57 protein-coding genes and 3 tRNA genes (2 of these 60 running past the window's edge) are annotated in these 57,671 nt (G+C 31.0%); 30 read left to right on the plus strand and 30 right to left on the minus strand.

Going from position 1 to position 57,671, the window contains the following annotated elements; all coding sequences use genetic code 11:
• The 4 genes from ftsZ to VBY68_RS15415 all read left to right on the plus strand — a co-directional run.
• Positions 1–1,856 carry the 3' portion of a cell division protein FtsZ gene (gene ftsZ / locus VBY68_RS15400; protein WP_124590528.1) on the plus strand. It extends 7 nt beyond the left edge of the window, so 1,856 of the gene's 1,863 nt are visible here — the last part of the coding sequence; its start codon lies beyond the left edge, outside the window; the stop codon is at positions 1,854–1,856.
• Between the two features lie 70 nt (positions 1,857–1,926).
• The gene (locus tag VBY68_RS15405; RefSeq protein ID WP_124590530.1) at positions 1,927–2,373 is read left to right on the plus strand and encodes a GatB/YqeY domain-containing protein; all 447 of its coding nucleotides are present in this window, start codon (positions 1,927–1,929) and stop codon (positions 2,371–2,373) included.
• Positions 2,374–2,384: 11 nt separating this feature from the next.
• A tRNA-Arg gene (locus VBY68_RS15410) sits at positions 2,385–2,458 on the plus strand.
• 156 nt (positions 2,459–2,614) lie between these two features.
• Positions 2,615–3,418 carry a zinc-dependent peptidase gene (locus VBY68_RS15415; protein ID WP_415270234.1) on the plus strand — a complete coding sequence of 268 codons (804 nt, stop codon included), beginning with the start codon at positions 2,615–2,617 and terminating at the stop codon, positions 3,416–3,418.
• Positions 3,419–3,422: 4 nt separating this feature from the next.
• On the opposite strand, the gene VBY68_RS15420 is transcribed toward VBY68_RS15415, so the two are convergent.
• The 13 genes from VBY68_RS15420 to VBY68_RS15480 all read right to left on the minus strand — a co-directional run bounded on the left by VBY68_RS15420 (position 3,423) and on the right by VBY68_RS15480 (position 16,673).
• Entirely contained in the window at positions 3,423–3,611 is a 189-nt protein-coding gene (locus VBY68_RS15420) for a YgaP family membrane protein (protein WP_028891241.1), read from the minus strand.
• Between the two features lie 2 nt (positions 3,612–3,613).
• Entirely contained in the window at positions 3,614–3,919 is a 306-nt protein-coding gene (locus tag VBY68_RS15425) for a hypothetical protein (RefSeq protein WP_099215687.1), read from the minus strand.
• Position 3,920: 1 nt separating this feature from the next.
• Entirely contained in the window at positions 3,921–7,127 is a 3,207-nt protein-coding gene (locus tag VBY68_RS15430) for an efflux RND transporter permease subunit (protein ID WP_415270235.1), read from the minus strand.
• Positions 7,128–7,214: 87 nt separating this feature from the next.
• A complete protein-coding gene (locus VBY68_RS15435) occupies positions 7,215–8,288 on the minus strand; it encodes an efflux RND transporter periplasmic adaptor subunit (RefSeq protein ID WP_415270236.1) in 1,074 nt (357 codons plus the stop codon).
• A 20-nt stretch (positions 8,289–8,308) separates the two neighbouring features.
• Positions 8,309–9,622, minus strand: a complete 1,314-nt coding sequence (locus tag VBY68_RS15440; protein WP_415270237.1) for a TolC family protein — start codon at positions 9,620–9,622, stop codon at positions 8,309–8,311.
• Between the two features lie 120 nt (positions 9,623–9,742).
• Positions 9,743–10,270, minus strand: a complete 528-nt coding sequence (locus VBY68_RS15445; RefSeq protein ID WP_415270238.1) for a DUF2202 domain-containing protein — start codon at positions 10,268–10,270, stop codon at positions 9,743–9,745.
• 209 nt (positions 10,271–10,479) lie between these two features.
• Positions 10,480–10,608, minus strand: a complete 129-nt coding sequence (locus VBY68_RS15450) for a hypothetical protein (protein WP_415270239.1) — start codon at positions 10,606–10,608, stop codon at positions 10,480–10,482.
• Positions 10,609–10,642: 34 nt separating this feature from the next.
• Positions 10,643–12,100: an NAD(P)/FAD-dependent oxidoreductase gene (locus VBY68_RS15455; RefSeq protein WP_415270240.1), complete on the minus strand. Its 1,458-nt coding sequence runs from the start codon at positions 12,098–12,100 to the stop codon at positions 10,643–10,645.
• A gap of 103 nt (positions 12,101–12,203) precedes the next feature.
• Entirely contained in the window at positions 12,204–13,280 is a 1,077-nt protein-coding gene (cydB, locus tag VBY68_RS15460; protein WP_415270241.1) for a cytochrome d ubiquinol oxidase subunit II, read from the minus strand.
• A gap of 3 nt (positions 13,281–13,283) precedes the next feature.
• The gene (locus tag VBY68_RS15465; RefSeq protein ID WP_124590562.1) at positions 13,284–14,612 is read right to left on the minus strand and encodes a cytochrome ubiquinol oxidase subunit I; all 1,329 of its coding nucleotides are present in this window, start codon (positions 14,610–14,612) and stop codon (positions 13,284–13,286) included.
• Positions 14,613–14,687: 75 nt separating this feature from the next.
• Positions 14,688–14,987: a thioredoxin gene (trxA, locus tag VBY68_RS15470; protein WP_028891232.1), complete on the minus strand. Its 300-nt coding sequence runs from the start codon at positions 14,985–14,987 to the stop codon at positions 14,688–14,690.
• A 4-nt stretch (positions 14,988–14,991) separates the two neighbouring features.
• Positions 14,992–15,975, minus strand: coding sequence for a c-type heme family protein (locus tag VBY68_RS15475; protein WP_415270242.1), 984 nt, complete (start codon positions 15,973–15,975; stop codon positions 14,992–14,994).
• Positions 15,976–16,040: 65 nt separating this feature from the next.
• Positions 16,041–16,673, minus strand: a complete 633-nt coding sequence (locus VBY68_RS15480; protein WP_099215524.1) for a Crp/Fnr family transcriptional regulator — start codon at positions 16,671–16,673, stop codon at positions 16,041–16,043.
• Between the two features lie 142 nt (positions 16,674–16,815).
• Between VBY68_RS15480 and VBY68_RS15485 the strand changes: the two genes are divergently transcribed.
• Both VBY68_RS15485 and VBY68_RS15490 read left to right on the plus strand, forming a co-directional pair.
• A complete protein-coding gene (locus tag VBY68_RS15485; protein WP_099215523.1) occupies positions 16,816–17,235 on the plus strand; it encodes a CBS domain-containing protein in 420 nt (139 codons plus the stop codon).
• A 126-nt stretch (positions 17,236–17,361) separates the two neighbouring features.
• Complete coding sequence (locus VBY68_RS15490) at positions 17,362–17,514, plus strand: hypothetical protein (protein WP_273693924.1); 153 nt, start codon at positions 17,362–17,364, stop codon at positions 17,512–17,514.
• Between the two features lie 120 nt (positions 17,515–17,634).
• Here the strand turns inward: VBY68_RS15490 and rpe are convergent, their stop codons facing one another.
• Entirely contained in the window at positions 17,635–18,291 is a 657-nt protein-coding gene (rpe, locus tag VBY68_RS15495) for a ribulose-phosphate 3-epimerase (protein ID WP_273693925.1), read from the minus strand.
• 150 nt (positions 18,292–18,441) lie between these two features.
• Positions 18,442–19,305 carry a sigma-70 family RNA polymerase sigma factor gene (locus VBY68_RS15500; RefSeq protein ID WP_028891227.1) on the minus strand — a complete coding sequence of 288 codons (864 nt, stop codon included), beginning with the start codon at positions 19,303–19,305 and terminating at the stop codon, positions 18,442–18,444.
• Between the two features lie 216 nt (positions 19,306–19,521).
• On the opposite strand from VBY68_RS15500, the gene VBY68_RS15505 reads away from it, so the two are divergent.
• The 3 genes from VBY68_RS15505 to VBY68_RS15515 are packed head-to-tail and all read left to right on the plus strand — an operon-like array spanning position 19,522 to position 21,145.
• Positions 19,522–20,091, plus strand: a complete 570-nt coding sequence (locus VBY68_RS15505; RefSeq protein WP_099215521.1) for an RNA polymerase sigma factor — start codon at positions 19,522–19,524, stop codon at positions 20,089–20,091.
• 6 nt (positions 20,092–20,097) lie between these two features.
• Positions 20,098–20,286: a hypothetical protein gene (locus VBY68_RS15510; RefSeq protein ID WP_099215520.1), complete on the plus strand. Its 189-nt coding sequence runs from the start codon at positions 20,098–20,100 to the stop codon at positions 20,284–20,286.
• A 40-nt stretch (positions 20,287–20,326) separates the two neighbouring features.
• Positions 20,327–21,145: a mechanosensitive ion channel family protein gene (locus tag VBY68_RS15515; RefSeq protein ID WP_415270243.1), complete on the plus strand. Its 819-nt coding sequence runs from the start codon at positions 20,327–20,329 to the stop codon at positions 21,143–21,145.
• 285 nt (positions 21,146–21,430) lie between these two features.
• Here VBY68_RS15515 and porT read toward each other — a convergent pair whose 3' ends face one another.
• The 5 genes from porT to VBY68_RS15540 form a co-directional block, all read right to left on the minus strand.
• On the minus strand, positions 21,431–22,126 hold the full coding sequence (porT, locus tag VBY68_RS15520) for a type IX secretion/gliding motility protein PorT/SprT (RefSeq protein ID WP_415270244.1): 696 nt from the start codon (positions 22,124–22,126) through the stop codon (positions 21,431–21,433).
• A 1-nt stretch (position 22,127) separates the two neighbouring features.
• Positions 22,128–22,856 (minus strand): bifunctional demethylmenaquinone methyltransferase/2-methoxy-6-polyprenyl-1,4-benzoquinol methylase UbiE, encoded by a 729-nt coding sequence (gene ubiE, locus VBY68_RS15525; protein ID WP_099215517.1) that lies wholly within the window; start codon positions 22,854–22,856, stop codon positions 22,128–22,130.
• A 25-nt stretch (positions 22,857–22,881) separates the two neighbouring features.
• Positions 22,882–23,775 carry a NifU family protein gene (locus VBY68_RS15530; protein ID WP_124590570.1) on the minus strand — a complete coding sequence of 298 codons (894 nt, stop codon included), beginning with the start codon at positions 23,773–23,775 and terminating at the stop codon, positions 22,882–22,884.
• Positions 23,776–23,874: 99 nt separating this feature from the next.
• A complete protein-coding gene (locus VBY68_RS15535; RefSeq protein WP_415270245.1) occupies positions 23,875–25,269 on the minus strand; it encodes an OmpP1/FadL family transporter in 1,395 nt (464 codons plus the stop codon).
• A gap of 47 nt (positions 25,270–25,316) precedes the next feature.
• The gene (locus tag VBY68_RS15540) at positions 25,317–26,630 is read right to left on the minus strand and encodes a hypothetical protein (protein ID WP_415270246.1); all 1,314 of its coding nucleotides are present in this window, start codon (positions 26,628–26,630) and stop codon (positions 25,317–25,319) included.
• Between the two features lie 145 nt (positions 26,631–26,775).
• Here VBY68_RS15540 and proS point away from each other — a divergent pair, with 145 nt between their 5' ends.
• The 4 genes from proS (at position 26,776) to rpsT (ending at position 28,871) form a co-directional block, all read left to right on the plus strand.
• Positions 26,776–28,254: a proline--tRNA ligase gene (gene proS / locus VBY68_RS15545; protein WP_099215513.1), complete on the plus strand. Its 1,479-nt coding sequence runs from the start codon at positions 26,776–26,778 to the stop codon at positions 28,252–28,254.
• Between the two features lie 75 nt (positions 28,255–28,329).
• A tRNA-Glu gene (locus tag VBY68_RS15550) sits at positions 28,330–28,401 on the plus strand.
• A 112-nt stretch (positions 28,402–28,513) separates the two neighbouring features.
• Positions 28,514–28,585 (plus strand) — tRNA-Glu (locus VBY68_RS15555).
• 34 nt (positions 28,586–28,619) lie between these two features.
• Complete coding sequence (rpsT, locus tag VBY68_RS15560) at positions 28,620–28,871, plus strand: 30S ribosomal protein S20 (protein WP_028891217.1); 252 nt, start codon at positions 28,620–28,622, stop codon at positions 28,869–28,871.
• A gap of 234 nt (positions 28,872–29,105) precedes the next feature.
• Here rpsT and rodA read toward each other — a convergent pair whose 3' ends face one another.
• The 10 genes from rodA to VBY68_RS15610 all read right to left on the minus strand — a co-directional run bounded on the left by rodA (position 29,106) and on the right by VBY68_RS15610 (position 39,162).
• A complete protein-coding gene (gene rodA / locus VBY68_RS15565) occupies positions 29,106–30,383 on the minus strand; it encodes a rod shape-determining protein RodA (RefSeq protein WP_121147722.1) in 1,278 nt (425 codons plus the stop codon).
• Entirely contained in the window at positions 30,364–32,250 is a 1,887-nt protein-coding gene (mrdA, locus tag VBY68_RS15570; protein ID WP_273693930.1) for a penicillin-binding protein 2, read from the minus strand. Before mrdA ends, rodA begins: the two co-directional genes overlap by 20 nt.
• Positions 32,247–32,753 (minus strand): rod shape-determining protein MreD, encoded by a 507-nt coding sequence (gene mreD / locus VBY68_RS15575; protein WP_121147717.1) that lies wholly within the window; start codon positions 32,751–32,753, stop codon positions 32,247–32,249. The genes mrdA and mreD overlap by 4 nt, the downstream gene beginning before the upstream one ends.
• Positions 32,746–33,573, minus strand: a complete 828-nt coding sequence (mreC, locus tag VBY68_RS15580; protein WP_415270247.1) for a rod shape-determining protein MreC — start codon at positions 33,571–33,573, stop codon at positions 32,746–32,748. Before mreC ends, mreD begins: the two co-directional genes overlap by 8 nt.
• 16 nt (positions 33,574–33,589) lie before the next feature.
• The gene (locus VBY68_RS15585; RefSeq protein WP_099215508.1) at positions 33,590–34,618 is read right to left on the minus strand and encodes a rod shape-determining protein; all 1,029 of its coding nucleotides are present in this window, start codon (positions 34,616–34,618) and stop codon (positions 33,590–33,592) included.
• Positions 34,619–34,700: 82 nt separating this feature from the next.
• Complete coding sequence (purH, locus tag VBY68_RS15590) at positions 34,701–36,227, minus strand: bifunctional phosphoribosylaminoimidazolecarboxamide formyltransferase/IMP cyclohydrolase (RefSeq protein ID WP_099215507.1); 1,527 nt, start codon at positions 36,225–36,227, stop codon at positions 34,701–34,703.
• A gap of 143 nt (positions 36,228–36,370) precedes the next feature.
• A complete protein-coding gene (locus tag VBY68_RS15595) occupies positions 36,371–36,496 on the minus strand; it encodes a hypothetical protein (RefSeq protein WP_255406694.1) in 126 nt (41 codons plus the stop codon).
• A gap of 86 nt (positions 36,497–36,582) precedes the next feature.
• Positions 36,583–37,035: a GAF domain-containing protein gene (locus tag VBY68_RS15600; RefSeq protein WP_415270248.1), complete on the minus strand. Its 453-nt coding sequence runs from the start codon at positions 37,033–37,035 to the stop codon at positions 36,583–36,585.
• A 285-nt stretch (positions 37,036–37,320) separates the two neighbouring features.
• Positions 37,321–38,685, minus strand: a complete 1,365-nt coding sequence (locus VBY68_RS15605; protein WP_099215505.1) for a DUF5458 family protein — start codon at positions 38,683–38,685, stop codon at positions 37,321–37,323.
• Between the two features lie 21 nt (positions 38,686–38,706).
• Positions 38,707–39,162, minus strand: a complete 456-nt coding sequence (locus tag VBY68_RS15610; RefSeq protein ID WP_099215504.1) for a hypothetical protein — start codon at positions 39,160–39,162, stop codon at positions 38,707–38,709.
• Between the two features lie 80 nt (positions 39,163–39,242).
• Between VBY68_RS15610 and VBY68_RS15615 the strand changes: the two genes are divergently transcribed.
• From VBY68_RS15615 to VBY68_RS15695, 17 genes are all read left to right on the plus strand, one after another.
• The gene (locus VBY68_RS15615; protein ID WP_099215503.1) at positions 39,243–39,677 is read left to right on the plus strand and encodes a GPW/gp25 family protein; all 435 of its coding nucleotides are present in this window, start codon (positions 39,243–39,245) and stop codon (positions 39,675–39,677) included.
• A gap of 15 nt (positions 39,678–39,692) precedes the next feature.
• Positions 39,693–41,474: a type VI secretion system baseplate subunit TssF gene (locus tag VBY68_RS15620; protein WP_124590590.1), complete on the plus strand. Its 1,782-nt coding sequence runs from the start codon at positions 39,693–39,695 to the stop codon at positions 41,472–41,474.
• Positions 41,475–41,476: 2 nt separating this feature from the next.
• Positions 41,477–43,918, plus strand: a complete 2,442-nt coding sequence (locus VBY68_RS15625; protein WP_124590592.1) for an AAA family ATPase — start codon at positions 41,477–41,479, stop codon at positions 43,916–43,918.
• The gene (locus VBY68_RS15630) at positions 43,903–44,847 is read left to right on the plus strand and encodes a hypothetical protein (protein ID WP_415270249.1); all 945 of its coding nucleotides are present in this window, start codon (positions 43,903–43,905) and stop codon (positions 44,845–44,847) included. The genes VBY68_RS15625 and VBY68_RS15630 overlap by 16 nt, the downstream gene beginning before the upstream one ends.
• A gap of 14 nt (positions 44,848–44,861) precedes the next feature.
• Positions 44,862–45,740, plus strand: coding sequence for a TssN family type VI secretion system protein (locus VBY68_RS15635; RefSeq protein WP_099276749.1), 879 nt, complete (start codon positions 44,862–44,864; stop codon positions 45,738–45,740).
• Entirely contained in the window at positions 45,730–46,899 is a 1,170-nt protein-coding gene (locus tag VBY68_RS15640; protein ID WP_124590598.1) for a hypothetical protein, read from the plus strand. The genes VBY68_RS15635 and VBY68_RS15640 overlap by 11 nt, the downstream gene beginning before the upstream one ends.
• A gap of 12 nt (positions 46,900–46,911) precedes the next feature.
• The gene (gene tssO / locus VBY68_RS15645; RefSeq protein ID WP_099215497.1) at positions 46,912–47,409 is read left to right on the plus strand and encodes a type VI secretion system TssO; all 498 of its coding nucleotides are present in this window, start codon (positions 46,912–46,914) and stop codon (positions 47,407–47,409) included.
• Positions 47,410–47,412: 3 nt separating this feature from the next.
• Positions 47,413–47,859 (plus strand): type VI secretion system TssO, encoded by a 447-nt coding sequence (gene tssO, locus VBY68_RS15650; protein ID WP_099215496.1) that lies wholly within the window; start codon positions 47,413–47,415, stop codon positions 47,857–47,859.
• Positions 47,860–47,869: 10 nt separating this feature from the next.
• The gene (locus VBY68_RS15655) at positions 47,870–48,802 is read left to right on the plus strand and encodes a PKD domain-containing protein (RefSeq protein ID WP_415270250.1); all 933 of its coding nucleotides are present in this window, start codon (positions 47,870–47,872) and stop codon (positions 48,800–48,802) included.
• 2 nt (positions 48,803–48,804) lie between these two features.
• A complete protein-coding gene (tssR, locus tag VBY68_RS15660; RefSeq protein WP_415270251.1) occupies positions 48,805–51,129 on the plus strand; it encodes a type VI secretion system protein TssR domain-containing protein in 2,325 nt (774 codons plus the stop codon).
• A gap of 36 nt (positions 51,130–51,165) precedes the next feature.
• Positions 51,166–51,951, plus strand: a complete 786-nt coding sequence (gene tssD, locus VBY68_RS15665) for a type VI secretion system tube protein TssD (protein WP_415270252.1) — start codon at positions 51,166–51,168, stop codon at positions 51,949–51,951.
• Positions 51,952–51,957: 6 nt separating this feature from the next.
• Positions 51,958–53,502, plus strand: coding sequence for a hypothetical protein (locus tag VBY68_RS15670; RefSeq protein WP_415270253.1), 1,545 nt, complete (start codon positions 51,958–51,960; stop codon positions 53,500–53,502).
• A complete protein-coding gene (locus VBY68_RS15675; RefSeq protein ID WP_415270254.1) occupies positions 53,502–54,254 on the plus strand; it encodes a hypothetical protein in 753 nt (250 codons plus the stop codon). The genes VBY68_RS15670 and VBY68_RS15675 overlap by 1 nt, the downstream gene beginning before the upstream one ends.
• 41 nt (positions 54,255–54,295) lie before the next feature.
• The gene (locus VBY68_RS15680; protein WP_415270255.1) at positions 54,296–54,901 is read left to right on the plus strand and encodes a hypothetical protein; all 606 of its coding nucleotides are present in this window, start codon (positions 54,296–54,298) and stop codon (positions 54,899–54,901) included.
• A 223-nt stretch (positions 54,902–55,124) separates the two neighbouring features.
• Positions 55,125–56,336, plus strand: a complete 1,212-nt coding sequence (locus VBY68_RS15685; RefSeq protein WP_415270256.1) for a glycoside hydrolase family 19 protein — start codon at positions 55,125–55,127, stop codon at positions 56,334–56,336.
• Positions 56,337–56,447: 111 nt separating this feature from the next.
• A complete protein-coding gene (locus VBY68_RS15690; RefSeq protein ID WP_121147681.1) occupies positions 56,448–57,149 on the plus strand; it encodes a tetratricopeptide repeat protein in 702 nt (233 codons plus the stop codon).
• 247 nt (positions 57,150–57,396) lie between these two features.
• A protein-coding gene (locus tag VBY68_RS15695) for a hypothetical protein (RefSeq protein ID WP_147431734.1) crosses the window boundary here: on the plus strand, positions 57,397–57,671 show its 5' portion. It continues 334 nt past the right edge of the window; the window shows 275 of its 609 coding nt (coding positions 1–275); the start codon lies at positions 57,397–57,399; the stop codon falls past the right edge of the window.

Consider the following 57,671-nt stretch of genomic DNA (forward strand, 5'->3'; position numbering starts at 1 on the left):
CAGAATTTGATAACATTTCATTCGACATGCCAAAGACACAATCGAATGCCATTAAAGTAATTGGTGTTGGTGGGGGAGGAAGCAACGCAGTAAACCACATGTATAGTAAACAAATTCACGGAGTAGATTTCGTAATTTGTAATACAGACGCACAAGCATTAGAAAACAGTCCTATACCTAATAAAGTTCAATTAGGAGCACACTTAACTTCTGGGTTAGGTGCAGGTGCTAATCCAGAAATTGGAGCACAAGCAGCGGCTGAAAGTATGCAGGAAATTCAACAAATGTTGAGTACACATACCAAAATGGTGTTTATTACCGCAGGTATGGGAGGAGGAACCGGTACAGGAGCAGCTCCAATCATTGCTAAAATTGCTAAAGATATGGATATTTTAACGGTAGGTATCGTTACTATGCCATTTCAATTTGAAGGAAGAATGCGCTCAAAACAAGCTCAAAAAGGAATTGATGAGCTACGTAATAATGTTGACTCATTAATTGTTATCAATAATAATAAACTGCGCGAAGTTTATGGTAACTTAGGGTTTAAAGCAGGATTCTCTAAAGCTGATGAAGTATTAGCAACAGCGGCAAAAGGTATAGCAGAGGTAATTACACATCACTACAAACAAAATATCGATTTACATGATGCAAAAACGGTATTATCAAATAGTGGTACAGCAATTATGGGTTCTGCAAAAGAAACAGGAGCAAACAGAGCTAAAAATGCTATTGTAAAGGCATTAGATTCACCATTATTGAACGATAATAAAATTACAGGAGCTAAAAATGTATTGTTATTAATCGTTTCTGGAGGTAATGAAGTTACTCTAGATGAAATAGGTGAAATTAATGACTACATCCAAGATGAAGCAGGTTATGATGCCAATATTATTATGGGTATCGGTGAGGATGAAACATTAGAAGATGGAATAGCAGTAACAGTTGTAGCTACGGGTTTCGCTGCCGATCAGCAAGGTAATATTACCAATACAGAGGTGAAAAAAATAGTTCATACTTTAGAAGATGAGCAAAAGGCAACTTATAATTTTGGAGACCAGAATATACAAACATCTCCAGCAATTGATGAGCCTATAAAAAGTACACCATCAAATAAAGTTGTTCATGTTTTAGAGGAAGAAAAGCCTGAACCTAAATCAGAGATTATTCCTACAACGGAAGCAATAAAAAATATTGATGTAGTATATGATGAGATTGAAATAGAAACAGTTTCTGAAGACGATTTTATTATTACAAATATAGCTGAACCAAAAGTAGAAGAAAGAGAAGTAAAAGAGCAACCAACTCAGCAAGATTTGTTGTTTGATTTACCATTAAACTCTTACGAAGAAATAAAACCAGCTTCTCATTTAGTTGAAACAACTAGCGAGATTAAAAATATTGAAGTAAAAGCTGAAGAAGTAAAGTATCATAAAGTTGAAAAACGTTATGTACTAGATGATTTTAGTGCACAACCAACAATTGGTAAAAGTTCTACTCCAACAATTAAGGAAGAGATAGAAGAAGAGTTGCAATTTGAGGTAAAATCTAAAACGCAAGAAGAAATTAATAACATAGACACTTCAAGCGAAGAAGTTTCTCCGTTGGACTTAACAATTTCTGAATTGCAAAAAAGAGCACAGGAAAGACGTGAAAAAATGAAAGGTTTTAACTACAAGTTTAACGACCAGGTTAGTAAAAACATAGACGAAATTGAGCGTCAACCAGCTTATAAAAGATTAGGAGTTGATATTGATGCAGGTTCTGATATTAGTAAGTCAGATACAGCATTAAATACAGATAATAACGATTTATTACGTTCTAATAACTCGTTTTTACACGATAATGTAGATTAATAAAAGAATAACACTTATTTTTAAAATCCCGATTTATCGGGATTTTTTAATACTTTAAAAACATAAAATTATGAGTTTGCAAAAACAGGTAATGGATAAAATGAAAGAAGCTATGAAGTCTAAAGACACGGTAGCTTTAACAGCTTTAAGGGCGTTGAAATCAGCATTTATGCTGGCAAATACTGAAGCAGGAGCAGGAGAATTATCCGAAGTAGAAGAATTAAAGATTATTCAAAAACAAGTAAAGCAACGTAAAGATAGTGCTGCTGTTTTTGCAGAGCAAGGTCGTAATGATTTAGCAGAACCAGAATTGGCAGAAGCTGCTATTTTAGAACAATTTTTACCAGAGGCCTTAAGCGAAGAAGAAATTGGAAATATTGTAGAGAAAACTATTGCAGATGTTGGAGCAGATGGTATGAAGGATATGGGTAAAGTAATGGGAATTGTATCTAAACAATTAGCAGGACAAGCAGATGGAAAAACTATTTCAGCAATTGTAAAAGCTAAATTAGCTTAACAAAATTTATAGACTCAGTAGTTCAACTGGATAGAACATCAGATTTCGGCTCTGAGGGTTGGGGGTTCGAGTCCTCTCTGGGTCGCAAAAAATATGAGCAGTAGATACAATTGTATCTACTGCTTTTTTTTAGGGAAATGATTGGAAAAAGTTGCTTAACTGAGCAATATTACAAAACAGATGTATGAACTTATGTAACTTAAGTTACATAGACTTATATTAGAGCTTTTTTAAAATTAGTATGAAACCTGTTTTTCTTATAAAATATACCGCTTTTTTTCTAGGCTTTATAGGGGTTGGAGTTAATGTTGTAGAGTCTATTTATGTGTACATATTTAACAAACCTCTTTTTGTGCATTTTTACCCAATAAAGAAGAAGCTACCTAAAAAGAAGAAAGAGTTTTTAGTTGAAAATATAAGGTTCTATAAGAAACTAGATGAAAAACAAAAAGTATATTTTGAACATCGATTGACAAAGTTTATTAGAACCTATAATTTTGTTGAAAGAGACGACTTTGAGTTAACTCCAGAAGCAAAAGTTTTAATAGCAGCATCATATGTTAAATTAACTTTCGGAATGCGTAAATATCTTACAACAACTTTCGATAAAATTATAATATATCCTACTAGTTTTTATTCAACAATAACTAAACAATATCATAAAGGAGAGTTTAACCCAAGACTAAAATCTATTGTGTTTTCTTGGGAAGATTTTTTGTTAGGAGATATTGTATTGAATGATAATTTAAACTTAGGAATTCATGAGTTTTCACATGCGTTAACCTTTCATGGAAGAAAATCGAAAGATGTAAGTGCCCGAATTTATTACCGTTTATTTGAAGAAATAACCAGTTTTATGGATGATAAAGCGAATGCTGAAAGAATTAAATCATCAGGTTATTTTAGAGCATATGCATTAACAAATAAATTGGAATTTGTTGCTGTAATTATGGAGCACTTTTTTGAAACTCCAAAAGATTTACAGCAACAATTTCCACAATTGTATAAAAAGATTCAACTCATGTTAAACTATTCTGTAGTATAAATAGTTACTCTTTTACTTTAAAAACCTTGGTTAAAATATCATCCATTAAACACCATTTGGTTAATGATGATTGTAATAAATTGGCACCTACAAAAGCAGTAAACCATAACCAATTAATATTTACTTTAATAGCTAAGATTAAACTAATAAGTATAAAACTACCAGCAATACCACGTACAATTCTATTCTTCATAATTAAATATATTTATCAATAGGAACCACAACAGCTCGTATTGGATTATTTGTTTCTAAATTTTTATTAAAAGTTTCAATTAAGTTAAACAGTGTATCTATTTTATCAGTTTCAGTAAATGAGAAATACATATATGAACCAGTTGCTTTTTCATTTCCAGAAAACCAATCATTTACAGAAATTACAGGAAAAGAATTTCGAAAACCTTCAATATCAGAAGCACTAAAATTATCTATAGCTGCTTCTTTTAATAGTTTCATTACTTCATTTTGAAGCCCATCAACTACGGTTATTATTAATAACTTCATCTTATTTATAGTTTTTACGTTCAATTAAATAGTATACTAATGGTACTACTAATAAGGTTAGTACAGTTGCAGTAATAGTTCCTCCCATTAAAGAAATGGCTAATCCTTGGAAAATAGGGTCGAATAAGATTACAAATGCCCCAATAACTACCGTACCTGCGGTTAATAAGATAGGAGTAGTACGAACAGCACCAGCTTCTATAACAGCTTGTTTTAACGGAATTCCTTCTGCTAAACGTAAATTAACGAAGTCAATAAGTAAGACGGAGTTTCGTACCATAATTCCTGCTAGGGCAATCATTCCAATAAATGAAGTAGCTGTAAAATAAGCCCCCATCATCCAGTGTCCTAAAATGATTCCTACCATAGACAATGGAATTGCAACCATCATTACAATTGGAGCTTTAAAGTTTTGAAACCACCCTACAATCAACATATAAATAATAATGATTACTCCTAAAAAGGCGATACCTAAATCTCTAAACACCTCTAAGGTAATTTGCCATTCACCATCCCATTTTACGGTGTAATTATCTTCAAAATCGGGTTGTTTAATATATAATTCGTTCAATTCATATCCCTTTGGAAGTGGAATCTCTTTTAATTTTTCTTCCATCCCTAAAATAGCATAAGCAGGACTTTCCAATTCCCCAGCCATATCAGCCATCACATATACCACACGTTTTTGATTCTTTCTGTAAATACTTTTTGCGCTGTTCTTTTCTTCAATAGAAACTAAATCACTTATAGAAACCATGTTGCCGTGTTGCGATTTAATCTGTAACTGAGCAATATCTTGAACAGAAGACTTCTCTTTCTCATCCAAAGCAAACACAATTCCTACTTGATTAGAAGCATCTTCATCATATAAGGTTGAAACCGCTCTGTTAGACAATGCCATATTCAATGTGTAAGCAATTTGCTGAGGTGCCACACCATACAACATTGCTTTTTCCTTGTCGATTACAAACTCATATTCAGTTTGATTGTCTTCTACCATCCAATCGATATCTACAACGTCATTTGTATTATGTAAGATGTTTTGAACTTCATTAGCAATTTCAATTTGCTTTTCATAATCTGGCCCGTACACTTCAGCAACAATGGTTGATAATACAGGTGGTCCTGGTGGAACTTCTACTAATTTTACATTTGCTTTGAACTTTTGAGCAATGTTTTGAATATCACCACGCATCAATTTAGCTATATCGTGACTTTGTATACTTCTATCTTTTTTGTCAACCAAGTTTACCTGAATATCCGCCATATTACTACCACCACGTAAATCGTAGTGACGTACCAATCCGTTAAAGGTAATTGGGGCAGAAGTACCTACATAACTTTGGTAGTTTACTACTTCTGGTCGTGTAGCTAAATACTGTGCAATTTCTTTGGTTACCGCATCGGTACGCTCTAATGTGGTACCTTCAGGCATATCAATTACTACCTGGAATTCGTTTTTATTATCAAAAGGCAACATCTTTACAGCTACCGATTTGGTAAAAAACAACGACATAGAACCTAGTAATAAAACAATAGTGATTCCTAAGAAAGCCCAACGCTTGGTTTTATTTTCAATAAGCGGACGCTCGAATCGTTCATACAATTTATAGATTAGCGTGCTTTGCATTGCTTTGGTTTCATCTTCTTCAACCTTTTCCTCGGCACCATGCTTGTCTTTTTCGCGTAAGAAAATATATCCTAAATACGGAGTAATCGTTAACGCAACAAATAATGACAAAATCATGGCGATAGAAGCTCCAATAGGCATCGGACTCATATAAGGTCCCATTAATCCAGAAACGAATGCCATTGGTAATACCGAAGCAATTACGGTAAAAGTGGCTAATATAGTTGGGTTACCTACTTCGTTAATAGCATATAAGGCAGCTTGCTTAAACGGTAATCGTTTCATTTTAAAATGCCTATGCATATTTTCGGCAATAATAATGGAATCATCTACCACAATACCTGTTACAAATACCAAAGCAAATAAGGTAATTCTGTTTAAGGTATAATCTAACATGTAGTAACTTAACAAGGTAAGCGCAAAAGTGATGGGAACTGATAAGAATACTACTAAACCACCTCGCCATCCCATGGCCAACATTACGACTAAAGTTACGGCGATAATTGCACCGATTAAGTGTAATAATAATTCTGACACTTTTTGAGATGCTGTTTCACCATAGTTACGTGTAACTTCAACATGTACATCATCAGGAATTAAGTTGGTGCGTAAATGATCAACCTTAGCTAAAATAACATCGGCAATTTGCATTGCATCTGCACCTTTTCGTTTAGCTACCGATATGGTTACCGCTGGATATTCTGATTGATATGTCGAAGCATTACTACTCGCTTGTCCGTACCCAAAACTTACATAGTTTTTAGGAATTTCTGGACCGTCTAGTACGTTCGCAACTTGTTTTAAATAAATCGGTTGATTTTGTTGTACACCAACCACTAAGTTTTTAACATCTTCAGCAGATTGTAAAAACTTCCCTGTAGTTACTAAAAACTCGGTATCATTTTTATCATAACTTCCAGCACTCAGTTGCTGATTGCTGGCTTTTAGCATTTCAGTAACCGATAAAAAGTCTAGCCCACTAGCGGCTAATTTATCTTTATCTACGACCACACGTACTTCACGATTTCTACCTCCAATTTTTTGAGTAATCGCTACATCGTTTACCTTTTCGATTTCGTTGGTAAGTTCTTGTGCCATTTGTTTTAATTGATAGTCATCATAGTTTTCACTCCATAATGTCAACCCTAACATAGGTACATCATCAATTGCACGTGTTTTTACCAAAGGCATCGTAACACCTTTCGGCATTTGATCCATATGTTTGTTAATCTCATTGTATAGTTTTACGAACGAGCGCTCGATGTCTTCTCCAACATAAAACTGAACAATGACCATTCCTTGTTCTTTCATCGAAGTAGAGTATACGTACTCTATTCCTTTGATGTTCGAAATTATTTTTTCTAAGGGTTTGATAACTCTCGATTCTACCTCTGTAGGGCTCGCTCCTGGATACCCTACAAAAATGTCAGCCATAGGCACATCAATCTGTGGTTCTTCTTCTCTCGGAATTAAAAAAGAACTGTACACACCAATTACCATAAACACTACCATTAATAATATGGTAAGTTTAGAGCCTATAAACCCTTTGGCTATTTTTCCTGCTAAACCTTCTTTCATGTTTTATTATTTTGGGCGTTACCACTAGGTGGTCGGGCTATTCGCGCTACATGGTAGCTTGCTTCTATCCCTAACGCAATTTTTTACTTATTTAATTGTAATGTTCGCTCCGTTGTATAGCTTACCTTCAGAAGAAACGATATAACTTTCATTGGCAGATAAACCTGATAAAACTTCTACTTGATCTCCAAAAGTTCTTCCTAAGCGTAACCAACGCAATACAGCAGTATTACTTTGACTTACCGTATAAATCCCTGATAGTTGTCCTTTGTGTACTAAAGCTTCTGACGGAATTAAAATCATGTCAGTACTTTTTTGTGTTTTTTCAACAGGAAACTGAACCGTAGCAAACATTCCTGATAACAATTTCACATCGGTTTTATCTAGGTTAATTTTAACTAAGTATTGTCCTCCTGTGTTTTTTGCTGAGGTACTTACTTCTGATACATTACCTGTAACTGTTTTGTTGATTGATTTGATAGTTACATCAACCTTAGTATCCTTTTTAATTTGAGAAATATCACTTTCTGGTACTAACGCAGTAACTTCAAATCCGCCTTTTCCTTCTACAGAAATTAAAGGCATTCCAGGATTCGCCATTGCACCTTTATCAATAAATTTGTTCGTTACTACTCCTGAAAATGGGGCTCTGATATTCGTGTAAGCAAACTGAGAATTGATTTCATTTCTCATCTGTTTTGCAGCTTCTAAATTAGCTTTGGCAACATTGTAATGAACAGTGATATCGTCAAACTCCTTTTGAGAAGCGCTATTTTGTTCAAATAAGTTTTTAAAGCGATTGTAATCTTTTTCAGCACTTGAAAATCCTGCTTTCGCTTTAATAATGTTAGCCTCTACTTGAGCTTTCTTAGCTTGTAAATCGCTGTTATTGATAGATAATAATAATTGACCTTTGTTTACTTTATCACCAACTTTTACGTGTATGTTAGTTACATAACCCATCATACGAGTACTCAATTCGGCACTGTTGGTAGCTTCCACTTTTCCGCTTGCTGTTATAAACGGATTGTTATCATTAGCCGTTACTTTGGCAACTTTTACAGCTACTGTTGGTTTGTTGTTATTGTTTGTTGTTTCTTTTTTACCACAGCTTAATGCTAAAAGTGATGCGGCAAGGGCGATTGTATATATAGTTTTCATTTGTTCGTTTTTACTGTTGATTATTCTTTAGTTAAAAAATCTAAATAAGCTTTGGTATAGTTGTATTGATATATGGTTTGGTAATATTCTAGTTGTTTTTGAGCGTATTGTGTTTCAGCCATTAATAAATCGGCCGTTTTCTCTAGTCCTTCTTTAAATCTATTTTTTCTGATTCGTAAGGCTTCTTCTGATTGTTGTAAGGCCAATTCGGTTAACTTTAATTGTTCCTCAGCATCGTTTAACAATCGTTTGGTATTATTTAACTCTAATTGACTTTTAGATTTGTACTGTTCGTATTCTAATCTAGACTTTTCATACTGCGCTTTACTTTTTTGTGCTTTTCCGTAGCGTTTAGAGCCTTTGAAAATATCCCAAGTTAATTGTGCTCCTATTACGTAACCACTTGCATCTGCATTGAAAATTTTATCATCGTACAACTCGTAACTACCAAAAGCATTTAAACGTGGAAGAAAATCCATCTTATCGGCTTTGTGCATTTTTTGATAAGCCTCAGAAGCTAATTCCATTGCTTTAATATCTGAACGGTTTTCAGAAATAGTAACGTCAGCTAGTTGATTCGTTAAGTGTACTTGCAAACTATCTGAAGGTTCATAAATGTTGTTTTGTGTTTCATTCATTAAAAAAGACAAATAGTTAGAAGCATTTAGCACATTGCTTTTTGCTGTTTGTAACTGATTTTTTACTTCAGTAACTCTAACTTCAACTGCTAGTACATCTGCACGTTGTAAATATCCCTGCTTAAAGCTGTTTTCTGCCATTTGTTGGTTTGCTTCTGCAGCTTTTAATGCTTTTTCTAATACTGAAACTCCCTTGTGAGCTAATTGCAATTGCATGTATGCTTTTTCTACTTCAAGTAATAAATATTCTTGAGTACGTTGTGTTTGCAAGTTGGTTGCTTCCATTTTAGTTTTAGCAGCCTTACGTTGGTAAATACCGTCTAAATTCACTAAAGGTTGTTGTACTTCAATTTTAGTAGCGAAGTTTTGTGTTCGTTTCGGATTGTTTAATAAATCAGGATTGAAATCTGCCTGTGTTAAAATTTCCTGATTCAATTTACTACCAAATGCCATTAATGGGTTGGTTGTTACAATTCCTGTATGAGAGGCAGTAATATTTGGTAAGAATACAGCATTGGTTTGCTTATAATCGGCACGTGCTTGCTGATAGTTTTGTTCAGATATTTTTAAAGAGGTATTATTTTCCTGAACTCTTTTTAAAACTTCACCTTTTGAAATGGAAATTTTAGTTTGAGATAGGGTAGTAGCAGATATAAAAAGTGCTACCGTAAATAAACTTATATATGATGTTTTCATTTTTTCTGTTTTGTTACAGCAAATTTAGTGGCATAAAACACAGTAGTCAGTAACTAATGTTACAATGAAAAAACGCCTAAACAAAAGTCTAGACGTTATTTACTAACAATTAAAAATCAACTAATACTTGGAAATGTTTCTGTTAAATGCGTTTAAGTGATTGTATGAAGCGTTTAATAAATTGGTATATACATTTATACTGTATTCATCATAGGTGTTCTTAATAGCTAACTGTAGATCTTCAATATCTTTTTCTTCAATTAACTTACCTACTTCAAGTGCATCTAGTTTAGATTTTTGTCCTTTACTTATTAACTCATCATATAACTTTTGAAGTTCAGAATTTTTAAAAACACCTCTTTCTTTATTTAAGGTAAAGGCAATATTATTGTATTGTAATAAACCTTTCATGGCGTTCATATGTCGTTCTTCGCTTTGACTGATGTTTCCAAAAACACGTAGGTTCCATTTTTCATTAAGGAAGTTATAAACATCAAAAGCTAATTTTTCTTCCTCTAACATAAAAAGCATTTCGTTTTTTTCTTGTTGAGAAAGAGTAAGATCGGTATTGTTTGTATTCTGGCAAGAGCTACTAATACTTGAAAAAAGTAATAAGAATAGCAAGCCTATTGTGTTTAAAGTTTTCATAATAACAGCTTTTAAATTATATACTAATTTAAATATTGTATAGGCTGTAGTCTGCAACTTTAGTTACATAATAGTAAATTTAGAGACATAAAACAGAGCAATCAATAACTAATATTATAAGAAAAGTGTATTCACATGACCTATTGTAACAATACTTTAGCTATTTGTTAGATGGTTTTATAATGAAGGATACTTTCTTGAACGAAATCTTAAGATCTCGTTCCGCCGTGTCCTCCAGCAACAACAATCATTATTTTTAAGCTCAAGTAAATAAATCTAAAAAACTGAATTACAGGATTTTGCATTCTTCTTTTCGCTTTTTGGGGTATTCTCTCCATTGGTAATATGTTTTAAATAAGTTTTTAAGGTTGTTTATTCTGGAATTAACCACCAAAAAGGTTTCATTTTTGCTTTATAAATAAAGGCATAGTGTAAGGCTAATTTTAACCAATGTCCTGCTAAACCAATTTCACCAAAGGTGTTGTTCATTTTTCTTCCGTGAGTGTTTGGATATTTCTTAAAATCAGGAACAATAGGAAATGTTGTTATACTTACTCCACTACCACTAAAAGCTCCATACCCAGCAGAAGCAATGCAAGCAGCTCCCATATTTCCCATAGAACCTTTATCTTTAGTTAATGGTGTTCCTTTTAGAAGATGATTAATTATATTATTGGCTACTAACTTCGCCGCTATCCCAGAAGGCATTCCTGTACGAGGGGGTGCTGGAAATATAGGGGTACCGTTTTTACTTGTTCTGGGTTTGGAAATTGTATGTGGTGGAGCAAACGCAATTCCAGGAGCAAAAATATTGGTATAATTGGGGTTTTGATAAGTTTCTGGCCAATCTTGAACGCTCCATTCTTCATAAGGTTTACTCGTATAATTGGCATCAACAATCATAAAACCTTTGAATAGTTTATGTGTTATATTCTCGTTTTTTTTGTCGAAAGCGTTAAATCCGTGACCAGAAAAGGCTGGGATAAGCATGGCAAAATCAAATGTTTCTTTCTTATGATCTCCTTCTAATGTTTCGTAATGGGCTATACCATCTTCTATTTTATAAACTCCGGCTTTAGTTATATGTTTTATACTGCGGTCTTCAAAAATCATTTCGACCATTTCACTAGATTTCATATTAATATTTTTATACCTCAATAATATTCCATCCATTCCAAAATCTCCTAGCTCATATTCATTTGAAATCCACGTAATTTCAGCGTTGTCTCGTACGCCATGGTCTCTTAGTTCTTTTTCTACATTTAAAATATATTCAAATGCAGCTCCTTGGCAAGTTGATTTGGCATGACCTGTACCTATAAGAATTTTTGTTTTTGTACCCTGTTTCATTTTTTTAATAAGTGCTTCCAGACCTTTCCATGCATGTTCTGCATGACCATAAGTGCATACTGAATATGTTTTGTTTTTCCCTGGAATTAACCCTTCTGTTGCTTCAAAATTAAGCTTCGGACCTGTCGCATTGATTAAAAAATCATAGGTTATTTTCTCTTTTGTTCCTTTCTTTTCACCTGAAACATATTCAATTAACACATAAGGTTTTTTTTCTACTGAATCTCCTTCTGGATGAAAAGAAACAGCTTTAGCTTGTTTAAAGCCGATGTTTTTTTTCTTATATAATGGAGCCAACGGAAAAAGAATATCTTTAGGTTTCATTTTGCCAATTCCTACCCAAATATTTGATGGAATCCATTGGTAATTACTGTTAGGTGATACTACTAAAACTTCGTGTTTTTTGGGAAGCTTTCTACGTAAGTGAGCGGCAGCAACATGACCTGAGATACCTGCTCCGAGAATAACTATTTTTGACATTTTCAGTTATTGTTAATATAATGATAATGAGAACAAGTTATTCATTATAATGTTTATGTACAGTTACTTTTGTTACATAACTAAAAATTGATTGTATGCATTGTTAATGCTCGCCATAGTCTACATCATCCATTTTTCCTTTAAAAACTTTATACTGAATAACAAAATAAGCAACTACTAGTATGGCAGCTATAAAAAACCAATTTACACCAACAGATAAACCGTATTTATCAGCAGCTACATTGTAAATTGTTAAATCTGGATTTATGTTATTGGTAGATGGTAAAACTTTTGGGAAGATTGATGCAATTGTAGTTGCCAAACCTCCTAATAAAAACAACGAAGAATATACAAACCCTGTGATGTGCTTTGTGTGTTTTTTTATGTTGAATAAACCAAATAATCCTACAAAAGTTAGTACAGGGAAAATCCAAAGGAAAGGATGTTCTATAAAATTATGAAATGGTTTAGGTTCTATGATATGCCAAGCGAATAGAGAAATAATTACTAAACCTAATAAAACAAAAGAAAGAGTAAAAACAACTTTTTTTAATTGGTTATTAATACTAGCATTGGTTTTGAAAATAACCCAATTGGCACCATGAATTGTTAGTGATACTACCGCAATAATTCCTAGAAGTAAAGTAAACCAGTCAATAACACCAAGTGTTTCAGAATGAGGAGAAAATTCTGAATTCCATAAAGGGAGGAAAAAATAATGTGCCTCATGAGTAGAAACACCATCTACCACATTTCCTAGATTAACACCACGCACAACATTTCCTAATGCAACTCCAAAAAATAAAGCAAGAAGTAAGCTGGCAATTCCAAAAGCTTTATCCCAAATACTTTCCCATATTTTATTATGTATTTGTCCGCGAAGCTCTAAGCCAATAGCTCTAAAAATTAGTAACCATAAAACCATCATTAAAGGGAGGTAAAAGCCACTAAATGATGAAGCGTATAAAGTAGGGAAAGCAAAAAATAAAACACCACCAGCAGCAATCAACCATACTTCGTTTGCATCCCAAAATGGGCCTATTGCTTTTACAACCTTTTTTTTGTCTTCTTCTTTTTTAGCAAAGAATAAATGAATAATTCCTGCGCCAAAATCATAACCATCTAAAATAACATAAATGGCTAACATCGTAACTAATACTACATACCAAAATAGTTCCATAACTTAACGTGTTGTTTGAGGTCCTTTGTTAATGATTTTTCCAACTAAAATTAAAAATAACATTCCTAATAGTAGATATAATCCGATAAATCCTAAAAGAGTAAATAAAGTGTTTCCTGATGATACTGTAGGAGATGCTCCAGCAGATGTTCGTAATAAATTATAAACTAACCAAGGTTGACGACCTAGTTCAGCAGTATACCAACCTGTGGTATTAGCAATATAAGGAAATGGAATAATGAAGAGTAATGACCATAAAATCCACTTTGTATCATATAACTTTTTTCTAAATAATTGAACAATGCTAGCTAACATCAAAGCAATAAAAATAGTTCCCAACCCCACCATTATATGATATGCATAATATAAACCAGGTATGTTTGTTGGGTAGTTTTTTTCATCAAATTCATTTAGTCCTTTAATTTCTGCATTCCATTCTTGATAGGTTAAAAAGCTTAAGATGTTAGGAACAGCAATTTTATTGTCTAATTTTTTCTCTAGCATATTTGGTTGTCCAATTAGAACTATTTCAGAACCTCCTTTTTCTGTTTCAAATATTCCTTCCATAGCGGCAAAGGTTATAGGTTGATATTTTACTACATTTTTAGCGGCTAAATCACCTGTAGGAAAAGCAACTAAAATAGATGCTACAACTCCGAAAATAACTCCAGTTTTTAAAAATAATTTACCAAATTCTAAATGCTTCTTGTTTAAAAGGTAAAGAGCTCCAATACCAGAAACTACAAAAGAACTGGTAACCAAGGAGGCTGCTTGATTGTGCAAATAAGAAGGCCATAACCATGGGTTTGAGAATAAGGCTGAAAAGTTATTTAGTACAAACTTACCGTTGGCTAGTATTTCATAGCCTACAGGATTTTGCATCCAAGAATGTGTAGCAATGATTAAAAAGCCACTTGCCCAAGAACCTAAAAAGACAAGGAACCCAGTTAAAAAATGAAGTTTATGTCCTAGCTTTTTTTCACCAAATAAAAATAATCCTAAAAAGGAAGATTCTAGGAAGAAAGAAAACATTCCTTCCATAGCTAATGTTTGACCTATAATACCACCAGTAAGCTCGGAGAACTTAGCCCAGTTAGTTCCGAATTGAAATTCCATAGGAATCCCAGTAACTACTCCCATGGCAAAGTTTAAAGCAAAGATTTTCATCCAAAACTTAGCAGCGTCGTTGTATTTTTCAAGTTTAGTTCTTAAAAATTTCCATTTAAAGAAAACTATCATTAACGATAGTCCCATTGTTAATTGTGGAAATAAGTAGTGAAAAGTAATAGTGAAAGCAAACTGCATTCTATCATAAAAGAGCATGTCTTCCATACCGAAGATTGTTTATGAGGTTATTAAATAAGAACGTTTTTTTAGTAGCAATAAGGAGGAATAAAAATAATGATATTATTTCACATGGTTATTAATAATACTAATCAAATCGTTCTTATATAACATTCCTGATTGTCTCCATAATAGTTTGCCTTCTTTAAAAAGCATAAAGGTAGGAACACCCCTAATTTGGTAGGTATTGGCTATTTGTTGATTTTTATCAATGTCTATTTTTAAAATAATAACATTTTCTCCTAAATCTTCTTTTACTTCTTTTAATATAGGAGCCATCATTTTACATGGACCACACCATTCAGCAAAGAAATCAACCAAAACAGGTTTGTCTCCTTTAATTATTTCAGAAAATTTTCCCATAATTTTAATTTTTAAATGTTATGCTCCAAATTCCTCGTACCTGATTTACATCGTAACCTTGAGCTTTATCGGTAGGGTATAGGAGAGTTAATTCTTTTAAAGTTTCAGGTTTTATTTGTGTATTAGGGGTTCCATGACATTGTAGGCACATACTATTTGTTATAATTGGATAATAGAATTTGGTTTTGTTACCTACTTGTTTTGTAACAGGTTTAATTTCTTCTTTGTTACTTACAATTCTTTTGTATCCTTTAATAATGTTTAATTCTTCAGTATTTGCAGTATTATTGAGGTTTCTTGGTTTGTCTGAAACTCTTTTAATGGAAGCATTAAATTTTGTAGCCATACTATCGGTTAGCTTGTAGGCTTTTTCGTTACAAAATTGTAAAGCATGTAAAGTTCCTTTCTTTTGAATAGCTCCCATTAAGTTTTTACCTAATGTTTTTTTTGTTTCCATAGCATATGTTAATCCAATTTCTTCAGGAGTTTTTTTAGTGTTTTTTTGACTTATCTTTTTTCCTGAATTGATATAACTTTTTCTTTGTTTAGATTCCCAATGCTCTTTAAACCAACTAGGTTCTTCAATTTTATAGTTATATAGATAATTTGCTATCTTCTTGAGATCTTCTTCTTCAAATTTTTGATAAGGCATCACTCCAAATCGTTTTACAGCTCCTCTCATCACTGCTTTTTCTTTCGTAGGGTTTAATACAAAATTGAGAAAGTTATTAGTGAACTCTTCTTCTGAAGTATTTTCACCAATATAATGAGCTTTAATAGCAATCATTGGAGGTGCAACTCTCTCGTCGTTTGGAGTAGAGGAGTTATGGCATACAAAACATTTTGTTTCTAATAATTTTTTGCCAGAAGGGGTTGTAGCTTTTTCAACTGTAACTTCTTTAGTGTTCTTTTTTGAATAATCACTTTTTTTAGATTGATTACAACTAAAAAAGAATAATACAGTAATTAAGATAATAAACTTGTACATCGTTCTAATTTTTACCATAAAGGTAGAACGATTCTCTTGTAAAAAATGTAACTTAAGTTACAAGGTTAAAGTTCTAACACTTTAATCTGATTTCTATTCAGTTCTATTTTATCTTTTTTTTCTAAAGCTTTTAAAAGTCTTGAAATAACTACTCTAGAAGTATGTAAGTCATTAGCTATTTGTTGGTGTGTTACGCTAATTGTTTCGTTTTGGTTTACTAAAGCTTTGTCTTTTAGATATTTTAATAAACGCTGATCCATATTTAAAAAAGCAATAGTGTCAATAGCATCAATGAACTCTTGTAATCTACTATGGTAGCTATGTAAAATAAATTCTTGCCAGCTTTTATACTTGCTAAGCCATTCACTCATTTTTTGTTTAGGAATCATCAATAGCTTTACATCGGTTTCAGCCACAGCTTTGATTTTACTTTTAGTTTGTCCCATACAGCACGAAAGGGTCATGGCGCAAGTATCTCCCTTTTCTATATAGTATAAAACTAAGTCGTCTCCTTCTTTATCCTCACGTAAAATTTTTATGGCACCACTTAATAACAGAGGGATAGAAGTAATGTAACTGCCAATATCAATAATAACTTCATTAGCTTTTACTTCTTTAGCTATAGCAACATCAGCTATTTCTTTTAATAATGCTTCCTCAAATAAATAACCGTAGTATTTCTGTAAATCCTCTATCAAGATAAAATGTTTTTGTAAAAATAGTTAAATAATTACATTTTAGATAGAAATAAAATAGATGATAATCTATGATTTTAATCAGGTTTATACTTGTTTTTATTACTGAAATTTGAAGTAAATAATAACACAAAACCTTACAAAGATGAAAAAAAGAACACCAGTTTCAGTTATAATGACTAAAGATGTAATTACATTAAGTAGTACTGATGATTTAATGACGGCAGAGAAAATATTTAAAAAAGAACATATACGACACATTCCAGTAGTTAGTGGAAATGAAATAAAAGGAATGTTAAGTTATACAGATTTATTACGAATAAGTTTTGCAGATGCAGTTGATGAAAATGAAACCGACGTAGATACAGTAGTGTATAATATGTTTACAATAGACCAAGTAATGGCGAAAAATCTGGTAACTGTAAACTCAGATACAACGATTAAAGAGGTAGCTGAGATTTTAGCAAAAAAAGAGTTTCATGCTTTGCCAGTTGTTGATAATAATGAATTAGTAGGGATTGTAACTACCACTGATTTAATTTATTACCTATTAGAGCAGTTTTAGTCCTTTCTTTAATATAAGTGGATATGAAAAGTTAAAATTTATGGTAAAACCATACTTTTATTATGGTTTTTTTTGAGTTAAATTGTTTTGTAGAATTTATTTTTGAGAAACTCAAAATACTTTATCATGTTAAAAAACATTTCAAATTTAGGTTCGGTTTTGAATAAGTCAGAACAAAAATCAATTAATGGAGGATGGATTTACGTTTTGTGTCATAACTGTGAACCACTTCCTCGAGGCTATGTTTGTATGAATGATGTTATTTGTGGGGGAGAATAAGTTAATCCTAAACAAGATTACATTAATATTTACTATTCATATTTAGTGACCCTTTTAAGGGATTATAGGGCTGTTAAACTAGAAGCGTATTTAGAAATATTTCTAAATACGCTTCGATTTTTAATTTATAATAGTTTTTAAATTTTCAATTGTTTCGGTAGGATTATCGCTTTTGAAAACAAAACTACCAGCAACCAACACATTAGCGCCAACTTCTACAAGTTTATTAGCGTTTTGGTCAGTTACACCTCCGTCAATTTCAATTAAAGTTGAAGCTTCACTAAATTCAATCAAGTTTTTTAACTGTTGAATTTTTTTGTATGTATTTTCAATGAATGATTGCCCTCCAAACCCAGGATTTACACTCATAATACAAACTAAATCTAAATCTTTAATAATATCTTCTAAAACGGCTATAGGTGTATGCGGATTTAAAGCAACACCAGCTTTCATACCAGCAGCTTTTATTGCCTGTACAGTTCTATGTAAATGTGTACAAGCTTCATAATGTACGGTTAAAATATCGGCGCCTAAATCAGCAAAAGTTTGAATGTAACGATCAGGATCTACAATCATTAAGTGTACATCAATAGTTTTATTAGCGTGTTTTGAAATTGATTTTAAAACAGGCATTCCAAAAGAAATATTTGGTACAAAAACACCGTCCATAATGTCAATATGAAACCAATCTGCTTTACTATCATTAACCATTTCAACATCACGTTGCAGGTTACCAAAATCAGCCGCTAAAATTGATGGGGCTACAAGTTTTTCCATTAATATATAAGTTGTTGTGTTGTTATTAATTGCAAATATAGTTAAAACTAAGAGCATTAAAACCAAAAAGAAAGCTCTCAAATTTGAGAGCTTTCATTCATTAATCAAAAAACGAATAGTTACGATAACTATTTGTTGTTGTTTATATTATTAACCTAAGTAAGTCATTAAAATCTTACTACGAGATGTATGTTTTAATCTTCTGATGGCTTTTTCTTTAATTTGACGTACACGTTCACGAGTTAAATCAAATGTTTCACCAATTTCTTCTAATGTCATTGGTTGGTGTTCTCCTAAACCAAAGTATAGTTTTACAACATCAGCCTCACGTGGAGTTAATGTTTCTAGCGCACGATTAATTTCGATACGTAATGATTCGTGTAATAAAGTTTTATCAGGGTTTGGTGATTCACCTGAGTTTAATACGTCGTATAAATTTGAATCTTCACCTTCAATTAAAGGAGCATCCATTGATACGTGACGACCAGAATTTTTCATTGACTCCTTAACATCATTAACAGTCATATCTAATTTCTTGGCAATTTCTTCAGCACTTGGAGGGCGCTCATTTTCTTGCTCTAAGAAAGCATACATTTTATTAATTTTATTAATAGAACCAATTTTGTTTAAAGGTAAGCGTACAATACGAGATTGTTCAGCCAATGCTTGTAAAATAGACTGACGAATCCACCATACAGCATATGAAATGAATTTAAAACCACGCGTTTCATCAAAACGTTTAGCAGCTTTAATTAATCCTAAATTACCTTCGTTGATTAAATCAGGTAATGTTAATCCTTGGTTTTGGTATTGCTTAGCAACCGATACCACAAAACGTAAGTTAGCCTTAGTTAGTTTTTCAAGGGCTCTTTGGTCACCAGCTTTAATTCTTTGTGCTAATTCAACTTCTTCATCAGCAGTAATTAAATCTACCTTTCCTATTTCTTGCAAATATTTATCTAAAGACGCGGTTTCTCTGTTGGTAACCTGTTTTGTAATTTTTAGTTGTCTCATCTACTTCAAGTATATTTTAATTTATCAATCAGTCTACATTACCTTATACGTACGCTATTAGAATAATGTTACAAATTTTTTGTGTTTTTTGAAAATTTTCGTCTATTTGTTAAATAAATGTTAAAATTTGTTATTAAATCTTTAATTAGGTGACCACGTAATGGACTAGGTGTCTAATTAATGTATAACTAAGGAGGAAACTAACTATACTGCCCATTGGAGAGTATTGATGTAAAGAAAATAAGCGACGAAGATTTAGTTCGTAAAATAGTAGAAAAAAATGATACTCATTTATTTGCTGTTTTATACGACCGTTACGCTGGCGTGGTGTATAATAAGTGCTATGGATTTTCCAAAAGTAAAGAAGAGGCTCAAGATTTAACACATGATGTATTTATTCGTTTATTTGTTAAATTGAGAACTTTTAAAGGAAAATCTAAGTTTTCTACTTGGTTATATTCTTTTACTTATAATTTTTGTGTTAATTATGTACAAAGAAATAAGGAAAAGAAAAAAGAAAAAGTAACAGTAGTAACTGATGAAATAAGAGAGGAAAGTAGTATTGATGATATTGATGACGCTACACTATTTGAGCTAAAGTCAGATAAATTGGCTAAAGCACTCGAAATGATTTCTCCTTCAGAGAAAATGATTCTATTAATGAAGTATCAAGATGAGATGAGTATTAAAGATATTTCAATAGGATTAGATTTAGGGGAAAGCGCAGTAAAGATGCGATTAAAAAGGGCTAAAGAGAAAGTAGTGAAAGCGTATAACGAATTGTAATAAATTATGGATAATCCATTTAAGAAAATATTACATAACGAAGAGTTGCCAGAAGTACTAAAAGACAAAGTGCTTAATGATGTGGCAATGATAAAGCTATCAATAGACATGGCTGATTTATTCGTGGTTAAGTATCCTAATGCTATTATTGATTTAATAGGAGGAGGTACTGAACCAAATGGAAAAAAAAAGTGATACTAGTTAAGACTAACCAAATACACTATACATAAAAGTTATGAGTTTTTTAAATATAGATTTTTTAACCCCTTTTAAAGATATCTTTCAAGATATAGTAGATTCTTTACCAACAGTAGCAGGATTTTTAGCTTTTGTAATTATTTCATGGCTTGTTATAAAAATATTTTTATATCTCGTCAGAAAGGCATTAGCAAAAACTAAGATAGATGAATGGTCTAAAAAACTAAGACAAACAGAAATTTTTGGAAGTAGTACCATAAATATTGTACTTACCAATGTTATTTTGGCAGTATTAAAATGGTTTTTAATTTTTGTTTTTGTTATGGTTGGAGCTGAAATGTTTGGTTTAACTGTAGTTTCTGAAGGAATTAGAAGCTTTTTTGCATATTTACCTAAGCTATTAACAGCTGTAGGTATTTTTGTAGGAGGCGCTTATCTAGGAACCATGGTGAAAAAGGCAATTCAATCTATGTTCAAATCTCTTGAAGTTACAGGAGGTAATTTAGTCGGTAATATTGCTTTTTACTTAATAGTTGTGTTTTTGTCTATAACTGCATTAGATCAGGCAGGAGTTGATACTTCGGTGATTAAAAGCAATTTAACTCTTTTGATTGGTTCTGTATTATTAGCTTTTACTTTAGCTTTTGGTTTTGGAGCCAGAGATGCAGTTTCAAGGTTACTTTTTGGTTATTATTCGAGAAAGAATATTTCTATAGGAGAAAGCGTTATTATAAATGATGTAGAAGGAGTTGTAGTAGCAATAGATAATATATGCGTAACAATTAATACAATTGAAGGTAAAGTTATTCTTCCAATTAAAGATGTGGTTGACAATAAAATAGTTATAAAAAAATAATAAGAATTAACATTTTTTTATATCTTTGAAAACGCTAAAAACAATGTTTTTAACAGTACGATAGATTTCGGGGGACTTCTATCCAACCTAATAAAGAGAAATCTTTATGAATAAGACCGCTTTTGCGGTCTTTTTTTTGTTAAAATAATGTGACCTAAAAAAATAAAGTGTGTCTAACAAGATAGAGTAATAAGAAATCGGGGGACTTCATATTATTTTTAGAATTAAAAAGGCTTTCTATGTAGAAAGCCTTTTTTTATTGTAAGTATGTAAAAATAAAAAGTTTTATTCAAAAGCTAGGTGTAAAAACACTCCTCTAGTACCTAAGAAATTAATAGGATCAGTCCATTGAGAAGACTTATTATCGTATTTAACTTCGTTATTAATAGCAAAAACACCTCTTATTGAAGGAGAAAATTTAAAATAACTTAGATAAAAATCTACACCTATACCAACCTCGTACATAAAGTTATTGGTTGTTGTTCTAAACTCTCCCGCAAAGTTATCATCATTATTTTTTTCGTTACTCGAAAAATTATGGTCGTATGAAAGCCCACCTATCACATAAGGTCTCATATTATTTAGCCTATTTGTGCTAAATTTTAATAATAAAGGTAGGTGTAAGTATGTAGCACCAACCTCACGTGTATTAACGTTTTCTGGACCAGAGATATGATTGAAACGTAGTGTTTTGGTATTTGACATTAAGCCAGGTTCAAAACGTAGGTTAATATTATTATGTAATCTTAAGTCAGCTATTAACCCTACATTAAAACCAATAGATGATTCTACTTCAATTTCGGGATTGTCAATACTACTTGGTTTATAAGAAATTTTATAACCATTATTATTAGCACCAAGGTAAAACCCATAATGAAAAAGAGGTTTGTCAAAACTAGGAAGTTTTAATATTTTTTCTCTTTGTGCTTGCGTTGATAAGGACGCTACTAAAATTCCGAAAAGTAAAAGCTTTTTTAACATACTATTTTAAAGCGGTATAAATTGATGCAACACCAAATGTTACAGGTATATTCTTTGCATTCTTAAACCCATTTTTTTGTAAAATATTGTTGAAAGCCTTTCCAAAAGGAAAAGTATTTGCAGTTTCTGATAAATATGAGTAAGCAACTTTGTCTTTTGAAAAGAGTTTGCCAATAATAGGTAAAATATAATTAGTATACAATTTATACCCTTGCTTAAAAGGAAACTTGGTTGGGTTAGAGGTTTCTAATACAACAAACTTACCACCAGGTTTTAATACGCGTAATATTTCAGTTAAACCTTTGTCTAGGTTTTCAAAGTTTCTAACTCCAAAAGAAACAGTAATTGCATCGAAAGTATTATCAGGAAATGGAATGTTTTCACTATCGCCAACAATCATCTTAATCTTATTGGACAAGTTAGCTTTAGCTATTTTTTGTCTTCCCACCTGTAGCATTCCTTCAGAAATATCTAAACCTACAATTTTTTCAGGATTTAATTCAGACATCATTAAAGCTAAATCACCTGTACCAGTAGCAATATCTAAAATTTGTTGTGGATTATTTTCTCCTACTAGTTTTACTACTTTTTTACGCCAGCTAACATCTATTCCTAAAGAAATAACACGGTTTAACCCGTCGTAATCTTCAGAAATATTGTCAAACATTTGAGCAACTTGTTCTTTCTTTCCTAATTCAGAATCTTTATATGGTTTAATCTTTTCAGACATATGTTTTTGTTAGGTTTACGGTGAATTAGCCGTTAATGGCAACTACTTCATTAATTTGGTTAGGTAACATTTCTTTAAGCATTGTTTCAATACCGTTTTTTAATGTTACTGTTGATGATGGGCAGCCACTACAAGCTCCTTGTAAAATAACACTCACTCTTTTGCTATCAGCATCGTACGATTGAAAAGCGATATTACCACCATCAGAAGCTACAGCAGGTTTTATATATTCATCTAAAATATCAACAATTTTAGCTTCAGTATCAGTTAAATTCTCTTTAGGAACTTCAACGTTTTGTTTGGTTTGCTGTTTAGGTAATTCAGAAATAATTTTTTTGCCTTCCTGAATATAACTACGAATAAAAGTACGCACTTCTTGATATACTTCATTCCAATCAATCATATCGTATTTAGTGATTGATATATAGTTTTCAGAAATAAAAATTTCTTTGACGAAAGGAAAGCTAAATAAAGCTTGTGCTAAAGGAGAAGATTTGCTTGCTTCTTCAATATTTGTATACTCAACATCAGTTTGTGTTAAAGCTTTGTTGGTTCCAAATTTCATTACTGCAGGGTTTGGAGTAACTTCAGCATATACTTCAACAGCATCTTTTTTGGTAGTTTCTTCTTTTACTACAGAATTACCATCTTGGATGTAAGCTTCTATTTGCTCGCGAACTTCTTCTTCAACATCGCTCCACTCAACAATATCATATCGTTGAATAGCAATAAAGTTAGCCGTAACTAATACTTTTTTTACGAAAGGAAGGTAAAAAAGTTGTTGAGCTAATGGAGAGTTTTTAGCCTCGTCTATGTTATTATATTCATAACTACCACCATTAACTAAAATTTTGTTACTAACAAACTTTAGAATGGTTTCGTTATTAGTTTCTTGTATGTTTATTTTTATTGAACTCATAAGTTGTAAATAAGAAGCAAAATTACGGTAAAAAACTGAGATATGTATATATAAAAAGCCCTGCATATAGCAGGACTTTTTATATATGTTTTTTATAAATTATAAACTGAAAGTAATTGTTCCAGAGATTCTAGAAGTATCAGTTGTTAATTCGATAGGATCCACATCTACAGCAGGTGAATTATAAATATGGTACGGACTGTTGTTTTCTGAATTAGTATATGATAAATCAAATTTAACGTTTCCGAAATTATAACCAAGTCCTAATGAAAATCCAGAAATATTATCATCGTCTAAAGCATTTTTATAAGGACTTTGCTCATAATGATAACCACCACGAACACTCATTTTATCAAAACGCCACTCAGTACCAATATTTAATGAATGAGTACCTTTAAAATCATTATCAAAGTTTTGATTGGTTTCTATAAAATAAGGGTCGTTTTCTCTATATTTTGTACCACTGTAGTCTTTGTAAGTATAATCTGCACTTATTAAACCTTGTTTACCAAAAACAAATGCCGCACTAGCTGTAAGTTTACTTGGTGTTCGTAGTCTGAAAACATTTGAATAAAATTCTTCCCCACTATTAACATCTGTATCTTGGTTTGTAGCAGATATTTCAGTGTAACCAACCCAATCATCATATCTAGAGTCATTTGGATCGAAAACATCTAAGTTGCTATCTTCAAAAACTTCATTGTACCATGTTGGAGTTTCATAGGCTAATCCGAAACGGAAGCTTTGATTTACTTTGTATATAAAACCAGCACTAAAAGAAACCCCGCTACCTTCAAAGTAACTATCTTGAACGTTAAGAGCTGTTAAGGTGTTTCCATTATCATCTTCATTAACTTCTCTTAGTTCGGTAACTTGGCCAAAGCTAAAGTTATGAAACTTTATACTAGCTCCTGCATATAGCTTGTTTAGATGTACAGCAGAAAACCCCATTTCAAAAATACTACTCTCTCCGTAGGTAGAGTTAAAAAAACGTTGTTCTTGTCCATTGTCGTACTGATTGGTGATATCATCAGGGTGTTCATTGAATAATGCTTGACCGCTATTACCTTGTGAAGAAAATAAACCTTCAAAATCACTTTTTAACCTATAGTTAAAGGTTAACGCAAAACGATTCCAGTCAGAGTTATGAGCAGAATCAAAAGATAAAATACCACCTGCTTGGGTAATATTAAAAAAATCATCTTCCGTTTCTACCGTATTTCCGTAATAATTAGCTGTATAAGTAGTGTTTCTATTACCTAAAGTTACTCCAAAAGTACTTTTAATAGCAACGGCACTACCAGCTGGGTTAATTCCAAAAGAAGATATGTCTCCACCTAATGCTCCAAAGGCTCCACTCATTGCTTCAAAACGAGCAGTTCCATAATTATCGTCTTTTGAAAATAAAATTCCTAAATCATTGTAGCCTAAAGATTGCGAGTAGGCAGTATACGTACTAGCGATAATTATCGCGAAGGTTAAAATTCTTTTCATTTTTTCATTAATTCGTTAAAAACTTATCTTGAAATCTGGTTGTAAGATTATCTTCTAGAACTTCTTGATGAACTCCTGCTACTCCCTCTTGAGCTACTTCCGGCTGAAGAGTTGCTTCTAGAGCTTCTTGACGGTGCTGAGTAACTACGAGAACTTCTTGAAGGTTTTGAGTAACTTCTAGATTTTCTTGAATTACTACTATTACGTGAAGCATATTTCTTTCTGTTATTTCTAGTTGATTTTGAATAGTTTTTAGAGTTTCTTGGAGAATATGATTTTCTAACAGATTTATTAGAGTTTTGGTCTCTCTTAGTATAACTTCTAGTGTTTCTAACTGATGAAGATTTACGAACACCATTATTATTAGAAGCTCTGTAGTTTCTTGTAGAATATCCTCTAGAGCTTCTTGTAGTACGAGGTGTACCTCTATAGCTACGAGTAGACCTGCTGCCATTTGAGTTATAATTTCTTGTTCTAGTTGATCGTTTTATACTTCTGTTATTAGAATTGCTACCTCTTCTTGTGTTGTACCCTCTTGTATTTCTTGTTGAACGAGTATTTTTGTTGCTTCGATAGGTTCTACTATTGCTTCTTCTGTAAACATCAGAAGAACGTCTTGAAGTTGTAGTCCCTCTACGACCAGTAGTATAACCTCTTCTAGAAGTTGTTGCAGTTCTGTGACCTCTATAATAGTTGGCACCTCTGTATGGACTTCTGTAATAGTGGTTGTTATAGTATCTATATGGTCTGTAATAGTTGTATCCGTAATATGGCGAATTCCAGTAAGAGTTGTAATAAAGTCCTCCTAAACCAACATAAAATCCAGAATTCCAGTGGTAAGGGTGCCAATTGTTGTATCCCCAGTAGTTATAATAACGAGATCTCCACCAAGGTCTATAATAATTATACCCATAGCCATAATCCCAATACCAGTCATTATAGTAGCCCCATCTTGGGTAGGTGTTAATATTAATAACTACATCACTGTTGTCAGCATACCCCCAAGGTTCATTACCATTATATGTAATTCTTGTTTCAGGCTCCTCTTCATATATAATGTCTTCATCATCATATGAGTCATCATTTTCAGACTTATAATTTTCTATATCGGTAAAAATATCAGTACCATTTATAGCGTCTAGGCGTTCTACTTCTTTAGTGAAATAATTCTCTTGATATTCATCATATGTGCGATCATCAGTAACAATGACTCTACGTTGAGGTTGTTCTACTTCATCAGCATAAATACCATCATCACTACCAGTAACCGTTTGTGCAGAACCACAAGATATAAATGTAGCTGCCATCAAAATTGATAGGATATAAAAAGGGAGTTTGGTTTTGGTGTAATGTAGCTTCATGACTTTTTATTTTAGGTTAAAGCAAATTGTTTTTATACTAGCTGCAAAAAATTAGTTCTTTGTTGGGCTTGTTACCTTTTTAATGTAGTTTTGCAGACACAATTTACGCATAAAAAATAACAATATTTATGCCAAACTTTTGATTATGAGCAAACATTTAACAAAAAGAGCCGAAGATTACTCGAAATGGTATAACGAATTGATTGTAAAAGCCGATTTAGCTGAAAATTCAGCAGTAAGAGGCTGTATGGTAATTAAACCATACGGATTTGCAATTTGGGAGAACATGCAAAAAGAATTAGATAGAATGTTTAAAGAAACAGGACATCAAAATGCTTATTTCCCCCTTTTTGTGCCTAAAAGTTTGTTTGAAGCAGAAGAAAAAAATGCCGAAGGTTTTGCAAAAGAATGTGCTGTAGTTACACATTACCGATTACAAAATGACCCAGATAATGAAGGTAAGTTACGTGTAGACCCAGAAGCTAAGTTAGAGGAAGAGTTAGTTGTTCGTCCTACTTCTGAAGCAATTATTTGGAATACTTATAAAGGATGGATTCAATCGCATAGAGATTTACCATTGTTAGTAAACCAATGGGCAAATGTTGTAAGATGGGAAATGCGTACACGTTTGTTTTTACGTACTGCAGAGTTTTTATGGCAAGAAGGTCATACTGCACATGCAACAAAGGCAGAAGCAATAGCTGAAGCAAAGCAAATGCAAGAAGTATATGCAACTTTTGCTGAAGAGTTTATGGCAATGCCAGTTGTTAAAGGAGCTAAAAGTGAAAGTGAACGTTTTGCTGGTGCAGATGATACTTTAACAATAGAAGCATTAATGCAAGACGGTAAAGCTTTACAGGCTGGAACTTCACACTTCTTAGGACAGAATTTTGCGAAAGCTTTTGATGTTAAGTATACCTCTAAAGAAGGAAAACAAGAATATGTATGGGCAACTTCTTGGGGAGTCTCAACACGTTTAATAGGAGGGTTGATAATGACACACTCAGATGATGCTGGTTTAGTATTACCTCCAAAATTGGCGCCAATTCAAGTTGTAATTGTACCTATATATAAAGGAGAAGAACAATTAAATGCTATTTCTGAAAAAGTAGATGTAATTGTAAAAGAATTACGAGCTAAAGGAATTTCTGTAAAGTTTGATGATAGAGATACTTTTAGACCAGGAGCTAAGTTTGCTGAGTATGAGTTAAAAGGTGTGCCAGTAAGAATTGCAATGGGAAAACGTGATTTGGAAAATGGTACAGTAGAAGTTGCGCGTCGTGATACTTTTGAAAAACAAACCGTATCTAGAGATGAGGTAGTAGGTATTGTGGCTGACTTGTTAGAAGAAATTCAAGAGAATTTATATAATAGAGCATTAACTTACAGAAACGATCATATTACAGAAGTAAATTCTTTTGAAGAGTTTAAAGAAGTAATAGAAAATAAAGGAGGATTTGTGTCAGCACATTGGGATGGTACAATTGAAACCGAAGATAAGATAAAAGAGCTAACAAAAGCTACAATAAGATGTATCCCTAATGATGCAAAAGAAGAGGATGGAGTATGTGTTTTAACAGGAAAACCATCAACAAAAAGAGTACTTTTTGCAAAAGCTTATTAAAAAAATAAAAAAAAGCTTTGTGCAATAAAAAACAGTTTTTATATTTGCACCCGCAATCGCAAAAAAGATTGTTTTGGTCCGTTCGTCTAGGGGTTAGGACGCCAGGTTTTCATCCTGGTAACACGGGTTCGATTCCCGTACGGACTACAAGTTCTTTTTCATTGTTTTGAAGAAAAAAATAAACAAAGAAAAAAATAAATTTAATTGCAAATAACAAAAAGAATTGTATATTTGCACCCGCAATCAGAACGATTGTTTTGGTCCGTTCGTCTAGGGGTTAGGACGCCAGGTTTTCATCCTGGTAACACGGGTTCGATTCCCGTACGGACTACAAGTTTTTTATAAACAATTAACGCATAAGTACAATGGCAAATCATAAGTCAGCATTAAAGAGAATTAGAAGTAACGAAGCAAAGCGCTTAAGAAATAAATATCAGCATAAAACAACACGTAATGCTGTAAGAAAATTAAGAGCTACAGAAGATAAGAAGGAAGCAGAAGGAATGTTTTCGACTGTTGTATCTATGTTAGATAAATTAGCAAAGAACAACATTATTCATAAGAATAAAGCAGCAAATTTAAAGTCTAAATTGGCTAAACACGTTGCAGCTTTATAAGAGTTTTAAGGTTAGTTAATAGTTAAACGCTTCGGTATTTTATCGAAGCGTTTTTTTTTATTTTAAAAATACTTCGTTTAAAAATTAGAGCTTATTTAATATCTCCTTATTTACAGGTCTCTCTAATAAGTGTGGTTATTTTAACTTTTTAACTTGTAGTGTGTTATATATAAGTAAGTGTTACTACAGTTAGTTGTGTTCTTTTTCTGGAAATTATAAAGTATAGTAGTTGCTTTACCAATCGTACTTTTTATGGGCATCTAAACGAATGAAAATGAATAGAAGCAAGGTAAACCCCCATAAAGAAGAACCTCCATAACTGAAAAAAGGTAGTGGTATTCCTACTGTAGGTAGTAGGCCTATAACCATACCAATATTAACAATAATGTGAAAAAAGAAAATAGAGGCTACGCTGTAACCATATATTCTTGCAAATTTATTTGTTTGTGTTTCTGATAAATAAATAATTCTATAGAGCAAGATCATAAATAAAATTATAACAAAAGAACTACCTAAAAATCCCCATTCTTCACCTACAGTACTATATATATAATCTGTGTGTTGCTCAGGAACAAAGTTTCCTTGTGTTCTATCTCCTTGTAAAAAACCTTTTCCAGAAAAACCACCTGAACTAATGGTCTTTTCAGATTGATAAGAATTGTAGCCAATACCTTTATTGTCTTGTATCTTTCCTAATAAAATATCAAACCTGTCTTTTTGATGTTGACCTAATATATTATTATAGGTGTAACTAATTCCTAAAATAAAGAAAATAGAAAAAAGATAGGAGCCAATTATTTTTATAACGTTAAAGCGAAAAAATCGTTTGTCTCTGTATACACCATAAAAAACAATAAGGGTTATTATAAGTAAACATGAAATAAGAACCCATTTAGCTCCAAAATAAACGGTTAATAAGAATAGAATGATAGAGATTGTTCCGAATAAAATATATGCTAACGTAAGTCCTTCTCTGTTTAAAACAAAAAAGAAAGCGAAATATATTAGTACAGATCCCATATCTGGCTGTAAGGCAATAAAAAATGCAGGTAAAAAGATGACTATAAAAGCTTTTGCTTGGTTTTTTATTAGTTTAAGGTTGTATTGCCGGTCACTCATTAATTTTGCTAAAGCTAGAGCAGTAAAAGCTTTTGCAAATTCAGAAGGTTGTAGTCCTATTCCGCCAAAGTTATACCATGAGGTTGCTCCATTAATTTTTTTACCAAATACTAGTACTCCAGCTAATAAAACCAGAGAAAAAATGTACATAACACTGGAAAATTGTTCGTAAAACTTCGAATTAAAGAAAAGGATGAAGATGATAACCGGTATACTAAGTCCTATAAAAATTAATTGTTTGCCATATTTTGTTGAGAAGTCAAAAATTTCTCTTGACTCTTCCGTAGAAGAAGCTGCATAGATATTTATCCATCCAAAACCAACTAATATTACGTAGAGTAAAACAAGTAGCCAATCAATTCCTGCAAAAATATTATTTCGTTCCTGTCGCAATAGTATCGCCTTTTTGAATTAATAATTGATTATCATATCTTTCTTGAAGGCTTAGGTTAATCATGCGATCTTCAAGATATTTTCTAGAGATTGACTTGTTTAAATACTTTTCAATCAATAAACTAGTAATAGGGGCAGCAATGGTTGAACCAAAACCTCCGTTTTCTACAAAAATAGCTATGGCTATTTTAGGGTCATCTTTCGGAGCAAAAGCTATAAAAATAGAGTGGTCTGTTAACTGGACTTTCTTCTTATTTACTCTAATAAAGTTTTCAACTGTTCCTGTTTTTCCACAAATGTCTATTCCTTTAACTTGACTATACCTAGCTGTACCTCTAGTGAATGTTTCATACATCGCCTCAATTGCAATAGGAAAATGTTCAGGAGAAACTGTTGTATTTCTTCGGGTTACATATATTGAGTCAAGCTTAGGTTTGTCTTCAATTTTCTTAACAATATGAGGAGTGTAAAAATAACCTTTATTAGCAATAGCAGCTGTCATATTTGCCAACTGAATAGGTGTTGTCTCTACTTCACCTTGACCAATAGCGTTTGAAATAGTTGTAGTAGCACCCCATCTAAAGTTATAACTTCTGTCATAAAAACTTCCATTTGGGATTCTTCCCTTTTGACCAGAAGGAAGATCATACCCTAAATAATTACCTAAACCAAAGCTTTTTGCATGTTCACTCCAAGCATCAGTTCCTATAGTTGGGTTTTCGTAATTGTCTATAATTCTTCTATAAGTGTTAGCGAAATATGTATTACAAGATTTAGCAATGGCTGTTTTTAAACGGACAGGTCGTCCAACAATTCCACAGTGACATCCCATGAAAGCGTTGGGGCGTTTACCATAACGATATCCGTGTTGACAGTAAAAACCAGTGTTTTGATCAATAACTCCTTCTTGTAAACCAATTAAACCAGTGAGGATTTTGAAAGGTGAACCAGGAGCATACATTGCTTGTAAGCCTCTGTCAAAAGTTGGCATATTAATACTATCATTAAAAAGCCTTACAGAGTTAGGAGAGCGTTTTCTTCCAACCAATAAATTTGGATCATATGAAGGAGCGGTAACCAATGCTAAAATCTCACCCGTTTGAGGTTCAATAGCAACAATTCCTCCTCTTTTACCAGACATTAATAATTCTCCATATTCTTGCAATTCACTATCAATAGTTAATGTTAGGTCTTTACCTGATACAGCAAGAGTGTCATACTTTCCATTTTTATAGGGGCCAGTAACCTTATTTAAATTATTTCTTTTAAAGTATTTTTTTCCTTTAACGCCTCTTAGTTCTCTTTCATACTGTTTTTCTACACCAAGTTTGCCTATTAATTCTCCTTGTTCGTAGTAATCACTATTTTTAGCTACATATTCGTTAACCTCACTAATAAAGCCTAATACGTTAGCTGCAGATTTTACAGGGTAGTTTCTAATAATACGTTTTTGTATATAAAAACCTTTGTACTTAGGTAACTTCTCTTGTAGAAAAGCATAATCCTCTTTAGCTAATTGCTTTAAAAATACAGAAGGAAGCCAACGTGCATAATTTTCTGCTTTTTTAAAACGTTTTTTAAAATCTTCCTTATCAATTTTTAAAAGAGAGCAAAATTCTAAAGTATCTAGAGGTTCTACTTCTTTTGGAATAATCATTACATCGTAGGATAATTGGTTTGCAACCAATAATTTTCCATTACGGTCATATATATAACCACGCTCAGGGTAGTCGTATTCAATTTTTATTGTAGCACTGTGTCTAAGACTTTGTTCACCACCATGTATTATTTGTAATTGAAATAATCGCGAGATGTAAACAATTCCAATTAGAGTAATTAAAAATATAAGTAAGAAACTTCGTTTCATGTTAGTTTTTTCCTAAATATAAAACTTCCTAAAAAATATAACAGTAACGTAAAAACACTAGAAAATAGTGTATTGATAAGCACATTTGAAATATTATAAAAACTAAAGTTAGTTAAACTAAATAAAATGAAGTGATGAGTTAATGTTAAAATTGCTGTATAATTAAATACTTTATCAAAAGATTCATGTCTTAGGTTAAAAAGTAGGTAATCTGAAGATGTTTTTTTAAAAACAGCTTTAAAAACGAATAAACGTATGTAAGCCATAAAAACAGTAGAAAAAGCATGAATTCCACCAGAGTTGGAAAAAGCATCTACACATAGACCCAATAAAAAAGCAACTAGCAAAAGAGAAAATCTATTCTCTTTAATAGGGTATAAGAAAATAAAAACGATGTAAACATAAGGATTTACATAACCTAAAAATAAAATATTATTTAGAACCAATACTTGTAGCAACAAGAGGAAAACGAATAAAAATATTAAGTATAGTGTTTTATTCATTATTATTTTCTACAGTTTTTATTTCTTCTTTATTAAGATTTGTTATGATATAAACGTGACCTAAGTTAGACATATCGTTAAAGAGTTTAATATTTATGCTATTAACTGCAGATAGCTCTTCAGGTACTTTTACGACAGTTCCAATAGGTATTCCGCTAGGAAAAATAGTCGACCTACCTCCAGTAACTACAGTATCACCTACTTTAAAAGTAGCTTGACGTGGAATATCGGTTAATTGTACAATATTATAGTCCTTTCCATCCCAAGTTAGCGTACCATAATGATTGTTATTTTTAAATTTAGCGTTGATATTGCTTTTTGAATTTAAAATAGATTGTACTCTTGCGTATTTATTTGATACATTATCAGTAATACCAATAAGTCCCTTACTGTTAATTATTCCCATCTCTTTAGAAACATTATAACTTTTACCTCTGTTGATTGTTAAAAAGTTATCAGCTTTATGAAAAGAGTTTTTAATTATTTTTCCAGAAATGTAATTAAAATTTTGACTGAGTTGTGTAGCGTCTTTTATCTGATTTGCTGAAATACTATCAAGATAAGTAGTGATTTTTTCTAGTTTATTTTTTAAGGCTAAGTTTTCTTCAACAAGTATAGAGTTTCTTTCTTTTAAGCCAAGATACTCCGTTATGTTTGATGATTTTTGATATAGTCCGCCTGTAATAAAATTGGTAGAACTAATAAACTTACTTTTATGAAAAGAATGGTTGTTAATGATTAATGCAACAGCTATAACTTCTAAGAATAGAAAAAATAAGAAATACTTATACTTCTGTAAGAAATAAATAAGCTGTTGCATAAATAATCATTCAAATTTATTTGATTAATACAGTTTTGTATTTTTCTAAATTTTTAAGCGCAATACCTGTTCCACGAACTACAGCACGTAACGGATCTTCAGCAACATATACTGGTAAATCTGTTTTTCTAGATAAACGTTTATCTAAACCTCTTAGCATTGAACCACCCCCAGCTAAATAAATACCTGTATTGTAAATATCGGCAGCTAATTCAGGAGGCGTTTTAGATAGAGTCTCCATTACGGCATCTTCAATACGTAAAATTGATTTATCTAGTGCTTTTGCAATTTCACGATAAGAAACTTGTATTTGTTTAGGTTTCCCACTTAGTAAATCACGTCCTTGCACCATCATATCTTCAGGTGGATTGTCTAAATCTTCTGTAGCAGAACCTATTTGCAACTTTATTCTTTCAGCAGTGGTTTCTCCAACATGTAAATTGTGCTGAGTACGCATGTAATACATAATGTCGCTGGTAAATAAATCTCCTGCAACTTTTACTGATTGATCACAAACAATGCCTGCTAGTGCTATAACAGCAATTTCGGTAGTACCACCACCTATATCAATAATCATATTTCCTTTAGGCTCCATAATATCAACACCCACACCAATAGCTGCAGCCATTGGTTCATAAATCAAGTAGATTTCTTTAGCATTCATATGACGGCCAGAGTCGATAACCGCTCGTTTTTCAACCTCAGTAATTCCTGAAGGAATACAAATCACCATTCGTAATGATGGCGGAAATAATCTTTTCTTTATTGCAGGAATTTGTTTTACAAATTCCTTAATCATTTCTTCAGAAGCTTGAAAGTCAGCAATTACACCGTCTTTTAAAGGACGTATGGTCTTGATGTTTTCGTGGGTTTTTCCTTGCATCCTACTAGCTTCATGCCCTGTGGCAATAATTTTACCAGTAAGCCTGTTTCTAGCAACAATAGAGGGGTTATCAATAACCACCTTACCATTGTGGATAATAAGTGTATTTGCAGTACCTAAATCAACTGCAATATCTTCTGTCATGAAATCGAAAAAACCCATAAAGATTTCGTTATTTATATTTAATTTTAATGTATTCTCACAAATCTAATAAAAATCTGTGGGTATTTTACACTCAATATAATTAATGTTTAAAATGTCTAGTTCCAGTAAAAACCATAGCTACATTATTATCGTTACAATAATCAATACTTAATTGGTCTTTAATAGACCCCCCTGGTTGAATTACACTTTTTATACCTGCTTTATCTGCTATTTCTACACAGTCAGGAAAAGGGAAAAAAGCATCACTAGCCATAACAGCTCCATTTAAGTCAAAGTTAAAGCTATTAGCCTTTTCAATGGCTTGTCTTAAAGCATCAACTCTACTTGTTTGACCTGTTCCCCCAGCCAATAATTGTTTGTCTTTTACTAAAATAATAGTGTTAGACTTAGTGTTTTTACACAATTTAGATGCAAATAACAAGTCCTCTAACTCACTTTCTGAAGGTTTATTGTTAGTAGGGTATGATAAATCATCTAATTTGTCTGTAATATAATCTTTATCTTGAACTAATACTCCGTTTAAGGCTGTTCTTACTGTTTGTTTAGGTAATTCAACTTCTTTTTGAATTAAAATTACTCTATTCTTCTTACCTTTTAAAACTTCTAATGCGTCTGCATCATAAGCAGGAGCAATAACCACTTCACAGAATAATTTATGAATTTCTTCAGCAGTAGCTTTATCAATAGTAGTGTTAGAAATTAATATACCACCAAAAGCAGAAACAGGGTCGCCAGCTAATGCATCTACATAGGCTTGGTGAATAGTTTTTCTTTGAGCAAAACCACAAGCGTTGTTATGCTTTAAAATAGCAAATGTTGGATCTTCACCTTTAAATTCTTCTATTAAATTAACAGCAGCATCAACATCTAATAAGTTATTGTAGCTTAATTCTTTTCCATGTAGTTTATCAAACATAGCATCTAAATCGCCAAAGAAAAAACCTTTTTGATGAGGATTCTCTCCATAACGTAATACTTTAGAGGTAGTTTCGCTAGCTTTATATACAACTTCATCTTCATTGAAATAATTGAAAATAGCAGTGTCGTAATGTGAAGAGATGTTAAAAGCTTTAGCAGCAAACTTTTTTCTATCGTTCAACGAAGTTTCTCCGTTGTTATCTGAAATAATAGTTAAGAAATCTTCGTATTGTTCCATTGAAGAGACAATTACAGTGTCTTTAAAGTTTTTTGCTGCGGCACGAATTAGTGAAATACCACCAATATCAATTTTTTCAATAATATCTTGTTCAGAAGCTCCAGAAGCTACTGTTTTTTCAAAAGGATATAAATCTACAATTACTAAATCTAATTGAGGTATATTGTATTCTTCCATCTCGGCAATATCACCTTCGTGATCTTGTCTGTTTAAAATTCCTCCAAAAACTTTAGGGTGTAAAGTTTTTACTCTTCCTCCTAAAATAGAAGGATACGAAGTAACATCTTCTACTGGTACTACATCAATCCCTAAGTCTTTGATAAACTTTTCTGTACCTCCTGTAGAGTAAATAGTAACGCCTAGTTCGTTAAGTTTTTTAACAATAGGCTCTAATCCGTCCTTATGGAAAACGGAAATTAATGCTGATTTAATAGTTTTTGTATTGTTCATTATTGTTGTGTTGTTAAGCTTGCAAAGCTAGTAAAACAGTAGGCGTTACACAATAATTTTTTAAGTTTTTAAGATTGAAAACACCACCAAAAATAAAATGATTTTGGTGGTGTTTTTTCAACAACAAAATTGTAAAAGAAAAACTACTCTGCAGTTTCTAAAAAATTGCGAAACCAGATAGTGAATTTTTCTACTAAAGATTGTTGAGATTCTGAACGAGCATTAGCACTGCCTAATGCTGCATAAGAAGGATGTTCTCTACTGCTCATATTTAAGGGGATTAATGGGGTTGTTAAAAAAATCAGAGATCAAATAAAATAAAAAAAAACTTAATAATCAAGCGATTATGTAAAAATTATATAAAATCAGCTACTTTTTTACAAATGTACTCTAATAAAACCTCATCATTTTGGGTAAATGGGTTAACTGTATGAGAATCAATATCAATTTGCCCTACGTTTTCATTGTTGACAAAAATAGGAATAACAATCTCAGATTTCACTTTCCATCCACAAGAAATATAATTGTCTTGTTTGCTAACGTCTTGTACTACAAAGTTTTCATTGCTAACAGCTACTTGACCACAAATACCCTTTCCAAAAGGAATAATTGTATGATCTGTAGGTTCACCATTGAATTGTGCTAATTTTAATTCTTCTTTGTCTCCATTTTTAAAATAGAAACCAACCCAATCGTAATAAGAGATTTCTGAAGCTAAATAATCACAAATTTGTTGTAGCTTTTCTTCTTTTGAAGTTTTGTTGCTGATTATGGTATCTATATTATTTTTTAGTTCTTGTAAATTCATAAAAATGTTTTTTATCTTATTTGTAAAGAAAGTTTAAAGCTTACAAAAATAGTTGTATGTATTGTGATAAAAAACTGAATTTCACTTTTTGTAGCTTATTATAGAGTGTTTTAAGAAATTTTTATGAAAAAGATAACTTTTGTTGAGCAGTGTTCTGTTAAAGAGAGTAGTAGAGAGGGTAGCAATATTGTTTTATGCTCTTTAAATAAAAAAAAGCAAAAGTTTTAAACTTTTGCTTTTTCTGTTCTTTTCTATAAAAGAAAATGAATGTATTTTAAAGTTGAATTACTGTTGAACGTATTCACTGTGCCATACAGCATCTTCAGGTCCATCTCCTTTGTGTCCGTCTAATTGGATAACAAAACTTTTAGCAGGGAAATAAGGAGTGATATGAATGTCTAATAAAACACGGTCTTTTTGGTTTTGATCCTGTTCTATTTTTATAACCTTAAAACGTTCGATTAATTTAGTTGGTCCTTGGATATCATCTAAAAACTTAACTATTTGACGACGTAAATCAGCTTCAGTTCTTGAACTCCAATTCTCAAATGCACGTCTGTTTAAGAAATCAAATAATACTTTTGTTATATGATCAAATACTCTTACAACAGAGTAGGTTTGTAGCCCTAAGTTGTCTCCGTTAAATAAAGTTTTAGCTGAGAAAGCCATTACTTTACTATATTCGTTTACCATAGGAACTAATCCCATTTTTTCAATTTCAGAAATTTCACTTTTCTTAAGGTCGAATCTTACACTTTCTACTTCGTTAATACCACCAAACTTTTTACCTGCTACTACTTGTGACATTAAAGTGTGGTATATTTTACCAGCTAAAGCAGAAGATGGTGGAACGTATAAATTGTCCTCTTCACCAACAGCGTCTTCTTTTTTTCTTCCTAAAAGCCAGTTACAGGTCATTAAAGTATTTGACTTATGAACTTCTCCTCCTGAGTGATTAGCGTTAGAGAACATGTCGATAATGTCATCTGGGGTTTCTAAGTCTTGGAAATCGGTTAATAAAACAGCTTTGTTTTCGTATGCTATTTTAGACCATTTATCTAACACTACGTTAGAACCAAGATAACCAGGTACTACTAATATAGAGTAGTTGTCTTTTAAATCTAATCTATCAAAATTTTGTTTAAGTTCATTTGATACATAGTCTATAAAAAGAGGGTTTTCTAAATCTTTTAATTGACTTAAATCGGCATTTAAGATTGTAATGTTTTTAACCTTATCTTTCTCTGTGTTTTTGTAGAATAAAGCTACAGATCTGTATGAGGTTTCTAATTCCTTAGTCTTTTCTAAGGTTTTCTTTAAGTTGTAGTTTAAAACTCCTTCGATGTTAGTAGCTTTTTCTTTTGCAGAATCACACATCGATTCTATGTTTTCGCTACTTTTTAGAATTTCTAACCAAACAGAAAGTCTGTTTTTTAAGTTTTTTCTTTCTCCTTTCCATTGCTCGTCGTTTAAAAATAGACTTTTTCTAGCTTTTCTTTTTGGGTTTAAGTTTGAGTATCCATCAACAATATTCTCAATAAAAGAGAAACCTCCATATTCTTTAATACCGTCAATAGCGTTAGCTACTTCTTGACTAGGGGACTGTTGTTTTACTTCTTCCGACTGTTGCGTTTTTACTTTTGTAGACATAGCTAATTATGTTTTTTGTTTTTATTGTTCAGCTTGATCGATTTCTTTAATAGATTCTTCTAAAATCTTAATAAATGTATCTTTAGTTTCGGGGTTGCTAAGAGCTTTCATTAGTGCTCTGTTAGAAGATAATTGTCTTGAAATTCTTAAGTACTGATCCTTTTCTATATCAAGTTTATTTAGAAAAGAACTGTTAGCTTTAATGTTCTCAACGTTAAAATCACTTAAATTATTGAAGTTTAAAGATTCTTTAACGTCAGCACCATTTTCATCGGTGTGTTCAAGTTTTACTGAAGGTGAAAACTTTTCAAATACAGCTTCGATAGTGTCTAAACCATAAGTAGCTTCGGGGGTTGCTGGAGCTTCGTCGGTAAGTTTTTGGATTAATAGGGTTTTGTTGGAAGAAATGTTTGCGATTGATTCATTAGCATCAACTTTAACTTCATTACCTCCAATTCCGTAATTGTACATTGCCATAATAATTTTTTTTATTCTGCTACGAATCTATTAAATAATTGATAAAAAAAATTATTTTTACAGAAAAAAATTAAGGAAAAATGAATTATTTGAAGATCCCCCTAGACTTTTCCAGTATAACAAAAAGAAATAAAGAAAATAATAGATTGGGGTGTACACTTGAAGAATCCATAGCCCAGCACCTCATGATAATTGCTACTTCAAAACAGGGCGAAGTTTTTGGAAGACCCAATTATGGTTCCGATATTTGGGACTTAGAGTTTAATCAGTTGGTTAAAATCAATAAATGGGAAGAAAAAGTTAAAGATTCTTTATATTACGCCTTTATTGAATATGAACCTAGGCTTAAGGATATTAGAGTTAGTGTAAGGTTGTCTGAAATAGATGATGATGCTGAGACTACTGATGTTCATGTAAGAAGAAAAGCAGAGATAAAAGTTTTCGGGACAATTATTGAAACCGAAGCTCCATTTAATTTCGCTACACTTTTTTACATCAGCCCTTTATCTCAATAAAAAGAAAAAAACGCAATGAGAGACGAATACTTTATGAAAATTAAAAATCGAATGCTTTTGCGTTCGATGGAGTTATGGGGAATTAAAGACAAAAGAAGTGTCGACCCTATTTTAGATTTATTACTACATACTTTTGCTTATGAAATATCAAAATTACATCAACAGGTAGATGTTTCAGATAAAGAACTGCTTGATAGATTATCTAGGATATTAGTAAGTAATAAATGGTCTTTACCCTCACCTTCGCATGCTTTGCTAAAAGCACAACCAGAAGATGATACTACACAGCTTTATGTTTCAGATCATTTTTATTGCTCAAAAAGAAGATTTGGAGAAGAAAAATTAGATGTCTTCTTTACACCCATTATCGCAAAACAACTCATAAATGCCTCTGTTAAATATTTAGGATATGATGATAAATTGCAAATAAGTGAAAATCAATTTGGAAATATAGAAGATGCTCTTTATTTATCTCAGGAGAATAAAATTAAAGATTATGAACTTTGGTTTGGAGTAGAGATTTCAAATGAATTGTTAGAGGAAACAAACAACTTATCCCTTTGTTTTATTTTAAAAGATAGTTCACTCTTACCTTTTTTAAAAACGATGAAGGTTTATGATGTGGATGGTAATGAAATGCTTCTAGATAAGGAAGAGTTAATAAACAAGAATAGTGAAGTTCATTATTTTGATGATGTTGTTTCGTTTTATGAAGATTGTTTTTATACGTTAAGTTTAAATGAATCTTGTAAGTCAAAAAAAACAATTACAGAGTTGTTTGGTGAACAGGACGATTTTTTCGTTGAACCAGAAGATTTAAATGAGAAATTGTTGTGGTTTAAAGTAAAGCTTCCAGAGGTTTTTTCTAAAGATAAACTGCAAGGAATAGATGTGAGTTTAAATACTTTTCCGGTAGTTAATAGAAAATTAGAGTACAAACAGCATAATTTTAGAAAAAATGGTAGGATTTTATCTGTGCTTAGTGAAGGTGTAGACTATTTTTTAAATATTGAAAGTTTAAATGATGATAAAGGAAATAGTTATGCTAATGTTATAGGAAACTCTACAGAAAGCCTTGAAGGTGGTTACTCGTTGTATTTTGGAGATATAGGAAGGTTTGATACTAGAAGTGCTAAAATGATGTTGAGTAAAACCTCACAAACAGTAAGAGAAGAAGGAAGTGCTTTTTCTTCAATAGGTTATGATATTATACAAGCTTACTTAGATGACTTGCATGAAAAACTAGATGAAATTGATAAGAAAATTCATTTAGAATTTGGAGAGGTTAATGCAACTAATGATAAAACTTTTTTATTGACCTATCCGCATAAAGAAGCTTTTAATTACGAGTTTCAATATTGGTTAACAAATGCTAGTCAGGCTAATGGAATTAACACAAGTTACACCTTTAATCAATATAGAACAGGTAAGTTTATCGACAGTAAGATAAAGTTAAAAACAGATACAATAGGAGGTTATATTAGAAAGGAAGAACATGACAAAATAAACGGTTTACGTTATGGGCTGCTTACAAGAGAAAGAATTGTAACAAGAGAAGATGTAAAAAGCTTTGTAAATAGTAAAATAGGGCGCTTTGTTGAAGAAATTTCGATAAAAGACGGTGTAGCGATTTCAAAAGAAAAGAAAAAAGGTTTGATAAGAACCACTGATATATATATTAAAACAAAAAAAGAGTTAATCTCTAAAGAAAAACAAACCCTTTTCAGTTATTATCTTGAGAAGGAACTGGAAAAGAGATCTATATCAAATATAACTTATAAAGTATTTTTTATTTAAAAATGATAGAAAAAGATTACAGTTCAAGTGCTTTATCAAGCATAAAAAGAGCTAAAAGTATTGCTTACAGAGAAAATCAAAGTACCTATGGCGTTAGCCATTTAATAACATCACTAATTAACGAGCCTACTGGTTTAGAGGAGATTATTGATGGTATGGGTAAAGATGCTAGCTATGTCCTTGAGTGGTTTGAGGTAATGAAAGAAATGTATAAGTCTACGCCTCTACAAGCTTCAGGTGATGTAAATCCAGATAGCGAAGTAGCTAAAGTTTTTGAAGAGTCTGAACGTTCAAAAATAAAATTAGGAACAGAAAATATTGATGCTTTATGCATTTTTACAGCAGTAGTAAGAGAAGGTGTTGTATATTCTGGCCAACAAATAGAAACTTTAGGAATAACCGAACAAGATATTTTAAAACACTACAATGCAAATACTCCTACTTTTTTAGAATCAAATGCAAAAGAAAATATTTCGGCAATAAGTTCATATATTGAAGATCTTCAAACACAAGAGGTAATTCAAAAAGGAAACTTAATCTTAGGTAGAGAAAAAGAAGTACGATTAATCTTAGAAAATTTTGAAAGGTCAGAAAGTAAAGGTGTTATTCTAGTTGGAGATTCTGGAATAGGAAAAACAGCAACTATAAATTACTTTGTAAGAGAGTTAAGTAATAGTACAGATGAGTATTTAAAAAGTCATTTGGTATTTAAACTCAATGTTCCAAAACTATTAGCAGGAGCAAGTTCTGAAAATGATGTAAACAAGAAAATATCAGAATTATTTGAGAAGTTAGAGTCTATTGATGCTCCTTCCATATTAGTGGTGGATGATCTTCATGTATTACTTGAAAACTCTTCAGGAAAAACTAATGCCATTGTAAATATTTTAAACGCTCAATTAAGTGAAGGACGAATTAATATGATTTTTACTATTAATTCAGATTCATACAGAAAAAATCTTGAAAGACATCCTATAGATGGCAAATTAGAAATATTGAAGCTAGAAGAGTTGGGTGGTTTAGAGATGTTAAAATGTTTGCATAGACACAAAAAAAGGCTAGAACTACATTTTGATATTAAAATTTCAGATAGAGCAATTGAGGAATCTATACATCTTTCAAAAAGGTATTTTAAAGAAAAAAAATTACCCTATGGAGCAATAGATTTAATAGATAAAACTGTAGCAGCTGTTAAGATGAGTAATGCTACGGTATTAGGAGAAGTTAGAAAAATAGAAAAAGAATTTAATGAAGTTAAAGACTCGGATAAATTTGATTTTTCTGATTTGCAATTGATCTATAATACCATATACAGAAAAGTTAGTGTTATTCAAACTTCAAAAGTAACCAAGTCATTTAATTTAGTATCTGATAATCCAGATTTACAGGAAGAAATATCTAAGGTTGATGAATTCTTATCTATGCTAAAAGAGCTAGCTAAGACATCTATAGATGTTGTAAGTGAAATAGATATAGAAGCTGTTGTGTCAGAAATAACAGGTATTCCTTTAGGTAAAATTCAGACAGAAGAAAAAGAACGTCTTCTCAATATAGATAAAAGATTAAAAGAGCGAGTTAAAGGTCAATCGAATGCTATTCAAACATTATCAGATGCTATTATAGAGTCGAGAAGTGGACTTAGTAACCCTAAGCAACCAATTGGTTCTTTCTTCTTTTTAGGCCCTACAGGAACAGGGAAAACTGAATTGACCAAATCATTAGCTGAGTTATTATTTGACGATGAAACGGCGATGATTCGTTTTGATATGTCTGAATTTAAAGAAGAACATTCTGCAGCATTGCTTTATGGAGCGCCTCCAGGATATGTTGGTTATGAAGAAGGAGGGATGTTAGTAACTAAAATAAGACAGCGTCCATATTCAGTAGTTTTATTTGATGAAATTGAAAAGGCTCACAGTTCTGTATATGATGTTTTTCTTCAATTAATGGATGAGGGTGTGATTCATGATAAACTAGGTAGAGAAGGAGATTTCTCTAATGCTATTGTCATTTTTACATCTAACATCGGTAGTCAGTGGATTGCTGAACAAATAACAGAAGGGAAAATTCCTACTTCAAATGAGTTAATAGAGGTAATGGCACAACACTTTAGACCCGAATTTTTAGGAAGGTTAACAGAGGTAGTTCCATTCGCTCCAATTAATCAAAAAGTAGCACAAGATATTTTAGGAATACATTTTAATAAGCTTAGAAAGCAGCTAGAACAACAAAAACAAATAGTATTAGACATCTCTGATGAAGCTTTAGAGTTTTTATCAAAAAAAGGTTTTTCTCAAAAGTATGGTGCTAGACCTATTGCTGGAGTTGTAAGAACGTATGTTAAAAAGGTAATATCTAAAATGATAGTTTCTGAACAGGTAAATAAAGGAGACCATGTATTGTTAGATTATAAAAACAATAATCTTGTATGGGAGCTAGTGTAAAAGAAAATGATGTTGTTGTTGACGATCTTGTTCGTAATATGGCATCTAACTTTATTGGAGAAGTTTTTGTAGAAGAATTAGAGTTTTTACTAGATAAAAATGTTTCTGAGACACTAATTGTGAGAAATCATGGTATGAATAGTAGAGCTCAGTCTAAAGATGTTTTATCTGTCGATTCAAACTTTATAGCTAAAGATACTGGTTTTGAAGAAAACTTAGTTGTCAACTTAAGTAGAAACAGTATATATCATCAACTGCCAGAAATTTTGTTCTATCCTCTCTCTTTAGGGGTTAATTCTGATAACAAAAAAGAAGTGGTTGATACCATTCGTAGGAATAGAGAAAAAGAAAAAGGAGATATTAACTTCTTTACCCTTTTTGATACAGAAATTTTTAAAGAAAGAGTTAGGATTAATAATAGAAGTTTGAACTTTTTCTCAGATAAAAAATCAAAACAAAACCTACTAAACATTTTCAAAGAAATTATAGGATCTGATTTGCAAATTTCTGATCAATCTTTGTATAAACTATTTCTTAATTTATGTAAGTCAGAGTTTTTTAAGGAAAACTTAGTAGAGTTAGAAAAATTAATACAAGTAGTTTTAGGCTTAAAAGTAAAACTAAGCTATGTGCCTTGCGTTATTAATGAATCTCCTTTTTTAAGTTTAGGAGATGCCGTTTTAGGAGTTAATTTAGGTTTAAGCGGAAAACTCTATAGCGAGATAGATGATGTAAAGGTAGTAGTAGTGTTAGAAAAAGAAGTTGAAAACTTTAAGATTTTAGAAAAAAGTGTTTTACAAATAAAAGAAGTTCTGAGCTTCTTTCTAATCTCCTCAAGAAAAATCCATATTACTTATCAGACAAACTCTGATCAATCTTTTGTTTTGGCAGAAAGATTTCTAGGGTATGACTCATATTTAACTAAATAAGAAAAGAAAAAGTTATGAACATAATAATAGTATATTTTTTAAAATTTCTTTTAGCACCTTTAATAGCCATTATATCTTTAATGGTGTTAAATAATATAGTAAAAGCTAAAAAATCCTTTAACATAAAAAAGGCAATTGTTTTAGTTTTGTTACTTACTCTTATTTTAATAGCACCAGTTTTTATAAGCCTGTTAAAATATGAGTTTGTATGGTTGGGACTAATTCTTACGGTTTTATGTTATCTTTTTGTGGGTGTGTTTTTTATGCTTTTTCAAAACACGAAGTTTTATAAGTCTATAGGTTTAGATAATAAATTTCATACACTATTTTTTGCTTTTATAGTAATGGTACTTTCTGCGTGGTTGTATTATTTGATCTTCGAAAAAATAAGTAACCTCCCTTATGCACTTTGGGCTATGTTGTCAATAATTTGGTTTGTATTACCCTTGTTATACACGATGTCTTTAGGCTACTTCTTAAACATATCAAAGCCATTTTATAAAGCTTGGAATGTTTCAGACAATGGAGCTACTGACATGTATTGGGATAATGTAGATGTTTTTAAACTAATACAAGTTACAGTAAAAATTAAAAGAAATCCTGATGATAAAAACTATAGTTCTTTTTCGGTAAAGTTACCAATGGAAGTATCAGTAGGTATGTGGTTTAACCGTTTTATTGAAGATCAAAATTTTAGATTCCCTGATAGAATGATTGACACCTATTTAGACGGAGAACCTATTGGTTGGATATTTTATACCAATAAGTGGTTCAACTTCCCTTTGTTTACAAAAGTTTTAGATGCTGAAAAAGATGGAAAATTTAATAGAATTAGAAATAAACAAACTATATACATAAGAAGAACTGCATTAAATACTATTGATGATGAATAAGAAAAATAATAAAATGAATTATTTACCAATAAATTGGACTGACGGAGTAAAAATATCTGCTGAGCATTTTTTTAAAAATTATAACAATACAATTGAAACTATAAAAGATTATAACTCTGTTTCTCTTAAAAATTATGAGTATGGTTTAATAGAAGGAGGAGCTGATTTTGATAACCTACAATTAGATGTTTTAAGTGATGGGGATAATTCTTTAGTAATAAAACTTAAGTCATGTAATGCAATTACAGAAAAAGGGTATAGAATCATGTATCATCGTGATTTGTATGGAGGAAACTCACCTTATGTAACTTTAAAAACATCTGATTTTGATAAAACAGAAAGCGAAGAGTTTTATATAATTCTATCTTTATCACCCTTCGAGTATTTACCAGTAGGTGTTCCAGATCCTGAGGTTGTACCACTACACCACCCTAATGTTTTACCAAAATTAGAGCTACATACACTTCCTGTTTCAAAAATTAATACAAGTTTTTTAAAAGAACACTTTTTAGTTGTAGGAAAAGTTTTGTGGATTAATGGATTGTTTTCAATAGACGAAGGATATGTACCTCCAGTAGTTAATTTGTCTTCAAATGAAAGATTAGAAGGTTTTAGTAAAGGGTTGTTACAGGTTCTTATTAAGTCTAAAAACTATTCTATCAAAATATTTAAAAAGAATAATGGGCAAAAAAGCAGTAACAAATTAGTAGCTAATACTTTTTCTATCTGTGCAAAACTACAAGAGTATTATAGTGACAACATCTTTAACTTAGAGAACATTTCGGTAAGTAGATCTCCTATGTATTTAGTAGATAGGTTAGTTGTGTTAGCAAATAAACTTTCTATTTGTCTAAGTATTATGGACGATAAAGAAAAAGAACAATTATTACAGTACTACTATCAATGGACAGATATTAAACCTTCAGACTTTCTAGATGCTATAGTAGATGCTGTAAATGTTAAGTATAATCATATAGAAATAGCAGAAACTTTTGATGTGTTAAATAGGTTTGTAGCTATGTTAGAGCGTGTGTTTAAAAAGATGAGTGAACTAGAGTATATAGGACAAAGAAAAGATAATATCGTAATTAACGAAGAATCAGGTTCACAGTTCAATAGAAATAGAGGTAAAAATAGTACTTGGAGTATAATTGATTAATACAAATTCCTTATGAAGGCTTTAAATCACAAAGAAAGAAAAAAACAAATTCTTAAATTTTTTGCGTCATTCTCTTTAACAGCAGTAGTTGTATTTTTCTGTTTATATGTCACTTTAATTATTGCAGAAAAAGGAGTTGTTTTAATTGAAAGTAAACAATCTCACTATAATGAAGTTTTTAAAAAGCAAGCAATGTTAAATTTTAAAATGGAAGAACTTTTTAAAAATTTATACAGCTTAAAAAATAAACGAAGAAATATAGGGGAGTATAGGCAAATGCAAAAGATTATTACCAATACTAGGGTTGAGATAAGACAAAGTATTGATAGTACAAAAAAAGAAAATAACTACTATAAAATTTACGGTGAGTTTTTATCGGAGATAAGAAATATTCAATCACTTCTTGAAAGCTATAATAAGGAGGTTAATACGAGGGAAGCTAACAAGGAACAGTTAGAAAAATGTAGAGAAAAGTATAAAGACTTAAATAAAGATTTAAACAAAGATTAAGCTATGGATAAACACGAAATTTTTTGGGAAAAAATAAGATTTTCTCTTCTGTTTATAATAATCTCTACAGTGGTATTTATAATACTAACTAAATTTATTTTTAAAGTACCTGTAGTAGAAAGTAAAGAGTTACTAAATAGTATTGATGCTTCAGAAGAAATTTTTGATGTTCAAGAAGACTATACAAAAAGAATAAAGAAAACACATAAAAAAATTCAGGAAATACCTTTTGATGTTATTCAAATCCAGGTACTAGATGAATTAGATAAAGAAATCCAACTATACAAAAAAATCTATAGAGATAACGATATGAATAACCGATACATTTTTGGAGTTCAATCATCAAAAACGCTTAAAATGTTTTTCGATTTGAGTGAAGAATACAATGCTTTAAAAAGAAATAATAAAGTTTTGAAAGAGAATTTAGAAGAATGTAAAGCTAACATTTAAATATAAGAGTATGTCTAATAAATTTAAATTATCAGCTTTAATTTTTATAGCTCTATTAGTACTTATACTAGCAATATTTGCACCCTACAAATCAAGACTTAGTAACTTAGATTTTTATGTATCTGAGTCTAATAGTAATTATCAATTTGAAGTTGGAGAAAAACTGTTTTTCCTTCTAAACGATACCAGTTTAGTTGAGGGAAGAAAGGTAGTATGGCACATGGGGAATGGAGATTCTATTGTAAAACGAGGTAATATTGACTATAAATATCGTAAGGAAGGCAAATATCTTGTGTCAATTAAAATAAACGATAAGTTCACAGTATCAAAACAAATAGGAGTAGTTTCCTTACCAAAATTGTCGCCAAGAGATTCTTTAGTAACATTACATGGAGTAGATGAAGGTTATGTAGGTGAAGAATTAGTGTTTTTTACCGAAGGAAAGGGAATAAATACTTGGTATTGGGAGTTTGGAGAAACAGGAACTGTTGATGCTTATGAAGAACAGGTTATTTATAGGTATAGTAAACCAGGAGATTATAGAGTAAAACTTCAAACAAATACATTAAAATACCCTATATATCATAACATAAGAATCTTACCACGATTTGAAAAAGTTGAAGAATTAGAAAAAGTAGATTCTTTAGGGGTTGTCCAAAATGACATTAGAAAAAGACTTCAAGCAATAGCCGATAGTAAGGTTACCGATCGGGGAACTTTTTATAAGAACTTAAATTATATAAAAAACAATTACACATGTAATCAAGCTGAAGACATACTTGTAATTGTTAATGGAGGAAGGTATAATGACTTCTTTAGTTATTGTCAAGGTTTACACTATCTAGAAAATAAAAAAAGAAGCAAAATAATAATTAATAAAGTTGAAATAGATACAATTAAATGTTTCAAAAGATTAAATGTAACACAAAGTTTACTAAGATAATAATGCAAAAAAAAATAACACTTTTTATTTTTTTTCTGTCGCTATGTTCCTTTCCTGTCATATCACAAACTATAGGAAAATATGAAAAAGTAAAGGAAGTAAAAGAAAATAGATTTAACTATCTTAAAAAAGTAAAAACAAAGCACGATGCCTCGTTAAAAATGGTTTTTTCAGACAGAGAAAACAATTCTTTTTATAAAGGTCCATATATTCAAGAAAAGTTTAAGAAAAAAGGATTGCTAACTCCGTTGTATGTGATTGATGAAAAAGAAAATTCGTATGAAGTAGTAGTAGCTAATCCAGACCAAATAGGGAAACCTAAAGGTTTATTTTCGATGTTTTATGGAGATAAGTTTAACTTTAAAGATACAGAGCAAGTAGAATATTTAGGGTGGATACCTGCAAATAATGTTATAGAGTATAATCACTCTTTTATAGAAACCTGTAACAATAAACCAATAAAATACAAAGTAGGTACTGATAAAACGTTAAGGCTTTTTGACTTAAAACCTTATATGGAAGTAGATTCTGTAAACGTGTTTAAAGATCCTTTTTTTAGAACAAAGTCTAATAAGAAGTTAGTATCCAATCAAATAGTATATCCTTATAAGTATGATGAAAAAGGAAAAGCAGTATTTGTTTCGGATAAGCCTATTTTAAAAGATTCAACTTCTCAAACAGTAGGCTGGATACCATCAAACTTAATTTCTCGCATAGGGCAAAATCAAGTGTACGTTGTAAATAACACTGATAGTTTATTTGCTGTTAGTAATAAAGATACAATTCAACTTACAGGTGAAGATGTATTGTCAAAATATGTATATACAGGGTATAAAAATTTGAAAATAGATGTTACTAAAGATCTAATAGCCCCAGTACATGTTTGGAACCATGATAAAAATAAACTTATCAATGTAAAAGGAAACAGTTTTTATACAAAAGAAATAAAGTTTATGAAAGAGGAATCTAAAGTAGTAAACTTCCACTTTATTTCTAAAAACGAAGAAAGCGAGCACCTAAAAAAAATACTAAATTCTCTACAAAGTTTATACATAACCTTATTTCAAGAACCTACAGAAACTAAATATAGTTTTTCAGCAATATTAGTGGACAAAAAGGGGACAGCGATATTAGAAAAAACAAGTTCCTTTTCAGAATGGATTAGTTTTGTAGAGTCTTTTATAGAAAGCAATCAAAATAATTTAGCTGTAGAATACACAGAAAAAACAATGTCTATTCCAAAGGCAGTTAATTATGCAATAGATAATTTTTCAGGTGAAAAAAAACGTTTTGAAAACAACTTCTTTATCATAGCCTCAAGTAAAGAGAGTACAAATGATATTAAAAGGCAAAAAGATGTTTTTTTTGAAAAAATAGCTAAAAAATCACCTAAAATTATTTTTGCTCAATTAGACAATAACAAAAGTGTAAGATCTCAAAATTACATATTAGGAAGTAAAGAGTTTTTGTATAAAACAGGGAAATTTTATAATGAATTTATCAAGAATTTTATTGTAGATAATGAAATTATTGTAGAAAACAATATACTTAAAAAAGTACCAGCAGACGAAGATAATATCTATGTGTATGATGCACCAGATAATAGTTTGTTTAATGGGGGAGTTGTTTTTCCAAGGATAGAAAGTTCCTTAACTCCTTTATCTTTAGAAAAAGCGATAGATACTGTTTTAAAAAGATCTGTTTTAACCAATGATAAACTTATATCCTCTTTAAATTACTTCAATAAAAAGCTAGGAGTTTTAAGAAGTGAGCCAAGTGCTACGATAAAAACAAGATATAAAGAGTTAAATACAGATAGTTTACGACTCTTTCAGTTAAGTAGAAACAACTTACATGAAGTATTATACCAAAAAGTATCATTACTTAATGATAGTATTATTAAAAAAGGATATGTTTTTGATAAGGATGAAATTATAGAGTTGATAGAAAATTACCGTAGTACATTTCCTCAAATGGCAAAACCAATTACGAGAAAAAAACGAAGAGTAATAAAACGCCTTTACCAAAAACAAATAAAAATATTAAACAAAGCAGCGTATAGATATGTTTTAAGTAGAAAAGCAACAATTGCCGACCTATTTTACTTTAAATCAGGAATCCCTCTAAATCACGAAGGTTATTATTGTTTACGAATACATAAACTGCCAAGAAAAAGAGTAGGAAAAAACGGTTTTGAGAAATTTTATTTTCAACAATATGAAAAAATAGATAAATTAGAGGAATTATTTTTAAAAAATAAGTTGCAAAAAGTAGAAGAAGGTTATAAGAGTGAAGTGTACTTTATACCTTTAGAACTATTGCCCTAGTTAATAGTTAGGAAGAACCCCGAAAATTGCCTAAAAATGAATGTTAAAGCAAAGCTATTTGTATGTGGAGAAGAGCGAGAACTTTTCAATACAAATTTAAATTACGATCGACTTATTGATTGGAACGGAAAACCTACCTCTGCCTTAATGGGAGGAACCATCTCGGTTACATTTGAATCACAAATGTATGACGATAGTTTTTTAGAGTGGATTATTGCAGACAGAACTGAAAACAAAAAAGTATCATATCCCTTTAACTTATATCAGTTAAGAGAAGGAAAAGTTGTTTTTTATCAAGATGATTTTGACGGATTAGAAATCTTTGAATACAGTTTTAAAGATGCTACTCTAATAAATTATCACGAAAAATTTTGTAATCAATCAGGTATGCAGGTTACTTTAACCATATCACCTGCTATGCAAGACTACCGATTTTTTAACAACTCTAGCTGGAGTAAAAAAAGTACCACACGCTATATAAAACACTGGCAAGAAAGTTTTATACCAATAAAAGAAACTGCACCATACAAAGCTAAAGAAGATACAACACCACGTTTTACCTGTTATTATACCGACCTTGAAGGTAACAAACAAGCAGAAGTAAATACAGGAGAAGAAGTGTACTTAGTATTGAAAACAGAAAACGCTATAGGACAAACCATAGATATCGATTTGAGTAACCACACCAAAGATTTTATATATAACGATAAGGTTATCGAAAATGATATTATAAAAGATTTTAAGGTAACTAGTAGTGAACATAAATTGAAGTTACGTGTAGTTGTTCAACAAGAAGGAGAAAGAGAAACAATACAAAATTAATTAGCTATGGCAACATTAACCGTAAAACCAAGTAATACTCTGAAAATTAAAACCCAACGAGTAAAAAAAGCTTATTTGGCAAAAAAAGAGATTAAAGGTACTGAGAAAACAGGAGAAACTGAAAGTTATACTTTCAAAGGGAGCAATAATACAAGTACAAAAGCTCGTAAGGAAAAGATAGCAACAATTATTTATAAAAACATTAAGGGAGGTTTACAAAAAAAGCAACAGCAGACAACAGTTGCTCACATAGTAGAGGTACTTAAAAAAGAATCATATACAAAAGGAGATTGTATTGATATTCCTTTAATTCTGCCAAAAATAGAGTTTACAAAACTAGCTAATGCTAATTTAGGAGATGAGGTGTATATGGTGGTTGAAACTGAAAATATGGCTAATAAACGTATAAAGTTAAGTTTAAAACAAGCCGAAAAAGATTGTTTGGTAGCAAAAGGTAGTTCTATAGTTTTACAACAGGATGGCAAAAAAACTAGTGTTGTAGAAACGTATGTAAGCAGGTTTACAGAGCAAAATAAAAAGAACATATCAAATGCCGAAGATTTTAGAAACTTTGCAATAGATGCAGTTAGACTATCACCTAAAGAAGAGAAAGATCAGAAAAAATACAGAGAAGCTTTAAATAAAACAACTGACAAAAAAACAAAGTTGTTTATGGTCGTTGATGCAGAGCCTGAAAATCAAAATTGGCTTGAAGTAAAATATGAGGAAATTTTTGATAACCGCCCAAACTTTTGGCATTATGGTGATGGTAATTGGTTTGAGTTAGTAAATCTTAACATTATAAATATTTATCATACGGGAGAAATAAGTAAGCTAGACTTTAAAGGAATAAAAGAGGTGAGTTATATTTATCATGATAAAGATGGAGGTAAGCATAGTTTAGGGAGTTTTGATGTTATTGATTCTCAAAAGTGGATTGATGGGACGAGACATGAGTGGAAAACAAAAAAAGGAGGAGAATGGAAAAAAGTGACAATAGGGGCAAGAACTCGTTATTATAAAAAAGATGGAAATTTAAGGAACCCTCTAATTACACCCTTCAAAGGTAGCCCGAAAGCATTTAAATACTCTGATTCAAAAAGTATAAACTTTGCTTTATATGAAGATACTTCAAGAGAGTATTTTAATCCAGAGGCTTTTGCTACTTTAATAGGTGCGTTAGCAGAGGTTAATTATGTAGATGTTGTTTCTAATGGTTCAGTTGCGACAGATGGTACAGGTGCTTATAGTGTTAGTCACTTTAATGGTTTTAATATGGATTTTAAGTACTTAAGAAAGGATAAGAAAAAAGCTAAAATAGATAAAGATTCAAAAGGAAATAAAATACCAGTAATTTATGTAAATAATAAAGACCTTGATATTGAAAGGCAAAATGCTTTTTTAGATGCTTTACATAAGTTTGGTTGGGGAAAAACGATTAAAAACTTATCAAATAAAACACATGAAAATAAAGATTTGAATCACTGTAAATCAGACAAACACCACAAAGATCACTTGCATATTCAAGGACTTAAAATAAAATACAAATAATGAAGAAGAGTATTATATTTATTCTAGCATTTCTTTCTTTAACACACTGTACTACCAATATAAAGAAAAAAGAAGAAAAAGGAACTGTAAACAAAGAGGATATAAAAAACAATAGTAAAAACTTTGTTAAAAAAGTAAAGTTCATAAAGAGTGAAATTTATGAAAATAACTGTGATAAAGATGTTGTAAAAGGACAAAATGCTATTGAAAGTATTAAGTACTATACTAAATTAAATACAGATACTTTAAATATTTTAAACCCTAATGAAGATAGATTATTATACAAAACGACAGTAAAAAAAATTAATAGTTTAACTAAAAACTATCAACCATCTTATTATTATTTTTTGCTAGAAAATAAAGATGAAGATATCAAAAAAACTTTTTTTTCAGAGAACTATTTATATGCAAGAGTAAAATCTAATTATAAAGAGATAGATTTTTTTATATTATTGAATAAAATATTTGATGAAACTAAAGAAGGAGATACTAGTGCCATAGGTTACAATTTAGAACTACTTACTTATAATAATATCCAGAATAAATTAATCGATAGAGTAAGATTGGTTACATCTGGAATAGGGTTAGAAGATGTTTCTTATCACGAATGTTTTACAATAAACTCTGACAATATTATTGTTTATAGTTATAATTCAATAGAAGATGAATCTATATTTATAAGAAGAGAAATAAGCATAAAGGTTAATGGAACGTTTCATGAGAAAGAAGCAAAAGTAGAAGTTTCTGATTAGGTGTGAAAGTAGTTAGGACTTTGTGTATTATAAACGTTAATATGAAATATACTAAAGTAATAATAATTCTATTTCTTTTTTTTAGTTGCAAAACAGCAATAAAACGGGATACTGATATAGTAGAAGAAAAAAATGAGGTAGAATCAGTAAATGTTGAGGAAGATAATCATAAAAGTAATACAGAAAAAGATACTTTAACAAAAGTAGAAAGCCAAAAAACACTAGAGTTTAATGTTAAAGAGGTTTTGGAAGAAGATATGATAGGACTATCTTTTAATGAAGAAGAGAAAGAAGTGTTGAAAAGATATACGTATGATGTTTCTGGAGCATGTTATTCATGTGATATAGCTAATGTTAAATTTAATCATAAGGAAGTAACCTTAACTAATGTTTGTGAAGATTCGGAGAAAAGGGTTTTTAAGATAGAGAGTATAGTTAAAAAAGAAAAAACTTATGAAATACTCTTTATTCAAGAAAACCAAAAAGTAAAATTATTTATAACTAAAGTAGAAGAAGTCCCTATTTATAGTGTTCAGTTAGATGCAAGTTTCCAAGAAATAGATAACTTTCAAATCAATAAATTTTATATAATTAAAAGGGACTTAAAAAAGCTAGAGATTCATGATTGTGGGGAGTTTGAAGGATAAGTAGAAAAATTATTGTTTAATTGTTTCGTATAAAAAAAGTGATAAAAAAGAACCAGTTAAGTATAAAATAGTTTCAGGAGATACATTAAGTAAAATAGCAAAAAAACACAATACTACAGTAGCAAAAATAAAAGCAGACAATGGCTTAACAAGCGATACCATTTATGTAGGAAAAACTCTAAACATTGGTTCACAACCTAAAAAAGAAAAAATAGGAGATAAAGTGACTTTTAAGAGTTTAAAGTCAGCAAATTTAGGCGATGAAGTTTATATAGTTGTAAAAACATCAAACTTAGCAAATAAAAAAGTTTGGTTGAATGTTAAACAAGGAAAGGATGAGGAAATGAAGTTAGAAACTGAAGAAAAAGGTTTAATGTTACGGCATGAGAAAGGTACAAATACAATAGCTGAAGCACTTGTAGGAGCATATGCAAAAGATAGTAAAATTACAAATAAAGATGATTTTAAAGATTGGGCAATATTTAAAGTTACGTTAGGAGGTAAAGATACCAAAAGAGAAAAAGAAGAGTTAGATAAGCTTAAGGATAAAAAGGCGTTTATGTGTCTATTAATTGATGCCCATACTCCTAATGGTATAAAAGTAGTATATAATGGAACGAATCCAGATAAAGATGGAGAACCAGACCAACGCACAACACCTAACCGTTGGTTAGATATAGACGGCAAGTGGTTTGAGTTAAAGGGAAATGATTGTTGTAAGTCGGATTTAACTAAGGAGCAAATAAAAAATATAGCGACTAGTGCTACAGATGCAAATATAGAAGAGCATATAAAAGGAATTAATGAGTCTTTTAAAGATAATGGAATCAATACGTGTCTTCGTAAAATTCATTATTTAGCACAGTTGATTCATGAATCAGGCAGCTTTAGGTATACTGAAGAAATAGGAGCAAGTGAAACAGATTATGGAGGATTTAAAGGTAGAGGTTTGATTCAGTTGACTTTCAAGTCAAACTATGAAGCTTATGGAGAATTTGTTGATGAAGACTTTACGTCATCCCAAAAAAATAAGGAAAAGTTAGAAGAAGACCCTCATGCAGCTAAATCAGCAGGTTGGTTTTGGGGACAAAAAGCAAAGTTAAATGATGAAGCTGATAATAATGATTTTATATTTATTACAAGGCTTATTAATGGGGGGGTTAATGGATATAATGATAGGTTAAAATATGTAAAAAAAGGTTTTAAGGAGTTATATAATTCTTGTTCAAATAAAAAAAGCGATACTACAGATTATAAATTTAATGAGAGTGAAGCTTATAATGATAAAAGAGCTTCATTTGCTTGGGGGTTATGGCATGACCCAGATTTATCTAAATCAGGATGTACTAAAGATAAAACGAAATCATTAGAGGGGTATGAAAGGTTTATTGAGTTGACTGACTCCAGTTATTCTAAAAAAATTGGTATGGGATAAAATCAATCTCTAATTTTTCTTCAATTAAAAAAAGTACTGGAGGAGGGGAGAATAAAAAATATTATGTAAAAGTAAGAGAAGCAGCAGAGTTACGTATAAAAGCTTTAAAAAATGAAAAATAAACAAATATTAATTGTATTATTCGTTTTTTCGATCATTTTAATTCAATGTAAAAAAGAAAGGAATAAAGAAAGTAAAACATTGAAAAATGAGTTTGCTTCTAAAAATAAAAAAGAGGTAATCAAGGACTACTTGTTAGAGGGGATATACTTCCCAGATGAGTTTAGTGGAGATTGTGACTTTTGGTTAAAGATAGATAAAGAGGAAGAAAAATATTTATATACCTTTTTTAAAGGTTCGAAAGTAGAAAAAAAAGGAGAATTATTTTTAAAAGCTAAAGAGAAGGAAGTGAGTTTTTCAAATGAATTTAATGGCTCTTGTCATAGAGACACTATTTTAATTCAAAACTATGGAAACAGTATGAACTACTATGAGCGAATCCCTTACTGTAGTTTTAAATACATTAACCTTATAAAACAACTCAAAGTAAATGAAGATAATTTAGTTTTTTTTAATGACAAAGCTTATTTTCTTGAGCAATCGGGTTTATATGAAGAAGCCGTTTATATTCTTGAAGTAATCATAAAAGAGTTTCCAAACAGGACAGTTGCATATCTTAATTTAGGAGATGCATATTGGGGCTTAGGTAAAAAAGAGGAAGCTAAACAAGCATATAAAATTTATATTGAACAAATGAAAGCTAAAAACAAAGAAAGTAAAATACCAAGTCAAGTTTTAGAAAGAATAAGTTAGTTATATCTTTCCAGAATATAAAAAAGTTAAATTCTCTTAGCTAAGTTTAAGGCTTTCAAATTAATTGAAACATATCTATTAATGTAATTATTTGGGCAGCGGAAATTTTGATTATAAGAATTATTAGGTTTAATAGTGCTAATTGAGATGAAGATATATGGTAATAGAGGCTAAAAAAATGACAAAAAACGAAGCCTACAATTTAATAATATTTTTTACATCTATTTTGTTTTTAATAAGTTGTAAAATGTCTAAGGATAACGAAAAAAAGCTTGTTGAAGTTCCTGTAGTAGAAAGTATACAAGCATTTAGCTGGGATACTGTTTCTATTAAAAAGTTACCTTATACGTATTCGTATGACTATAATAATGATTTTTTATTTGCTCTTACTGATAGCTTAAAGCAGAAAAATGAAATAAGTGAGAAATCGGAGTTGAATTTTTTGTTTTCTGATAAAACTGAGTTTAAATTAAAAGAGGATTTATACGCTAAAGAGGAAGATAGTTATCCTTATAAAGGAAA

Source organism: Tenacibaculum ascidiaceicola, from assembly GCF_047470925.1.
Taxonomy (GTDB): domain Bacteria; phylum Bacteroidota; class Bacteroidia; order Flavobacteriales; family Flavobacteriaceae; genus Polaribacter; species Polaribacter discolor.

Coding starts and splice junctions, on each gene's coding strand:
- VBY68_RS15405 (WP_124590530.1), top strand. CDS start 1,927: ATGAGTTTGCAAAAACAGGTAATGGATAAAATGAAAGAAGCTATGAAG.
- VBY68_RS15415 (WP_415270234.1), top strand. CDS start 2,615: ATGAAACCTGTTTTTCTTATAAAATATACCGCTTTTTTTCTAGGCTTT.
- VBY68_RS15420 (WP_028891241.1), bottom strand. CDS start 3,611: ATGAAGAATAGAATTGTACGTGGTATTGCTGGTAGTTTTATACTTATT.
- VBY68_RS15425 (WP_099215687.1), bottom strand. CDS start 3,919: ATGAAGTTATTAATAATAACCGTAGTTGATGGGCTTCAAAATGAAGTA.
- VBY68_RS15430 (WP_415270235.1), bottom strand. CDS start 7,127: ATGAAAGAAGGTTTAGCAGGAAAAATAGCCAAAGGGTTTATAGGCTCT.
- VBY68_RS15435 (WP_415270236.1), bottom strand. CDS start 8,288: ATGAAAACTATATATACAATCGCCCTTGCCGCATCACTTTTAGCATTA.
- VBY68_RS15440 (WP_415270237.1), bottom strand. CDS start 9,622: ATGAAAACATCATATATAAGTTTATTTACGGTAGCACTTTTTATATCT.
- VBY68_RS15445 (WP_415270238.1), bottom strand. CDS start 10,270: ATGAAAACTTTAAACACAATAGGCTTGCTATTCTTATTACTTTTTTCA.
- VBY68_RS15450 (WP_415270239.1), bottom strand. CDS start 10,608: ATGGAGAGAATACCCCAAAAAGCGAAAAGAAGAATGCAAAATCCTGTA.
- VBY68_RS15455 (WP_415270240.1), bottom strand. CDS start 12,100: ATGTCAAAAATAGTTATTCTCGGAGCAGGTATCTCAGGTCATGTTGCT.
- cydB (WP_415270241.1), bottom strand. CDS start 13,280: ATGGAACTATTTTGGTATGTAGTATTAGTTACGATGTTAGCCATTTAT.
- VBY68_RS15465 (WP_124590562.1), bottom strand. CDS start 14,612: ATGGAAGACATGCTCTTTTATGATAGAATGCAGTTTGCTTTCACTATT.
- trxA (WP_028891232.1), bottom strand. CDS start 14,987: ATGGGAAAATTTTCTGAAATAATTAAAGGAGACAAACCTGTTTTGGTT.
- VBY68_RS15475 (WP_415270242.1), bottom strand. CDS start 15,975: ATGTACAAGTTTATTATCTTAATTACTGTATTATTCTTTTTTAGTTGT.
- VBY68_RS15485 (WP_099215523.1), top strand. CDS start 16,816: ATGAAAAAAAGAACACCAGTTTCAGTTATAATGACTAAAGATGTAATT.
- VBY68_RS15490 (WP_273693924.1), top strand. CDS start 17,362: ATGTTAAAAAACATTTCAAATTTAGGTTCGGTTTTGAATAAGTCAGAA.
- rpe (WP_273693925.1), bottom strand. CDS start 18,291: ATGGAAAAACTTGTAGCCCCATCAATTTTAGCGGCTGATTTTGGTAAC.
- VBY68_RS15500 (WP_028891227.1), bottom strand. CDS start 19,305: ATGAGACAACTAAAAATTACAAAACAGGTTACCAACAGAGAAACCGCG.
- VBY68_RS15510 (WP_099215520.1), top strand. CDS start 20,098: ATGGATAATCCATTTAAGAAAATATTACATAACGAAGAGTTGCCAGAA.
- VBY68_RS15515 (WP_415270243.1), top strand. CDS start 20,327: ATGAGTTTTTTAAATATAGATTTTTTAACCCCTTTTAAAGATATCTTT.
- porT (WP_415270244.1), bottom strand. CDS start 22,126: ATGTTAAAAAAGCTTTTACTTTTCGGAATTTTAGTAGCGTCCTTATCA.
- ubiE (WP_099215517.1), bottom strand. CDS start 22,856: ATGTCTGAAAAGATTAAACCATATAAAGATTCTGAATTAGGAAAGAAA.
- VBY68_RS15530 (WP_124590570.1), bottom strand. CDS start 23,775: ATGAGTTCAATAAAAATAAACATACAAGAAACTAATAACGAAACCATT.
- VBY68_RS15535 (WP_415270245.1), bottom strand. CDS start 25,269: ATGAAAAGAATTTTAACCTTCGCGATAATTATCGCTAGTACGTATACT.
- VBY68_RS15540 (WP_415270246.1), bottom strand. CDS start 26,630: ATGAAGCTACATTACACCAAAACCAAACTCCCTTTTTATATCCTATCA.
- proS (WP_099215513.1), top strand. CDS start 26,776: ATGAGCAAACATTTAACAAAAAGAGCCGAAGATTACTCGAAATGGTAT.
- rpsT (WP_028891217.1), top strand. CDS start 28,620: ATGGCAAATCATAAGTCAGCATTAAAGAGAATTAGAAGTAACGAAGCA.
- mrdA (WP_273693930.1), bottom strand. CDS start 32,250: ATGAAACGAAGTTTCTTACTTATATTTTTAATTACTCTAATTGGAATT.
- mreD (WP_121147717.1), bottom strand. CDS start 32,753: ATGAATAAAACACTATACTTAATATTTTTATTCGTTTTCCTCTTGTTG.
- mreC (WP_415270247.1), bottom strand. CDS start 33,573: ATGCAACAGCTTATTTATTTCTTACAGAAGTATAAGTATTTCTTATTT.
- VBY68_RS15585 (WP_099215508.1), bottom strand. CDS start 34,618: ATGGGTTTTTTCGATTTCATGACAGAAGATATTGCAGTTGATTTAGGT.
- purH (WP_099215507.1), bottom strand. CDS start 36,227: ATGAACAATACAAAAACTATTAAATCAGCATTAATTTCCGTTTTCCAT.
- VBY68_RS15595 (WP_255406694.1), bottom strand. CDS start 36,496: ATGAGCAGTAGAGAACATCCTTCTTATGCAGCATTAGGCAGTGCTAAT.
- VBY68_RS15600 (WP_415270248.1), bottom strand. CDS start 37,035: ATGAATTTACAAGAACTAAAAAATAATATAGATACCATAATCAGCAAC.
- VBY68_RS15605 (WP_099215505.1), bottom strand. CDS start 38,685: ATGTCTACAAAAGTAAAAACGCAACAGTCGGAAGAAGTAAAACAACAG.
- VBY68_RS15610 (WP_099215504.1), bottom strand. CDS start 39,162: ATGGCAATGTACAATTACGGAATTGGAGGTAATGAAGTTAAAGTTGAT.
- VBY68_RS15615 (WP_099215503.1), top strand. CDS start 39,243: ATGAATTATTTGAAGATCCCCCTAGACTTTTCCAGTATAACAAAAAGA.
- VBY68_RS15620 (WP_124590590.1), top strand. CDS start 39,693: ATGAGAGACGAATACTTTATGAAAATTAAAAATCGAATGCTTTTGCGT.
- VBY68_RS15625 (WP_124590592.1), top strand. CDS start 41,477: ATGATAGAAAAAGATTACAGTTCAAGTGCTTTATCAAGCATAAAAAGA.
- VBY68_RS15630 (WP_415270249.1), top strand. CDS start 43,903: ATGGGAGCTAGTGTAAAAGAAAATGATGTTGTTGTTGACGATCTTGTT.
- VBY68_RS15635 (WP_099276749.1), top strand. CDS start 44,862: ATGAACATAATAATAGTATATTTTTTAAAATTTCTTTTAGCACCTTTA.
- VBY68_RS15640 (WP_124590598.1), top strand. CDS start 45,730: ATGATGAATAAGAAAAATAATAAAATGAATTATTTACCAATAAATTGG.
- tssO (WP_099215497.1), top strand. CDS start 46,912: ATGAAGGCTTTAAATCACAAAGAAAGAAAAAAACAAATTCTTAAATTT.
- tssO (WP_099215496.1), top strand. CDS start 47,413: ATGGATAAACACGAAATTTTTTGGGAAAAAATAAGATTTTCTCTTCTG.
- VBY68_RS15655 (WP_415270250.1), top strand. CDS start 47,870: ATGTCTAATAAATTTAAATTATCAGCTTTAATTTTTATAGCTCTATTA.
- tssR (WP_415270251.1), top strand. CDS start 48,805: ATGCAAAAAAAAATAACACTTTTTATTTTTTTTCTGTCGCTATGTTCC.
- tssD (WP_415270252.1), top strand. CDS start 51,166: ATGAATGTTAAAGCAAAGCTATTTGTATGTGGAGAAGAGCGAGAACTT.
- VBY68_RS15670 (WP_415270253.1), top strand. CDS start 51,958: ATGGCAACATTAACCGTAAAACCAAGTAATACTCTGAAAATTAAAACC.
- VBY68_RS15675 (WP_415270254.1), top strand. CDS start 53,502: ATGAAGAAGAGTATTATATTTATTCTAGCATTTCTTTCTTTAACACAC.
- VBY68_RS15680 (WP_415270255.1), top strand. CDS start 54,296: ATGAAATATACTAAAGTAATAATAATTCTATTTCTTTTTTTTAGTTGC.
- VBY68_RS15690 (WP_121147681.1), top strand. CDS start 56,448: ATGAAAAATAAACAAATATTAATTGTATTATTCGTTTTTTCGATCATT.